Origin of the sequence: Acinetobacter sp. AG1 (genome assembly GCF_001005525.1) — a bacterium.
Taxonomy (GTDB): domain Bacteria; phylum Pseudomonadota; class Gammaproteobacteria; order Pseudomonadales; family Moraxellaceae; genus Acinetobacter; species Acinetobacter modestus.
In genome coordinates, this window is the sequence record NZ_LBMZ01000113.1 from 1 (window position 1) to 57,671 (window position 57,671).

58 protein-coding genes and 2 tRNA genes are annotated in these 57,671 nt (G+C 39.1%); 22 read left to right on the forward strand and 38 right to left on the reverse strand.

Annotation, left to right across the window (positions count from 1 at the left end; translation table 11 throughout):
• Positions 1 to 362: 362 nt before the first annotated feature.
• The 3 genes from AAV96_RS10255 to AAV96_RS10265 all read right to left on the reverse strand — a co-directional run bounded on the left by AAV96_RS10255 (position 363) and on the right by AAV96_RS10265 (position 3,830).
• Positions 363 to 2,339 carry a BCCT family transporter gene (locus AAV96_RS10255; protein ID WP_046739246.1) on the reverse strand — a complete coding sequence of 659 codons (1,977 nt, stop codon included), beginning with the start codon at positions 2,337 to 2,339 and terminating at the stop codon, positions 363 to 365.
• A gap of 153 nt (positions 2,340 to 2,492) precedes the next feature.
• Positions 2,493 to 3,188 carry an ion channel gene (locus AAV96_RS10260; protein ID WP_046739247.1) on the reverse strand — a complete coding sequence of 232 codons (696 nt, stop codon included), beginning with the start codon at positions 3,186 to 3,188 and terminating at the stop codon, positions 2,493 to 2,495.
• A gap of 45 nt (positions 3,189 to 3,233) precedes the next feature.
• Entirely contained in the window at positions 3,234 to 3,830 is a 597-nt protein-coding gene (locus tag AAV96_RS10265) for a TetR/AcrR family transcriptional regulator (protein WP_005218820.1), read from the reverse strand.
• Between the two features lie 85 nt (positions 3,831 to 3,915).
• Between AAV96_RS10265 and AAV96_RS10270 the strand changes: the two genes are divergently transcribed.
• On the forward strand, positions 3,916 to 5,124 hold the full coding sequence (locus AAV96_RS10270; RefSeq protein ID WP_046739248.1) for an oxygenase MpaB family protein: 1,209 nt from the start codon (positions 3,916 to 3,918) through the stop codon (positions 5,122 to 5,124).
• 51 nt (positions 5,125 to 5,175) lie between these two features.
• Here the strand turns inward: AAV96_RS10270 and AAV96_RS10275 are convergent, their stop codons facing one another.
• Positions 5,176 to 6,891, reverse strand: a complete 1,716-nt coding sequence (locus AAV96_RS10275; protein ID WP_034602099.1) for a cation acetate symporter — start codon at positions 6,889 to 6,891, stop codon at positions 5,176 to 5,178.
• A 1-nt stretch (position 6,892) separates the two neighbouring features.
• The gene (locus AAV96_RS10280) at positions 6,893 to 7,225 is read right to left on the reverse strand and encodes a DUF485 domain-containing protein (protein WP_004665168.1); all 333 of its coding nucleotides are present in this window, start codon (positions 7,223 to 7,225) and stop codon (positions 6,893 to 6,895) included.
• Positions 7,226 to 7,409: 184 nt separating this feature from the next.
• On the opposite strand from AAV96_RS10280, the gene AAV96_RS10285 reads away from it, so the two are divergent.
• Entirely contained in the window at positions 7,410 to 10,904 is a 3,495-nt protein-coding gene (locus AAV96_RS10285) for a PAS domain-containing hybrid sensor histidine kinase/response regulator (protein ID WP_171249143.1), read from the forward strand.
• Positions 10,905 to 11,217: 313 nt separating this feature from the next.
• Positions 11,218 to 11,979, forward strand: a complete 762-nt coding sequence (locus AAV96_RS10290) for a hypothetical protein (protein WP_004665171.1) — start codon at positions 11,218 to 11,220, stop codon at positions 11,977 to 11,979.
• Positions 11,980 to 12,038: 59 nt separating this feature from the next.
• Here the strand turns inward: AAV96_RS10290 and AAV96_RS10295 are convergent, their stop codons facing one another.
• From AAV96_RS10295 to def, 4 genes are all read right to left on the reverse strand, one after another.
• Positions 12,039 to 13,211, reverse strand: a complete 1,173-nt coding sequence (locus tag AAV96_RS10295) for a hypothetical protein (RefSeq protein WP_046739250.1) — start codon at positions 13,209 to 13,211, stop codon at positions 12,039 to 12,041.
• A 62-nt stretch (positions 13,212 to 13,273) separates the two neighbouring features.
• Positions 13,274 to 15,361, reverse strand: a complete 2,088-nt coding sequence (locus AAV96_RS10300; RefSeq protein WP_046739251.1) for a TonB-dependent copper receptor — start codon at positions 15,359 to 15,361, stop codon at positions 13,274 to 13,276.
• A gap of 73 nt (positions 15,362 to 15,434) precedes the next feature.
• Entirely contained in the window at positions 15,435 to 15,845 is a 411-nt protein-coding gene (locus AAV96_RS10305) for a DUF2946 family protein (protein ID WP_005155270.1), read from the reverse strand.
• Between the two features lie 50 nt (positions 15,846 to 15,895).
• Positions 15,896 to 16,426 (reverse strand): peptide deformylase, encoded by a 531-nt coding sequence (gene def / locus AAV96_RS10310; protein ID WP_004665178.1) that lies wholly within the window; start codon positions 16,424 to 16,426, stop codon positions 15,896 to 15,898.
• Positions 16,427 to 16,546: 120 nt separating this feature from the next.
• On the opposite strand from def, the gene AAV96_RS10315 reads away from it, so the two are divergent.
• The 3 genes from AAV96_RS10315 to AAV96_RS10325 are packed head-to-tail and all read left to right on the forward strand — an operon-like array spanning position 16,547 to position 19,445.
• On the forward strand, positions 16,547 to 17,698 hold the full coding sequence (locus AAV96_RS10315) for a LysM peptidoglycan-binding domain-containing protein (protein WP_046739252.1): 1,152 nt from the start codon (positions 16,547 to 16,549) through the stop codon (positions 17,696 to 17,698).
• 13 nt (positions 17,699 to 17,711) lie between these two features.
• Positions 17,712 to 18,842, forward strand: coding sequence for a DNA-processing protein DprA (gene dprA / locus AAV96_RS10320; protein WP_046739253.1), 1,131 nt, complete (start codon positions 17,712 to 17,714; stop codon positions 18,840 to 18,842).
• A gap of 33 nt (positions 18,843 to 18,875) precedes the next feature.
• On the forward strand, positions 18,876 to 19,445 hold the full coding sequence (locus AAV96_RS10325) for a Sua5/YciO/YrdC/YwlC family protein (protein ID WP_046739254.1): 570 nt from the start codon (positions 18,876 to 18,878) through the stop codon (positions 19,443 to 19,445).
• 392 nt (positions 19,446 to 19,837) lie between these two features.
• On the opposite strand, the gene AAV96_RS10330 is transcribed toward AAV96_RS10325, so the two are convergent.
• Both AAV96_RS10330 and AAV96_RS10335 read right to left on the reverse strand, forming a co-directional pair.
• Positions 19,838 to 20,758, reverse strand: a complete 921-nt coding sequence (locus AAV96_RS10330; protein WP_046739255.1) for a DMT family transporter — start codon at positions 20,756 to 20,758, stop codon at positions 19,838 to 19,840.
• Positions 20,759 to 20,855: 97 nt separating this feature from the next.
• Positions 20,856 to 21,527, reverse strand: coding sequence for a TetR/AcrR family transcriptional regulator (locus AAV96_RS10335; protein ID WP_046739256.1), 672 nt, complete (start codon positions 21,525 to 21,527; stop codon positions 20,856 to 20,858).
• A gap of 128 nt (positions 21,528 to 21,655) precedes the next feature.
• Here AAV96_RS10335 and AAV96_RS10340 point away from each other — a divergent pair, with 128 nt between their 5' ends.
• The 4 genes from AAV96_RS10340 to AAV96_RS10355 all read left to right on the forward strand — a co-directional run bounded on the left by AAV96_RS10340 (position 21,656) and on the right by AAV96_RS10355 (position 25,112).
• Positions 21,656 to 22,876, forward strand: coding sequence for an MFS transporter (locus tag AAV96_RS10340; RefSeq protein ID WP_046739257.1), 1,221 nt, complete (start codon positions 21,656 to 21,658; stop codon positions 22,874 to 22,876).
• A gap of 13 nt (positions 22,877 to 22,889) precedes the next feature.
• Positions 22,890 to 23,663: a helix-turn-helix domain-containing protein gene (locus AAV96_RS10345; RefSeq protein ID WP_046739258.1), complete on the forward strand. Its 774-nt coding sequence runs from the start codon at positions 22,890 to 22,892 to the stop codon at positions 23,661 to 23,663.
• A 118-nt stretch (positions 23,664 to 23,781) separates the two neighbouring features.
• Positions 23,782 to 24,327 carry a glutathione peroxidase gene (locus tag AAV96_RS10350; protein ID WP_046739259.1) on the forward strand — a complete coding sequence of 182 codons (546 nt, stop codon included), beginning with the start codon at positions 23,782 to 23,784 and terminating at the stop codon, positions 24,325 to 24,327.
• A 173-nt stretch (positions 24,328 to 24,500) separates the two neighbouring features.
• The gene (locus AAV96_RS10355) at positions 24,501 to 25,112 is read left to right on the forward strand and encodes a hypothetical protein (protein WP_046739260.1); all 612 of its coding nucleotides are present in this window, start codon (positions 24,501 to 24,503) and stop codon (positions 25,110 to 25,112) included.
• A 31-nt stretch (positions 25,113 to 25,143) separates the two neighbouring features.
• Here the strand turns inward: AAV96_RS10355 and AAV96_RS10360 are convergent, their stop codons facing one another.
• From AAV96_RS10360 to AAV96_RS10410, 11 genes are all read right to left on the reverse strand, one after another.
• Entirely contained in the window at positions 25,144 to 27,288 is a 2,145-nt protein-coding gene (locus tag AAV96_RS10360) for a hypothetical protein (RefSeq protein ID WP_046739261.1), read from the reverse strand.
• A 149-nt stretch (positions 27,289 to 27,437) separates the two neighbouring features.
• A complete protein-coding gene (locus AAV96_RS10365) occupies positions 27,438 to 27,857 on the reverse strand; it encodes a F0F1 ATP synthase subunit epsilon (RefSeq protein ID WP_004665198.1) in 420 nt (139 codons plus the stop codon).
• A gap of 17 nt (positions 27,858 to 27,874) precedes the next feature.
• Complete coding sequence (atpD, locus tag AAV96_RS10370) at positions 27,875 to 29,269, reverse strand: F0F1 ATP synthase subunit beta (RefSeq protein WP_004665200.1); 1,395 nt, start codon at positions 29,267 to 29,269, stop codon at positions 27,875 to 27,877.
• Between the two features lie 30 nt (positions 29,270 to 29,299).
• On the reverse strand, positions 29,300 to 30,169 hold the full coding sequence (atpG, locus tag AAV96_RS10375; RefSeq protein ID WP_004665202.1) for a F0F1 ATP synthase subunit gamma: 870 nt from the start codon (positions 30,167 to 30,169) through the stop codon (positions 29,300 to 29,302).
• 77 nt (positions 30,170 to 30,246) lie between these two features.
• Complete coding sequence (gene atpA, locus AAV96_RS10380) at positions 30,247 to 31,791, reverse strand: F0F1 ATP synthase subunit alpha (RefSeq protein ID WP_004665204.1); 1,545 nt, start codon at positions 31,789 to 31,791, stop codon at positions 30,247 to 30,249.
• A 42-nt stretch (positions 31,792 to 31,833) separates the two neighbouring features.
• Positions 31,834 to 32,370: a F0F1 ATP synthase subunit delta gene (locus tag AAV96_RS10385; RefSeq protein ID WP_004665206.1), complete on the reverse strand. Its 537-nt coding sequence runs from the start codon at positions 32,368 to 32,370 to the stop codon at positions 31,834 to 31,836.
• A gap of 12 nt (positions 32,371 to 32,382) precedes the next feature.
• Positions 32,383 to 32,853 (reverse strand): F0F1 ATP synthase subunit B, encoded by a 471-nt coding sequence (locus tag AAV96_RS10390; RefSeq protein WP_004665208.1) that lies wholly within the window; start codon positions 32,851 to 32,853, stop codon positions 32,383 to 32,385.
• 39 nt (positions 32,854 to 32,892) lie between these two features.
• Positions 32,893 to 33,138, reverse strand: coding sequence for a F0F1 ATP synthase subunit C (gene atpE / locus AAV96_RS10395; protein WP_000424060.1), 246 nt, complete (start codon positions 33,136 to 33,138; stop codon positions 32,893 to 32,895).
• An 82-nt stretch (positions 33,139 to 33,220) separates the two neighbouring features.
• Positions 33,221 to 34,096: a F0F1 ATP synthase subunit A gene (atpB, locus tag AAV96_RS10400; RefSeq protein WP_004665210.1), complete on the reverse strand. Its 876-nt coding sequence runs from the start codon at positions 34,094 to 34,096 to the stop codon at positions 33,221 to 33,223.
• 99 nt (positions 34,097 to 34,195) lie between these two features.
• On the reverse strand, positions 34,196 to 34,594 hold the full coding sequence (locus AAV96_RS10405; protein WP_004665211.1) for an ATP synthase subunit I: 399 nt from the start codon (positions 34,592 to 34,594) through the stop codon (positions 34,196 to 34,198).
• 170 nt (positions 34,595 to 34,764) lie between these two features.
• A complete protein-coding gene (locus AAV96_RS10410; protein WP_005218847.1) occupies positions 34,765 to 35,604 on the reverse strand; it encodes a metal ABC transporter substrate-binding protein in 840 nt (279 codons plus the stop codon).
• A 216-nt stretch (positions 35,605 to 35,820) separates the two neighbouring features.
• Here AAV96_RS10410 and AAV96_RS10415 point away from each other — a divergent pair, with 216 nt between their 5' ends.
• The 7 genes from AAV96_RS10415 to AAV96_RS10445 all read left to right on the forward strand — a co-directional run bounded on the left by AAV96_RS10415 (position 35,821) and on the right by AAV96_RS10445 (position 43,748).
• Positions 35,821 to 36,318: a transcriptional repressor gene (locus tag AAV96_RS10415; protein ID WP_004665215.1), complete on the forward strand. Its 498-nt coding sequence runs from the start codon at positions 35,821 to 35,823 to the stop codon at positions 36,316 to 36,318.
• On the forward strand, positions 36,291 to 37,079 hold the full coding sequence (gene znuC, locus AAV96_RS10420) for a zinc ABC transporter ATP-binding protein ZnuC (RefSeq protein WP_046739262.1): 789 nt from the start codon (positions 36,291 to 36,293) through the stop codon (positions 37,077 to 37,079). The genes AAV96_RS10415 and znuC overlap by 28 nt, the downstream gene beginning before the upstream one ends.
• Before the next feature lie 3 nt (positions 37,080 to 37,082).
• Positions 37,083 to 37,892 carry a zinc ABC transporter permease subunit ZnuB gene (gene znuB, locus AAV96_RS10425; RefSeq protein ID WP_046739263.1) on the forward strand — a complete coding sequence of 270 codons (810 nt, stop codon included), beginning with the start codon at positions 37,083 to 37,085 and terminating at the stop codon, positions 37,890 to 37,892.
• A gap of 164 nt (positions 37,893 to 38,056) precedes the next feature.
• Positions 38,057 to 38,977, forward strand: coding sequence for a Dyp-type peroxidase (locus tag AAV96_RS10430; RefSeq protein ID WP_046739264.1), 921 nt, complete (start codon positions 38,057 to 38,059; stop codon positions 38,975 to 38,977).
• Positions 38,978 to 39,106: 129 nt separating this feature from the next.
• Positions 39,107 to 40,984: a M48 family metallopeptidase gene (locus AAV96_RS10435; RefSeq protein ID WP_046739265.1), complete on the forward strand. Its 1,878-nt coding sequence runs from the start codon at positions 39,107 to 39,109 to the stop codon at positions 40,982 to 40,984.
• A 159-nt stretch (positions 40,985 to 41,143) separates the two neighbouring features.
• On the forward strand, positions 41,144 to 42,949 hold the full coding sequence (gene argS, locus AAV96_RS10440; protein ID WP_046739266.1) for an arginine--tRNA ligase: 1,806 nt from the start codon (positions 41,144 to 41,146) through the stop codon (positions 42,947 to 42,949).
• A 193-nt stretch (positions 42,950 to 43,142) separates the two neighbouring features.
• A complete protein-coding gene (locus AAV96_RS10445; protein ID WP_046739267.1) occupies positions 43,143 to 43,748 on the forward strand; it encodes an SPOR domain-containing protein in 606 nt (201 codons plus the stop codon).
• Positions 43,749 to 43,805: 57 nt separating this feature from the next.
• On the opposite strand, the gene AAV96_RS10450 is transcribed toward AAV96_RS10445, so the two are convergent.
• The 7 genes from AAV96_RS10450 to AAV96_RS10480 all read right to left on the reverse strand — a co-directional run bounded on the left by AAV96_RS10450 (position 43,806) and on the right by AAV96_RS10480 (position 47,585).
• The gene (locus tag AAV96_RS10450; RefSeq protein WP_004665228.1) at positions 43,806 to 44,459 is read right to left on the reverse strand and encodes a glutathione S-transferase family protein; all 654 of its coding nucleotides are present in this window, start codon (positions 44,457 to 44,459) and stop codon (positions 43,806 to 43,808) included.
• A gap of 97 nt (positions 44,460 to 44,556) precedes the next feature.
• The gene (locus tag AAV96_RS10455; RefSeq protein ID WP_005218857.1) at positions 44,557 to 44,955 is read right to left on the reverse strand and encodes an OsmC family protein; all 399 of its coding nucleotides are present in this window, start codon (positions 44,953 to 44,955) and stop codon (positions 44,557 to 44,559) included.
• A complete protein-coding gene (locus AAV96_RS10460; RefSeq protein ID WP_046739268.1) occupies positions 44,952 to 45,899 on the reverse strand; it encodes a pirin family protein in 948 nt (315 codons plus the stop codon). Before AAV96_RS10460 ends, AAV96_RS10455 begins: the two co-directional genes overlap by 4 nt.
• 144 nt (positions 45,900 to 46,043) lie before the next feature.
• Complete coding sequence (locus AAV96_RS10465) at positions 46,044 to 46,322, reverse strand: DUF2798 domain-containing protein (RefSeq protein WP_046739300.1); 279 nt, start codon at positions 46,320 to 46,322, stop codon at positions 46,044 to 46,046.
• Positions 46,323 to 46,324: 2 nt separating this feature from the next.
• Positions 46,325 to 46,630: a DUF3861 domain-containing protein gene (locus tag AAV96_RS10470; protein ID WP_046739269.1), complete on the reverse strand. Its 306-nt coding sequence runs from the start codon at positions 46,628 to 46,630 to the stop codon at positions 46,325 to 46,327.
• 23 nt (positions 46,631 to 46,653) lie between these two features.
• A complete protein-coding gene (locus tag AAV96_RS10475) occupies positions 46,654 to 47,043 on the reverse strand; it encodes a Fur family transcriptional regulator (RefSeq protein ID WP_046739270.1) in 390 nt (129 codons plus the stop codon).
• A gap of 14 nt (positions 47,044 to 47,057) precedes the next feature.
• Complete coding sequence (locus AAV96_RS10480; RefSeq protein ID WP_005218862.1) at positions 47,058 to 47,585, reverse strand: PadR family transcriptional regulator; 528 nt, start codon at positions 47,583 to 47,585, stop codon at positions 47,058 to 47,060.
• Between the two features lie 453 nt (positions 47,586 to 48,038).
• Here AAV96_RS10480 and AAV96_RS10485 point away from each other — a divergent pair, with 453 nt between their 5' ends.
• Positions 48,039 to 48,506 (forward strand): HAD domain-containing protein, encoded by a 468-nt coding sequence (locus AAV96_RS10485; RefSeq protein WP_046739271.1) that lies wholly within the window; start codon positions 48,039 to 48,041, stop codon positions 48,504 to 48,506.
• Positions 48,507 to 48,624: 118 nt separating this feature from the next.
• On the opposite strand, the gene AAV96_RS10490 is transcribed toward AAV96_RS10485, so the two are convergent.
• Positions 48,625 to 48,969, reverse strand: a complete 345-nt coding sequence (locus tag AAV96_RS10490) for a hypothetical protein (RefSeq protein ID WP_005218865.1) — start codon at positions 48,967 to 48,969, stop codon at positions 48,625 to 48,627.
• Positions 48,970 to 49,300: 331 nt separating this feature from the next.
• A complete protein-coding gene (gene guaA / locus AAV96_RS10495; RefSeq protein WP_004665243.1) occupies positions 49,301 to 50,869 on the reverse strand; it encodes a glutamine-hydrolyzing GMP synthase in 1,569 nt (522 codons plus the stop codon).
• Positions 50,870 to 51,311: 442 nt separating this feature from the next.
• Between guaA and AAV96_RS10500 the strand changes: the two genes are divergently transcribed.
• Positions 51,312 to 52,538, forward strand: coding sequence for a DUF445 family protein (locus AAV96_RS10500; RefSeq protein WP_171062483.1), 1,227 nt, complete (start codon positions 51,312 to 51,314; stop codon positions 52,536 to 52,538).
• Positions 52,539 to 52,584: 46 nt separating this feature from the next.
• Here AAV96_RS10500 and AAV96_RS10505 read toward each other — a convergent pair whose 3' ends face one another.
• Both AAV96_RS10505 and AAV96_RS10510 read right to left on the reverse strand, forming a co-directional pair.
• Positions 52,585 to 52,953 (reverse strand): NirD/YgiW/YdeI family stress tolerance protein, encoded by a 369-nt coding sequence (locus AAV96_RS10505; protein ID WP_046739272.1) that lies wholly within the window; start codon positions 52,951 to 52,953, stop codon positions 52,585 to 52,587.
• Positions 52,954 to 53,099: 146 nt separating this feature from the next.
• Complete coding sequence (locus AAV96_RS10510; protein WP_004665250.1) at positions 53,100 to 53,522, reverse strand: DoxX family protein; 423 nt, start codon at positions 53,520 to 53,522, stop codon at positions 53,100 to 53,102.
• A gap of 236 nt (positions 53,523 to 53,758) precedes the next feature.
• Between AAV96_RS10510 and AAV96_RS10515 the strand changes: the two genes are divergently transcribed.
• Positions 53,759 to 54,397: a DedA family protein gene (locus tag AAV96_RS10515; protein WP_004665252.1), complete on the forward strand. Its 639-nt coding sequence runs from the start codon at positions 53,759 to 53,761 to the stop codon at positions 54,395 to 54,397.
• A gap of 1 nt (position 54,398) precedes the next feature.
• On the opposite strand, the gene AAV96_RS10520 is transcribed toward AAV96_RS10515, so the two are convergent.
• From AAV96_RS10520 to AAV96_RS10540, 5 genes are all read right to left on the reverse strand, one after another.
• Positions 54,399 to 54,989 (reverse strand): threonine transporter RhtB, encoded by a 591-nt coding sequence (locus AAV96_RS10520; RefSeq protein WP_046739273.1) that lies wholly within the window; start codon positions 54,987 to 54,989, stop codon positions 54,399 to 54,401.
• A gap of 209 nt (positions 54,990 to 55,198) precedes the next feature.
• Positions 55,199 to 55,591 (reverse strand): hypothetical protein, encoded by a 393-nt coding sequence (locus tag AAV96_RS10525; protein ID WP_046739274.1) that lies wholly within the window; start codon positions 55,589 to 55,591, stop codon positions 55,199 to 55,201.
• A gap of 9 nt (positions 55,592 to 55,600) precedes the next feature.
• A complete protein-coding gene (locus AAV96_RS10530) occupies positions 55,601 to 56,443 on the reverse strand; it encodes a ParA family protein (protein ID WP_004665257.1) in 843 nt (280 codons plus the stop codon).
• Positions 56,444 to 56,523: 80 nt separating this feature from the next.
• On the reverse strand, positions 56,524 to 56,916 hold the full coding sequence (locus AAV96_RS10535) for a SirB2 family protein (protein ID WP_005155351.1): 393 nt from the start codon (positions 56,914 to 56,916) through the stop codon (positions 56,524 to 56,526).
• Between the two features lie 9 nt (positions 56,917 to 56,925).
• Entirely contained in the window at positions 56,926 to 57,234 is a 309-nt protein-coding gene (locus tag AAV96_RS10540; RefSeq protein ID WP_004665260.1) for a BolA family protein, read from the reverse strand.
• Between the two features lie 189 nt (positions 57,235 to 57,423).
• Here AAV96_RS10540 and AAV96_RS10545 point away from each other — a divergent pair.
• Both AAV96_RS10545 and AAV96_RS10550 read left to right on the forward strand, forming a co-directional pair.
• A tRNA-Gly gene (locus AAV96_RS10545) sits at positions 57,424 to 57,499 on the forward strand.
• 44 nt (positions 57,500 to 57,543) lie between these two features.
• A tRNA-Gly gene (locus AAV96_RS10550) sits at positions 57,544 to 57,619 on the forward strand.
• Positions 57,620 to 57,671 lie beyond the last annotated feature (52 nt).

Genomic DNA, 57,671 nt, shown 5'->3' on the forward strand with positions numbered 1-57,671 from the left:
ATTCTACAGCATTCCAGACCCGTTGCAAGCACTTTCAAAAATTAAATTATTCGGTTGTTTTATTTTTAAACTTTAACGCATCTAATCCACTGATTTATATAATTTAAAATTTATTAATTATCTTAAAAGTGAATTTAAACAAATTAAATATTTGAAATTTAAATAGTTTATTGAAATTCTGTTTTTATTATCAGCAATAAAGCAGCTTTATTTTTATATTTAGCTTTTATTTTAGCCACTTCACTCCATGCAAAAATCTGTCTCGTATTTGATTGGTGTTCAAAATTCCATCACCCAAAATAAAAACAACGGCTTTGATCGCTCAAAACCGTTGTTTTCAGTATTGCAATAAGCACTTTCTCTTAAGAAGTACTGCCTCTCACAATATTCAAGAAGTATAGATGACGTTCATATTGATCAATAATGTCTTGGATTAAATCTTCTTGCGTCCAATCCATCACATCATAGTTTTGCCCTCCCTCACGCAAGAACACTTCTGCCTGAAAGTAATTGGCCTCATCTTCATCTGCTCGTCCCAACATGAAGCTTGGAGGAACAGTAGCATGTGAGATCACTTTATAAGTGAAGTTAATTTCATGATGATGATCAACATGCAGTTGCAAACCATTTTCGATTTCACGAATCTCCACATCCAAGTGACGGCGTTTGAATTCGCGCTGAATACTCTCAAAAGCCTTACGAACTTGTGTGTCGATATAATGCTGAACTTCAGTTTCAGTATGCGGATAATGCATGATCAAACCTAAACGCTGCTGCCAACTCCGTGGATTATTAATGGCACGCGGGGTAATTCGAGCCTCTTGAATGGCATTCATTTTGGTGACATCCAACTTCAAGGCTTTGAGTAAACCCCAACTCATCAGCAACATAATAAAAGTAAAAGGCAATGCACTCATAATAATAGAGGATTGCAATGCAGACAGACCACCGACCAACAATAGAATAATGGCCAATGCGGCCATCAACACGGTCCAAAATAATCTTTGCCATGTTGGAGAGTTTTCGGTTTTAGCGGTGAGATAATCGGTAACCAAAGCACCCGAATCAGCAGAGGTGACGAAAAAGAGCATCACCAATACCGTCGCCAGTAAACTCATCATCCCTGAAAATGGCAAATGATTCAAAAACTCAAATAACGCAACTGATGAATCACTTTGTACGGCGTGAATGAGACTGACATTATGTTCTTGCATAATGTTAAACAGCGCGGCATTACCCAAGAACCCCATCCAGATGATGGTAAAACCTGTCGGGATTAGTAACACACCGACAATAAACTCACGGATGGTTCGGCCGCGCGATACACGGGCAATAAACATACCTACAAATGGCGACCATGAAATCCACCATGCCCAGTACATAATGGTCCAGCCGCCAATCCAGCCATTCGGTTGGTAGGCATAGAGATTAAAAGTCATACCAAATAGGTTCGACATATACGAACCCATGTTTTGAATGGTGGTTTGCAGCAAATAAATACTTGGACCCGCAATAAAGATAAAGGCCAACAACACTAAAGCCAAAATTAGATTGAGTTCGGAAAGGCGCTTGACCCCTTTATCCAGACCTAAAAATACCGACATGGATGCCAAAGCACTGACAAAAATAATCAGGATCACCTGAACATTGCTGCTTTGTTCAATCCCAAAGAGATAATGCAAACCTGAATTGATTTGCGTCACACCAAAACCTAAAGAGGTCGCCACCCCGAAAACCGTACCAATGGTGGCAAAGGTATCAATACTATCGCCCCAAGGACCATAAATCTTCTTACCAATAATGGGGTATAAGGCTGAACGGGTTTTTAACGGCAGATTATGACGATAAGCAAAATAGGCCAAAGCCAATCCGACCACGGCGTAAATTGCCCATGCATGTAAACCCCAGTGGAAAAAGGTAATCCTTAAGGCTTGTTGTGCAGATGCGATACTTTCAGGATCACCACTCGGTGGGCTGACATAGTGCATCACAGGTTCTGCAACACCGAAGAACATCAAACCGATGCCCATACCTGCGGTAAACAGCATAGCAAACCACGAACCATTGCTATATTCAGGTTGGCTATGATCGGGTCCTAACTTGATTTTCCCACTAGCAGAACAGGCAATATAAATGAGTAAAATAAGAAAAATGGCGACAGATAAAACATAAAACCAGCTAAAGGAATCTGTAATCCATTGCTTTAACTGTTGGGTGAGAAATTCAAATGAACTGGGTGCGATTACAACGATTGCGATAAAAATTGCAATGATAATCACCGTGCTTAAAAACACGTTTGGATTCACATTCGCAAATTGTGAAGACGGCTTGGAAGGCATAATTCCCCCATATTTTTTTAATGATAATGACAGACCCTAAGGGTCAAACAAGACATTCACAATGTGAACAAAAGTAAGTTTAAATTTTGCAAAAACTCGATATAAATTATAAAAAATGTGAAAAATAAAGCAGTTGTAATGCTGTAACTGTATTTATTCTTTATCGCTCGATTGCTTAGGTAAATGGGCAATATATTGCAATGCAATTAATCGAGAAACCACTACAGCGAGATACATCACTCCACCAAACATTTGTAGCATGGTTAAGACTCTAGCGGCTGGGCTAATTGGCATCAGATCAGATAAACCCGTTGCTGATTGCAGACTAAAACTCAGAAATAATAAATCGAGCCAAACTTGTAAATCTTGTGGCTGATTTGGGTTTTGAAAACTATTGGGTAAAAGCAACTGGCAAATACTATATAAAAAGGCGAATGCCCAAGCGATGAGAGTAAAAACTGCACCTGCAGCAAATAATTCATCTTTGGTGAGATAACGATCTGCAAACATATAACGTAATAACCCATAAGCCGCATAAAAATACGCTAATGCTTCAAAACTATAAGCGATGATTTGGATTGTCGAATTGTCATAGCCAATAAAAATTAAAATTGAAAACAGAAAAGCGCCACTGACAAAGATTAAGCCCCAAAATGTGAATACTGGTGTTTGGCGAATGACCTTGGCAATAATTAAGAGAGCTAAAACACCTAGTGACCAAGTTAAGGCGCGATATTCACTATCTCCATAAGTCAACATCGCCATAACTAATAATGCCAATTGCACCAACAACAACCACGCAGAAGGTAATAAACGAAAACTGCCCCAAAATTGTTTTAAGCTTTGCATGTTGTTTTCCATGTGATTGTTATGATTTTCATTAAGTTAATGGCATCACACCGTATCTAAAAAGGCAACAATCATTTTAGAGAGTTCTTGTTGCAAACGTTGTTCTTCAATTAAAAAGGTATTTTTACTGGCATAACGCATCATGGTAAATAAGGTACTGTTAATAATCACAAAAGACTTATGTTTTAAAGTCTCAAAATCCCAATGGGGGTAGTAACGTCCAAATAAGTACATACCCACTTCTAAGAAATGCTGCTCTAATACTTGTGCCGCTTCTGAATCACTATAGGCATGCCAATTTTTTAAGATTTCGATAAAGAAACCATGATCCGATTTCAATGATTCAAAACCAAAAGCGATACTTAATGTGATGATGTCTTGAATAGCTGTTTGTTGTTGGAGCATCACTAATTGCTTTAGTGCTTGCCCTAAATTTTCGCTTTTACGTAACAATAGTTCAGCAACAATCTGTTCTTTATTTTCAAAATATTGATAAATTGATCCGACACTTACCCCTGATTTTTCAGAAATTTTAGGTGTTGTTAATTGTAATACACCATATTCAGAGATACATTTTTGCGTTCCCTCCAGAATATTTTCGACGATCATTTTTGCACGTTGCTGCTGGGGTCTTTTTCTCATGTTCAGCCTTTATTAAAACGCGAATTGAATACGAATATTTATTCATATTAAGCTTTGATTAAATAACAATCAAAGGCTTTCTACAATGCAAAGCATCATTAAACCTAAACGCTTAGCAGCGTTTGAAGACATGATTCAATCAAATATCAAAACCAAAATTCTTGGTTATATGACGCATCAACAAATTCAACCGAATTATCAAGAATATCTCTCCTTGAACACAGCCTTGCAAAGTGGTGATGCGCCCATGGACCAACTACTGCTTTGGATACTTCAAAATCCAAAACAGCATCGTAAATACTTTGAAATCGCACTCTATGAAGGCCTTGAGAAATTACCACATGAGATTACTGAACTGACTACCTTCTTCCAGTTAGTGGAACAAAAACCTGATTGGTATGAGCAAGCCAAAGTCGATGAAGCACTTAAATTTACCTATCGCCTAGGCATCAATAACGGACTGATCCTACGAGATCTATCGCTAATGACAGGTTATTTGTACCCTGGTTTTAATCAACCCCTAGTCCTGACAGGTGCACTAAAAAAACAGGCGGGAACACGCTTAGCTGAAACAACTAAATGGTGGGTCGATATCACTGAGCAAGATGGTTTTGAACGTTTTAGCAAAGGCTTCACCTCTACTATTTTTGTGCGCTTCATTCATTCACTGGTACGCTATCAATTACAAAAATCTGAGAAATGGGATGCCGAGACTTGGGGGCTACCTATTAACCAATATGATCAAGCAATGACCAATATTGCCTTTAGTGGCGTGGTATTGATTGGTATCAGGGCATTGGGAATTTTCCCTAGCACACAAGAAGTTGATAGTTTTTTGCATTTTTGGAAATATGCAGGCTGGTTGATGGGCGTTGAAGAAAAATGGTTAGTGGATAATGAAGCTGATGGCTGGAAACTCATGTACTGGATGCAGTTTGCACATCCTCAATCTGATGAGAGCAGTATTTCTCTGGGATCTAGTCTTTCCAAAGAACCCTTTGAACGGAAATATCGTTACCTACGCTCCTTTCAGCAAAAACTCGCCTATAAGCAACATCTCGAAATTACCCAATTCTTTATTGGCCGCAAGAAAATGCAGAAATTGGGCTTAGCACCACAACCAGCCTCATGGTTTGCTTATTATTTAATTGGTCGCAATCTAGCGCTCTATACAGGTGCCAAACATATCCCCAAATTAAATCAAATGCTTGAAGAAAAAGGGCGGCATTTGCAACGAATCGGTTTGTCACTCTATCGTAATCAAGCGCAACAACTGGCCAGTATGCATCAATAATAGAAAAAGCCCTCAAATTTTGAGGGCTTTAATTTTTAGGATTCGATCTACTTAGTGATCAGATGCACCAGAGATACCAATACCTGTTTGTGAACGAACAAACTGAGCATCGAACGCTTTACGCTCTTTCTCTGCACGCGCAGTTTTATCAGTTACTGAGAAGAACCAACAGCAAAGGAAAGATAGTGGCATCGCGAAAATTGCAGGACCATTGAATGGATTCACTGCGGTGTCTGAAATTTTCAACGTGTCAACCCAAACTGCTTTAGAAAGAATGATCAGGGTTACAGCAGTCACTAGACCAACAATACCGCCAATTACTGCACCACGAGTCGTTAAACCTTTCCAGAACATAGACAATACGAGTACTGGGAAGTTTGCACAACATGCAACTGAGAATGCCAAACCAACCATGAACGCAACGTTTTGTTTTTCAAACAAAATCCCTAGAATCATGGCAAAGATTGCTAAACCTAAAGTCGCAATTTTTGACATACGTAATTCAGATTGAGGCGTAGTTTGACCTTTTTTGAATACGTTTGCATATAAGTCATGTGAAATCGCAGAAGCACCTGAAAGTGTTAAGCCAGCCACTACAGCAAGAATTGTTGCAAATGCAACTGCTGAAATGAAGCCCATGAACAAGTCGCCACCAACTGCATCACTTAAGTGAACTGCAGCCATGTTGTTACCACCAACCAACTCTAATTTACCTGTTACCGCTGCTTTCGCGACATCAAGGAACTGAGGGTTGTTTGAAACGAATAAGATCGCACCGAAACCAATGATGAAAGTTAATAGATAGAAGTAACCAATGAAACCTGTTGCAACTACAACTGATTTACGAGCTTCTTTAGCATCTTTAACAGTGAAGAAACGCATTAAGATATGTGGTAAGCCTGCTGTACCAAACATTAATGCAAGACCAAGTGATAACGCATCAATCGGGTTTGCAGCCAATTTACCAGGCCCCATGATTTTTGCAGCTTCATCCCAGCTAATGCTGTGAGATTGGCTATACACACCAATCGCTTGATTGAACATGTTTGAGAAACTAAAGCCAACAGCTTTCATCACCATGAATGCCATGAATGTTGCGCCACTGAGTAACATTACGGCTTTAATGATTTGTACCCAAGTGGTTGCTAACATACCACCAAAAATTACGTATGCCATCATCAACAAACCGACGATTACAACCGCAATATTATAGTTCAAACCAAAAAGTAATTTGATTAACTGACCTGCTCCTACCATTTGAGCAATCAGATAAAATGCAACTACAACTAAAGAACTTAATGCAGCTAAGGTACGAACAGGTTTTTCTTCCAAACGGAAAGAAACTACATCAGAAAGATTATATTTACCTAAGTTACGTAAACGTTCAGCAACAAGGAAAAGTACGATTGGCCAACCGACCATGAAACCAAGTGAATAGAGCAAACCATCAAAGCCTGAACTGAACACAAGTGCCGAAATACCGAGGAACGATGCGGCTGACATATAGTCACCTGCAATCGCTAAACCATTTTGGAAGCCACTAATTCCACCACCTGCGGTATAGAAATCAGCTGTATTCGTGGTTTGTTTTGCTGCCCACTTAGTAATAAACAAAGTGAAACCAACAAAAATGGTGAACATGATGATTGCATGCCAGTTTGTTGCCTGTTGCTCTGCTGCACCTAAATCAGGGCTAGCAAATGCAACGTGAGAACAACATAGGCTTGCAAGCGCGAACAGTTTCGCTTTGAATGACGTCCCTTTCATCTCAGTGCATCCCTTTTTCATGTGTGATTGCCTCAACTTCCTTGAGAGCCTCTTCATTCAACTGATCAAGTGTATTATTGGCGATGTATGAATAGACACCACACAATACAAATGACAGTACGATAATGCCTAAACCGAGGGGCATGCCCCATGTTGTTACACCACCACTAAAAGAACTTGCTAGGAACTCTTTGTTATAGCCAACTAAAAGCATAAATCCGACATAGATAAACAACATGATTGCTGTTAATGTCCAACTTAATGTACGTTTTTTGCTGACCATTTCTTGAAACTTTGGATTGTGTAGAATGCGTTCTACCTGTGAGTCATCCATAATTAACTCCTTATTTTTGTGTCCAACCGTGGACCCCTTTTTACTAGGGATTTTTCATTATTTAAATTAACAAGATTATGCTTGACTCGTAACTTAGACTTTGGTCTCTAAATACAAATCTCTGCTCATAACCCTTTTGATGCTTCGGGTATGATAGAAAATGGAGTTTGATCACGTGAGCAATATGAACAATTGGCTTATTATTGGGGTACTTGCCCTATATATCGCGCTGTTATTCGGCTGTGCTTTTTTTGGAGAAAAACATGCCAGTCGCTTAAGCACACGTGGCCGTATGCTGATGTTCAGCTTAACTTTAGGCGTATATTGCTCATCTTGGACATTCTACGGCGCAACAGGTGCAGCTGTCCGTGAAGGTATTATTTTCTTACCAATTTATTTAGGACCATTACTTTTTATTTGGTTTGGTTATGACATTTGGAAACGGTTAGGACGGATTCGTCAGCATCATGCCATTTCTTCAATTGCCGATTTCGTTGCTGCCCGATATGGCAAAAGCGGTAGTCTCGCAGCCTTAGTCACTATTCTTGCAGTTATTGCAATTATTCCTTATCTCGCTTTGCAATTAAGAGCGATTGCATTGAGTGCCTCCGTTGTACTCGAACAGAATGCACATGTTCATACCACCACAAATAGTGTGTTATTACTTACAGCGGTACTTGCGATTTTGGCTATGATTTTTGGCACGCGGCATATTGCACATACCGAACAGCACGGCGGCTTAATGCTTGCAGTCGCTTTTGAGTCTTTTGTAAAACTGTTTGCATTACTTAGCGTTGCAGTTTTTTTCTTATTCCAATCCCCCGAAAATATCAAACAAGTCAGCAATGATGTCACTCAACATTTTCAAGATTTGCAACAATTAGGGGTTCCTGAAACCTTCTGGGTACAAACCTTACTCGCTGCGCTAGCTATGATTTGTTTACCACGACAGTTTCATGTTGCCGTAGTCGAATTACGTGATGAAAAACATATTCGTGGGGCCAGACGCTGGTTTGCAGCTTATTTAATTTTAACAATTATGGCGATTATTCCTATCGCCAGTTGGGCCTTACACTCCCTTCCTGATACATTAGGTACACCTGATATTGCGGTATTGGCTCTCCCTCTAAGTTATCAGCAAGATTGGTTGGCATTACTCGCTTTTTTAGGTGGTTTCTCTGCTTCAACAGGTATGTTACTGGTTGCCTCAGTTGCACTTTCTATCATGCTCAGTAATGATTTAATTATGCCTGCTTTATGGCACTTTAAGATTATCTCTCGACACGATCAACAATTACCAAAAGTACTCAAACTGACTCGAAGAATTAGTATTATCAGTGTGATGTTGCTGGGTTTTTTATTCTTCCACTTTTTTAATGACATTAATCAATTATCAGTATTTGGCCTATTGGCTTTTAGCGCAGTTGCGCAATTTTCGCCAGCCCTCATCGGGGGTTTATATTGGCGTGGTGCAAGCCGTCAAGGTGTCTACGTCGGTCTGATCGTAGGCTTCATAATGTGGAGCTACACACTGCTCTTTCCTACTTTGTTACGCAGTCTCCCAGAACAATATCAAGCGTTCGCACAACATTTATTATTGTTTGGACCTTTCGATATTAACAGCTTACGTCCAGAAGCTTTACTTGGTTTTGAATCTTTTGCACCATTGACCCATGGTGTCATGTGGTCTTTGGGGCTAAATATTATTTGCTATATTTGGGGTTCTCGTTTGTATCGCCCAAGTGTTGCGGAACAGATTCAGGCTGAAAGCTTTTTCTACTATGAAAGTAAACCTTTACCCTCTACCCAGACAAACCTTGATTTAACCGATTTACCGCAAAATGCAGCGCGGCTCAAAGTTGGCGATTTATTGGCTCTGGCTAAACGTATTACAGGTGATCGCCCTACGACACAAGCATTTCAGCAATTTTGTGAACAAAATCATGTCGTACTCAATGAAAATCATGTTGCAAATGGCATGTGGTGGCGCTTCACTGAACAATACTTAGCAGGCATTATTGGTGCTGCATCAGCACGTACTTTGCTCACTACCGCCATGATCAATAATGGATTAGCACTGGGGCAAGTCGCGAATATTCTCGATCAAGCTTCACAATGGCAACGCTTTAACCAAAATCTTTTGATGACCATGATCGACCACATGACTCAAGGGGTAAGTGTTGTTGATAAAAATATGTGCTTGGTTGCATGGAACAATCAATATCTTACCTTATTTGATTATCCTAAAGACCTCGTTTATGTCGGTTGTCCAATTGCAGATTTAATTCGATATAACGCAGAACGTGGAGAATGTGGACCCGGTTCAGTTGAAGAACATGTCCGTAAACGAATTCACTGGATGAAAGTCGGTAGCGCCCATGAATTTGAACGTATTCGTAAAGATGGCTTGGTCATTCAAATGCGCGGTAATCCTATTGAGGGTGGAGGATTCGTCACGACCTTCGCCGATATTACTGCGTTCCGCGAGAATGAAGCGATTCTTGAAGAAAGAGTGAGTGATCGAACCCAACAGCTTGCAAATGCACTAACTGAACAGCAACTTGCCCGTGAACAAGCCGATAAAGCCAATCAATCTAAAAGTCGATTTTTGGCGGCGGCCAGTCACGATTTACTGCAACCGATGCATGCAGCACGTTTGTTCAGTACGGCATTGGAACAGAGTGTCAGCTCAGCTGAAGATCAACAAACCTTACAACAACTTGATCGCGCACTATATGGCGCTGAAAGCATGCTCTCTGCCCTACTCGATATTGCTCGTTTAGAAGGTGGAACCATCCAACCAAAACGCCAAGCGTATTCATTACATGACTTATTGAGTGATCTTGAACTTCAATTCAAATCAATTGCAGCGCAACGTAATATTCAATTGTCTGTACACGATACCCAATTCTGGGTTGATAGCGATCCACAATGGATGCGACGAATTATTCAGAATTTCGTTAGTAATGCATTGCGTTATACAGCTCAAGGTCGTGTTGTTGTTGGTGTATTACGTTCTGCACAAAGACCAAACCATATTCGAATCGGTGTTTGGGATACAGGACCTGGCATCAATGAACAACAACGGGTGAAATTATTCCAAGAATTTGAGCGTTGCGGGCATACCTCCCCTTGGGGTGAACAAGGACTTGGACTTGGTCTCGCGATTGTTCAACGTATGACGAGCCTGCTCGATTTCCCAGTGCATGTCTATTCAGAATTAGGTAAAGGTTCTTGCTTTATGATCGAAGTACCGCTCGCCGAAGCACCAAAAATTCAAGCGACTACACCGCATGTGACCGCACTGCAACATACAGCATATAAAGTGCTTTGTTTAGACAATGATGAAACCATTTTACAAGGTATGCGGACTTTATTAAGCAAATGGGGCTATCAAATTTTTACAGCAACTGAGCCATCGGAAGCACTAAAACTAATTGAACAAGAAGATATTCAAGTGTGGTTAATCGATCAGCATTTAAATCATGATCAACGAGGATTAGATTTTATTGAACAATATCGCCCTGCACATATTCCAGTCGCATTAATTACAGCAGATTCTGATCCTGAGTTGCCTCAATATTTGAAACAGCAAAATATTGTTCTATTGAAAAAACCGCTCAAACCTGCGGGATTACGTGCTTGGCTTTCTGGTTTAAAAATTATGCCAATGAGCTAAATGGCAAAATATTTTGAAACATAGGCAAAAACCATCAAAAAAAGCGCATTAAAATGACAATAAATTGACCAAAATGCTCAAAAATTTATTGGCTATGGCAAAAACGTTCACTTACACTAGTGAACGTTTGTACACTTACTTACAATTAGTTAAAATATTGTTTTTATTAATAAATATTACCATAAAAACCACATATACAACTTTAGTCGTATTCTAGTTGTTTTCTGAATAACGCATAAATTGATCAAAATGATAGGAACCTATGTCTTTGCTGTTTTAGGTTTCTAACACAATCGCCATAAAGGACATGATCATGAATAGCAATCAAGCCACTTCAGAGCATAACGAGTTACAGTTTTACCGCCAATACAGTGCAAATGCATTATTACCAGAGCTCAACTGGCAGAATATTTTTGTACAGAGCAACTTAGATGATACTCATCTAAAAGCATTGAATACACTTTATCAAGCAGCCGTTCCCCTTGCCCTCAATGTATTCCATGAGCTGAATTTTGATGTATTTGCACCAGCAGCTTATCAGCCACAAGGTCTAGGATTATTTGAAAAGCTAGCGTTACAAGAACAAAAATTCTTGGATGTATTAGAAACAGAATCTGCTCATTTGGATCATGAAACACGTCATCAAATGTGGAGTATGCTACTACGTGGTGGTGCCGTGTTGGTCTTTAAAGCATGGTTAGGTCATGTCAAAGATGGTGAAAATCAACTGGATAAAAGTCAATTCGATGAACTATCAGATTTATTATTTATCAAAACTCGCCCAGAACAATTAGCTCAACGATTAAATATAGATTCAACTGCTGATCTAACCCATATCTTTTTGATGCACGAAAATGATGTTTTTCTTGATCATTTTAATAGCCTTGAAACAGCAGCTTTATTTGTAGATTTAGGTGTTTATGATGCTGCATTTTTAAGTTTACGTGATGATCGCGTCGCCGAATATCTCATCGCAAAAAACTATGTAACTCAAGAACAAATTGATGATTTGCAGTGTGCATTAAATCCATTGTACTGCGATAGCTTAATGCCAAAACAAGATTGTTTAGCTTAAATTTTTAAAGCCACAATATTATGATTGTGGCTTTAATTTTCTTCGAGCTTTTAAAGTTATCAATTTTTTTCTAACCGTTGTTTATGAATATTCATCACAACATCACTAAACTCGCCTAAAATATAATTTGCCCAAAGTCGACTATACCAGTTGTATTCTGTAGACAAACGATAATCTATCGTGAGAATTAGTTTTGTGGTTTTCTCATCTATTCTTTCTAATTGATAATCCGTTTTAAGTAGATCAAAATACTTTCCACCCATTTCAATATGATCATCTACAGATCCTTTTGGAAATGAATGTTGATCAAACTTATATGTCCAACTTAAAAAGTAAGGAACGTAATTAGCTTGTACAACCTCTTCAAATTTAACCCCACGTTCCCATTGAATAGTACGAATAGTCTCATCTTTCCGCTGCTCAGTCATACCAAATACAGGTTTTGGAAACCCCATCCAAAATATTGGACTTGACTTAACTTCTTTAGGCTGGATTTTTCCTATATTTTGGATAGCATAAAAAACTTGCTCGGCAGGTGCATGAATCACGACTGAGCGTTGTGTTTTCCCATATTGGGTCTGCCCCATATCTGGTAATAAAAATGAAAATAATAAAGGTAATATTGCAATCGAATATATTTTAGAACTAGGTTTCCACAAATAATAACAGAATGTTCGCATTATGATTGCACCCACAAATAAACACCCCAATATAAATGGACTAATCATTATGAGACAAATAATACCCTCACCTAACACAATCATTGCGAACATAAGAATAAGTACAAGCGTAGCAACTTGAATACCAAAAGCTTTATAAAGTTTGTCTTTAGGTTTTTTTACAATCGAAAAATATTCTATTAATGCACCTAATATTAAAGGCATTCCAATAACCATAGAGCTCATAATAAGTTTATGGTTGTATTGCCCCCAAATACTTGTTAAAGCGATAAAAATAAGCGCAATTAGAGGAAAGAGTGTAAAAGCAAAACTTCGTCCCGTATAGATTTTTTCCAACGGATAAGGAGGAGTATTTTTTATATTTTTAAGTACTATGGCATAACCATATTCTTCATCTTCAATTTTATTAAACTCATATTGTGCAAAACCCGCATGGTTTAATAAATTGACCAAATTTGTTCGAGTTTCCTCATCCCATTTTTCAACAATAAAACGTGTATATCCTTGTTGTTCCAGTTCATCTAATATTTTTTTCTGATCTATTTCTGACATTTTAATACTATAATTATCAAGATAATAAAGGGATTATAATTAACCCCTTTATTACTTTCTAGTTAAAACTTCATGTTCATCCGCATCCAATAATTACGTCCAATATTATTAAACTGCTCACTTGCAGCATAACCAAACATAGACGCACCTGCTTTATTTAAATGCTCTGTATAAGCCTTATCTAAAACGTTATCAATCCCAACTGAAACATCGACTGCTTCAGTTAGCTTATAAGTTCCATTTACAGCTAGGGTATCAAATGCTTTACTTTCATTCATGTCATAACCAACCACACTACCCTCATTCAAACTGATACGATTTTGTTTTGCAACAGCACGCCACAATAGACCTAAGCTATATTTTTCATCAACATAGCGTAAATTTAATCGACCCTCTAAAGGTGCAATTTGTGGTAATGCGCGATGATCCGAAGTATTTTCTCCCCAAGCGTACATAGTTGAAAGATCAGCTTGGAAATGATCAGTGAATTGATAACCTAAACCTGCTTCAGCACCCGCAATCGTGGCATCAACATTACGTGCCAATGGCTGTCTCATGGTTGGCGTATTGTATTCCAACAAAATAAAATCTTTGATTAAACCTGCATAAGCTGATGCCCACGCACTCCAAGCACCATGTTCAGCTTGGAAGCCAAGGTCAAGTTGTGCCGTACGCTCAGTTTTGAGATTATCTAAATTATCAAGCATACGATAGGTCGTTACACCATTGGTTGTTGAACTGATGCCTCGATCTGTCGACGTACTATACAACTCCCAAAAATCAGGAGTTCGTTCTACATAACCTATACCTGCATAAGCTTTTAATCCATGCTCAGGTAGATTTTTCTCTAGACGTATAAAACCACTTGGTAAAGTATCTTTACGATTCTTGCCATCTTCAAGATTATTAATCTTTATTTGATCGATGCGTGCGCCCGCAACTAATTTCTGATCTGGGTTAAAGGCGTAAGTCCATTCACTAAATACACCATAAGATTGAAATTTCAAATCTTCAGCATAAGGTGAATTCCTTGATGGCATGGCATACATGACCATATCACCACCATGCTTATTCTGCTGCGTATCTACACCTGAAATGACGCTAAATTTATCCCAATCTGTCGTTACAGCTAAACGGGTATTTAAAGTACGACGATCAACCCGCATCGACATTTTATTTGGCACAGTCATATTCATTCCGTGCATATTCATGGTCGTCATTGGCGGCGTACGTAAGCTAAAATTATCCATTACATGATTGTTATAGCTGTAGTCCACTTGGGCTTCAACTTTCTTGATCACCTCTGTAATATTTTTTTGTTCAGCGTGTAGACCAAGGCTTTCTCGTTTAAATTGCGAACCGTCCATACTACGGCCAGCGTAGGCAGCCTCACCATCACCTTTACCTGCACGCAATTCTAACCAAGAATCATCTGTTGGCTTCCAACCCAATGCCAAGTCAGTATTCCAGCGCTCCCAATTTGAATGAATGCTATTATCGTCGCCATCTTTGTAATCATCTGCAACAGAACGATTAGCATTTAAACGAGCATATTTGGTTTCATCGCCAATTGCCGCTTCAATATTATGATCTAGACGACCATATGAACCCATCAAAACACTGGCTTGTCCACGATAAGGCTGTTCTTTGCTGAGATTTTCAGGTTGACGCTGAAAAATGACAGTTGCAGCCGAACCAGGTGTTGCGTACTGAACAGTTTGCGGCCCTTTAATCACCGTAATTTTATCGAAGCTTTCTGGCTGAATATAAGAAGTTGGTGCATCCATACGATTCGGGCACGCACCTAAATTTTCACTACCATCAACCAACATTTTAATCCGTGAACCAAACATGCCACGGAACGTCACATCACCATTTGTTCCACCATTTTTAATGGCACTAAATCCCATAATATTTTGTAAATAGTCTGCACCGTCCGTTGCAGGAATAGGTTGAATTGCTTGCTTAGGATCAGCATGAATAATCAATCCATTTGCATCATTTGGCTGCTGCGCTGTAACGACAATAGGTGCTAATACAACAGGGGTTTTATCGGACTGAACATCCATATTTGCCCATAATAATGTGTTATTTGAGGCAGCAAGAATCGCAACCGTGAGGGGCTGTAATAAAAATTTAGTTTGAGCCATGATTGGTCTCTCTTAAAACATAAGTAAAACTAGGCTAGAGTTTTGAAAACCCTAATAAAATTGACGTTTTAATTTATGCAAAGAGTGGCGGTGCTCGCCCTTGAGGTAATAAGAATAGCCGTTGCAGTGCAAAATAAACATGCTTAAATGCCTGTTGATACGCGACTAAACGGATTTGGATTCGGACTAAAACCTCTTTCACGCCGAATTCAGGTGGTAATACCAAATTGGCATACACCGTACAGTATTGACACTGATGATTTGGATCGTGATGGTCATGTTTCGACATCAGGCTTTGATGTTGTTCAAGCTGATGTGAATGATGATGCATATTGTGCGATACAGACTGCTGTTCAGCTTTTAATTTAGGCAACAGTAACGCTTGGGTAATCGTTTCACAGACGGGTGCAATCTGATATTGCTTCGGGAGCAGTGGCTGCAAAAACACCGCAATCTGTAAACAGACTGCGGTGAATGCAAGCATTAAACCACTACGAAACAATAAGGGCACTTTTAATAACCGAAAAACATTTGTTAACGTTTAACCGCAACTTTTTCTTTATCGCGTTGACGTACAACTTTTTCAACTTTCTCACGTGCACGTTGGCGTTTTAATGGCGATAAATAGTCTACAAAAAGCTTGCCATTTAAGTGATCCATTTCATGTTGGATACAAACAGCGAGAAGTTCGTCAGCTTCTATTTCAAATGCTTGACCTTCAAGGTTAATTGCCTCGATTTTTACACGTGACGGACGCTCAACTTTATCGTATATTTGAGGCACAGAGAGACAGCCTTCTTCGTACGGCTGTGTCTCTACGGTCAGTGGAGTGACTTTGGGGTTAATGAACACCATCGGTTGGTTTTTCTCTTCAGAGATGTCCATAACAATAAGCTGAATATGATGATCAACCTGAGTTGCCGCTAAACCTATACCCGGTGCCTCGTACATGGTTTCAAACATATCTGCTGCAAGCTGACGAATATCATCAGTGACTTCTTCGACTGGCTTAGCAATGGTACGAAGACGGGGATCAGGAAAACTTAAAATAGGTAATAAGGCCATACCGTTCCTCATTTATGCCATTGATCAGAAAACCAACTGAAGGGAATGCTTGATCAAAAAATTGTGTGTAAAGTCGTTATTATAACGCAACTACACACATAATTTTTAGGAATTATGATAATGAAAAAGGTTTTAAACGGCATACCATCATTTCATGCCTTGGGGTTAAAAAAACAACTGATTGCTGCTGCAATTTGTGCAGGATTAGGCATGAGCATAAACCTTACTCATGCAGCAAGCCCTAACGCAAACCCACCATCCGTAAAAGCGGGTGCACCACATGTCTATGTGGTGAAAAAAGGGGATACGCTTTGGGATATTTCAGGCAAATTTTTAAGCAAGCCTTGGCGCTGGCCTGAAATTTGGGCAAGCAATAAACATGTCAAGAATCCACATTGGATTTACCCTGGTGATCGCTTGCTACTTTGTAGTTTGAACGGTAAACCACTGATTGGTAAAGATGAAGGTGATGGTTGTGACGGTATCATTCGTCGTTACTCTGGCAATACTTCTACTTTACGTCCAAAAGTTCGTATTGAAGCTTTGAACAATAGCGTCCCTGTTATTCCATTAGCTGATATTCAACAATGGTTAGAACGAACTTCTGTACTTCCAGCGAGTGCGATTAGCAATACACCTTATGTCTTGGGTACAGCGGATAATCGTGTACTTGCAGGCAAAGGCCAGAGCATTTATGTACGTGGTCAAGGTATCGAAAATGGTCAACGTTATGGCGTATACCGTGAAGGTGAACCATATATCGTGCTTGATGAAAAAGGGAAGAAACAAAATCTAGGTGTTGAGCTCACGCAAGTCGCTTCTGGTGTTGCGATTACCAATGAAAATGACATTACAACCTTTGAATTAACAGATAGTTATAATGGTGAAGTACGTCGTGGTGATCGTATTATGCTTGAACAAGATGCCATGTTACCTACTTTATTCTACCCAACTGAACCAAATCAGGTGAAAGATGGCGGTAAAGTCATCCGTGTCATGGGGTCTATAGGTACAGCTGCGAAAAATGGTGTAGTCACTGTTGACCGTGGTACAGCAGATGGCATTGAAATCGGACAAGTTTTTAGTACGTACCAAGATGGTGAAACTGTTCGTGATCCAAAGACCAAAGAAAGTATAAAATTACCAGGTCAATACGTTGGTAGTATTATGATTTTCAAAAGTTTTGATCGCATCAGCTACGGCTATGTTTTAGAGAGTGAGTTACCAATTAAAATTGGTTCAAATATCAAGCCGCCTCGTCTTGATAACTAAACGCTAATTAGAAATGTTGAATCAGTTACTACCCCATCATTATCATACTGTGTTGGTGTGGTATCTGGTTCAACACTCGCTTTCTAGTTTTCAAAAAATTCAAAACTATTTCGGTAGTTGTACGGAAGCCGTCCAAACACATCGACTTTCTGAATGGCAACAGCTCGGTTTACACAAAAATCATTTAAAACGTCTAGAAGAATTCCAAACCTCACATGGTAAAAAGCAATTTGACCACATGGTTCAATTGATTTGTAAGCATACTGATTTTATTTTAACCCCTGAAGATATCGACTACCCTACTCAACTTTTACCTTATTCTGATCATCCTCCTATTTTATTTGGTCAAGGTCAGCCACAAGCACTATTGCAGCCCCAGATTGCTATGGTTGGAAGTCGAAAACCGAGCCCTCATGGGCGACAAGTTGCTTATGATTTTGCGTATTATTTAAGTGAAAAAGGTTTTTATATTAGCAGCGGTTTAGCCCACGGAATTGATGAAGCGGCTCATCGTGGTGGTTTAGCCCATCATCGGACAATCGCGGTGACTGGAACAGGTTTAGACACAGTTTATCCAGCGCAAAATAGCAAACTAGCCCAAGAAATTATTCAAACAGGTGCTCTTGTAACTGAGTTCCTTCCGACTACACCACCTTTACAGCAGCATTTTCCACGTCGTAATCGCATCGTTAGTGGTTTAAGTCTTGGTGTTTTGGTTGTAGAAGCCGCTCTGAAAAGTGGTTCACTGATCACAGCAAATGAAGCAGCTAATCAAGGGAAAATGGTATTTGCCATTCCTGGACATATTTACAGTGAGTATCATCAAGGCTGTCATCAATTAATTCGTGAAGGTGCAACTTTAGTTGATCATCCAGAACAAATTATTGAAGATCTAGCCTTACCTACTCAATGGCAAGTACAACAACAAATTCCAGAAGAATCTATAACCATCACACCAAGCTTACCAACGCATTTGATTGCTCTTTATCAAAGTCTCGACTGGGTTGGACAAGACTTGGATGAACTTGCTCAACGTCATCCAATTCCGATCGCAGAACTCACAGCTCAATTGATGGAATTAGAATTACTCGGTTTCTGTATACAACAGGGTGGTCGCTATTTACGTTGTCGCCCAATTCATTAAAATAACCCTATCTTTGTCGCTAAACATAATCCCATGATTACCTCATCAATTTCGGAAGCAGCACAGCTTTTGAAGCAAGGACAAGTTCTTGCTTATCCAACAGAAGCTGTTTGGGGCTTAGGCTGCGATCCATTCAATCAACAAGCTTTTCAAAACATTCTTGAGCTAAAACATCGCCCAATTGAAAAAGGAGTCATTTTATTAGCAGGTCACTTAGGGCAAGTTGAGCATTTGTTACAAAGCTTAGCTCCAAAGATACGTAAGCAAGTGATTGATAGTTGGACGGATCGTGTAGCAACTGAAAGAGCTACTACGTGGTTACTCCCCGCTGATGAGCACATTCCTATTTGGATTAAAGGTCAACATCCATTGGTTGCTGTACGTGTAACCACGCATCCTTTGTGCATCGAACTCTGTAATGCTTTTGACGGCTTTATTGTATCGACCAGTGCTAATCCCGCTGGACTAAACCCAGCACAGAATTTAGAACAAGCTCAAGGTTATTTTGGTCCATCCCTGAATTATTTAGAGGGTGATTTAGGGCTTAGCCAAGAACCTAGTCGAATTCTCAACGCTTTAACAGGTGAAGTAATTCGCGCTTAATTATGTAAATAGTGAATAAAAAAAAGCTCAGTTATATAGGGATAACTGAGCATAAAAAGGATGTGTATAATCACATCCAGAGGGTCTGCAAATTGGTTGAGTATATTCATCGTTAAAAATGAATCTAGCTACTCTGAAAGCTATTATGGATCAATCATTTGATTTATACAAATATATTATTTATCTAACAAAAAATGTGAAAAGCGTACCATTTTTGTCAGTTTTAAAATTTCAATAAAATTATATTTCTATTTTTATTGAATTTTTTTTTGATCACAAACTTGATAAATATCTAAAATATATTTGAAAATCATATAGAAAGAATTTTCATTAAATAAAAATTTTGATATGTTTGTCGCTATTTCAAACAATTTTATACCATCATTTCATATTTAAGTGGAGCTTTCAATCAATTCTACAGGTGCTTTTGCCGTTTTCTTTTGCGCTAAAATGATACCGACCAAAATCGTCACACCGCCTAAGGTATGGTAGATCGTCCAATGCTCAGATAGCCATACACTTGCAATAATTGCAGTAAATACAGGCATCAAATTCATAAAAATACTAGTACGGTTTGGACCAATGGTTTGTACAGCAATCATCCATAATAAAGGTGCGATCAACGATGGAAAAATGCCGGCATACAATACACTTGCTGCATTATCTACATTAATTGCATCTAAGCCCAACCAAAGTAGAAATGGAAGATGATATAGCAACGCAAAAGCGATTTGGATATAGAGACTGGTCATCAATGGAAGTTGTACTTGCCATTTTTTTAGAAAGACGCCATAAAATGCATAAAAGCCTACAGCCAAGACCATGACAGCATCTCCCCAATGTCCTCCTTGGTCAAATAAGCGAGAGAAATGCCCTTGGCTCATCACATAAACTAGGCCGAAAAATGATAAGAAACTACCAAAAATCGCAAATCGATTTGGCTTATCTTTTAAAATAATATAGGAAATAAAAATGGTAAAAACTGGAACAAAGGCATTTACAATACCCATATTTGTTGCAGTGGTATAATGTGCTGCTGTATAAGAAAGCCCTTGATATAACACCATTCCAAAAGCACTAAGAACTGCTAATTTAGGAATATATGGGCGAATCAAAGCTCGCTGTTTCCATACTTTAGGCAACATAAATGGTGTCAAAATGAGAAAGGCAACAAACCAACGATAAAAACTAATACTGACGGGTGAAATATAGTCCGCAACATAACGAGTCACTGCAATATTTAACGACCAAATTAAGACTGCTATCAATGGCAGTACAAATGCCCATTTTTGGTATCTACTTAACTGAGTCATCAGCCATCTCACAATATTTCTGGATTAGGAATATTCTGAAAGATGTCTAAAATAATTGAAATATCGTATTTCAGACATTTATATCGCGGTTAGGACATTAGAACTCAAACAACTCCCAGCTACGCATCGCATGTTCTACTACTTTATGAAGTTGTTTAACAGTAGCACCATCACGTGCTTGAATGGTCAGCCCTTGTAATAACGTTGTATAGAAATCTGCTATTTCTTGAAGTGGCGCAGTTCTGTTAATATCTCCATTTTCAACACCTTGTTGTAAACGTTCCAACATTTTTTGCTTAGTTTTTAACCTTTTTTCAAGAATATTATGCTGTACCACCTGAGCATTATCCGAACAGTTCATCGTTGCAACCACTAACATACAACCTGCTGGTTTATTGGGTTGTGCTAAACGCTGTACATTTTCATAAAGAAAGAGCTCAAATGCGACTTTAGCTGTTTTTGCTTCTAAAAATATTGCCTCAATCGGACATGCCTCATGCGCCAGATAATAGTCAATACACTGATAAAAAAGCCCCGTTTTATCGCCAAAACTACTGTACAAACTCGGTGCGGTCAGTTGTAAAGCATGTGTTAAATCACTGATTGAAGTTGCTTCATAACCATGTTCCCAAAACAGTAACATCGCCTTTTCTAAAGCTTGTTGCTCATTAAAACATTTAGGGCGACCACGCTTTTTTTTTGCATTGTCATCGCATGGAATGGCGATGGACTCATGGGTATTTTTCATAAATGCCGCAGATATTTTCATAACGATCACTATTAAATTAATTGACGCATCGTTTTTTATCAACTATTTTATTTAATAACGATCGTTATAAAAAACTAAATACTATTTAAAGTTTATTGTTATCCTTATAACAATAAAGGGAATTTCTTATGCAAAACCCTAACTCTCCCAAAATATATCCCAGTACATCAACAGAAACTCAAGGCAGTTGGTATGCCATTTTAGCTGTTGCAATTGGTGCATTTGCTCTCGTCACCAGTGAGTTCTTACCTGTGGGGGTACTCAATAGTGTTGCAACTGACTTGCATATTTCTGTTGGTACGGCTGGCTTAATCATTACTTTACCCGGAATCATGGCCGCATTTGCTGCACCTCTGCTGCCTATTTTTGTTAAACAACTTGATCGACGCTATGTTTTAATCTTTCTCACCGCAATCATGGTGGTTGCCAATACGATTACTGCATTTGCAGATAGCTTTAATCTACTCTTAGTGAGCCGTTTGGTGCTCGGAATTGCGATTGGTGGCTTTTGGGCAACAGCAATTGCCCTAAGTGGCAAGCTTGCGCCTGCAAAACTTCCTATTGCCAAAGCAACGGCGGTGGTCATGGCAGGTGTAACATTTGCAACGGTATTAGGTGTACCTATCGGCACTTGGCTCAGTGAGTTTTATGGTTGGCGTAGCGCATTTGGCATTACTGCAGCAATTGGCTTGATTGTGTTGTTATTACAAATCATCTTCTTGCCAAAGTTAACTCCCGACGCTGCCATTCATTTACGTGATCTACCGGCTTTACTCAGAATTCCGAAAGCACGTAGTGGCATGTTGATCGTACTTTTAATTGGTCTTGCCCATTTTTGTGCTTATAGTTATCTAGCACCTTTTTTCAAAAATATCGCCGGATTTGATGGCACAACCATCAGCTCATTACTACTGCTATATGGCATTGCAGGTATTTTCGGGAACGCTTTTGCAGGCTACAGTGGTAACTTAAATGTTCGCTACACACTCGCCTTTGTCGGCATCTGTTTCGCAATCGTATTCTTTGGTTTCCCCCTCTTTGCAATTCACGAATTTGGTGCGATTGTATTAACTGCACTATGGGGCTTTGCTTTTGGCGCATTTCCAACTTCAGCAAATATTTGGATGTTTGTTCACGCACCGAATGCTGTCGAGAAAGGTATGCCGCTATTTGTGTGCATGTTCCAAGTTATGATTGCTATTGGGTCATTATTAGGGGGATATGTAGTTGATCACTTCAATGAAAATATCTTAATTTATGGTGTGATCAGCTTTGTTGTCTTAGCATTAATCAGTATTTTCACCTTAGCAAAAGGTTTGAACAATCCTAAAGTCACTTGTGAAAATTAAATGAGAACCCCGAATGAAGTATGATGAGACTGAAAAATTCTCTTTTTTAAATGGTATCGAAGTACATGAATTTCTTTATCAGAAAGATGATGTTGTCAGTCCACACTCTTCTCTTTGGGGTGATTTTAATTTTAGTTTAAATGGTACTTTAGAGTTCGATATTGAGGGCAAATATTATTTATCTCCGCCTAGCTATGGATTATGGTTACCGCCACACACTGAGCATCAATCGCTCCCTGTTGAACATGAAATTCATTATATCTGCATTCGATTACATCCCAAATTTGGAAGATTTCTAGGAGACGTTTGTCGTTGTTTTAGTATTGAACCTTTTTTCCGTGCGTTGGTTATTCAAATTTTAGAACAACAAAAGAGTAAGACTTCTCCTGAATATCTCGAGCATCTACTGCAAGTTTTATTTGACCAATTGAAGCAAGCGCCAGCACATTCTCACTATTTGCCTCAAAGCAATCACCCAGTTTTAGCACCGATCTTAGAAAAACTTGCGGATCCTGAACAATTCAATATTAGCCTACAACAAGTGTTGTATAACTTTACGGTCAGTGAGCGCCATGTGTTACGGCTGAGCCAACAAGAATTGCAACTCTCTCTGTCAGAATGGCGCAATCGAGCCAAAATTATTTTTGCAATCAATCAAATTCGTCAAGGCATGACCATTAAACAATTGGCATATACTTTAGGTTATCACCATAGCTCTAGCTTTATTGAATTCTTCAAACGCTATACAGGACAGACCCCTATTCAACTCAAAAATGCCTCGATATAAATGCAAGATGTGCTTTTGCTCATAATTTGTATAGATTCATATCAAGAGGATTGCACTCTACTAAATTAGCAGTTAAAACAAACAAGTCTTGTCACAACAACAAATTAGGACGTATTCCATGAGCCAGTCGGTTTATCACATTCCAGTTAAAGATATTAAAGGTCAAGACGTTGATCTTGATCAATATCAAGGTAAAGTTCTACTGATTGTTAACGTAGCCTCAAAATGTGGCTTAACACCACAGTACGAAGGCCTAGAAAAACTTTATCAAGCGAAAAAAGATCAGGGCTTAGAAATTTTAGGCTTCCCAGCAAATAATTTCTTAGAGCAAGAACCAGGGACAAATGATGAAATCGAACAATTCTGTTCACTCAACTATGACGTCCACTTCCCTTTATTTGCAAAAATCTCTGTTGCAGGTGAAGATAAACATCCTTTATATCAAACACTCACACAAGCAATTCCTGAACGCCTTGGTGAAGGACCTTGGTGGAAAGACCTCGTTGATTATGGCTTAACACCAAATAATCCACCTGAAATACTTTGGAATTTTGAAAAATTCTTAGTCAATAAAAATGGGGAAATCGTAGCGCGTTTTGCACCTGACATTACCGCAGATGATGAGCGTATCGTGACTGCAATTGAAGCTGAATTAGCAAAATAGATTTTATAAGTCTATAGAAAAGAATAGCTTATCTATTCTTTTCTATTTTAAATATTAAATCCAATTTCTATAGATTTCATCTCGCAAAAATGTTGGTGAATTGCAACAATCACTTTTTTCTTCATTTTTTATCATTATAGTGCTCGCTTCTCATAAGCTAGTATCTTTTTGCCATGATGGAAAATTTATCTATCAAAGCCACTCTCTCAACCATAACACTTTTGATAGCATCATTTTTACTTACAGCTTGCGATCAGACTCCACCAGAAAATAGCTATTTAGAAAAAAATAGTGAATTCGAGCAACCATCAGCGCGAGATGGAGAAAAAGAGATGATGGGTAAGGCCACAATTTCAGAAGAAGAAAATTTAAGTAATGGCAATATGCTGAATATTGCTCGAGATATCGCAAAATTACAGTTCGAAACAGATGATTATGTGACTTTATTAAAGCAATCACAGAATAGCCTTGAGCAAGCAATTCAAGATAAAAACACCCGTCAATTACAACATGCTGCGGGCGATTTAAAACAAGAACTGCATGGCCTGCATGATACTTTACTGTCTCTTAATTTAAAAAGTCATGAAGTTAATCAAATCCGTCAGAGCCTACTTTCCGCAAATCAACAGTTATTGACGATGCCACTGTTACATGGTCAAACAGATCTTAGTAAAATTGACTTTGCTAAAATTGAAAAACAATTCAATACTATTCAAATGGATATGGTAAAAATTTCTAGCCTAGTACTTAATAACAATACTGTATCAAACAATACAACGGCCTAACCCCAAATCTGTTTTTTAAATGAAGGTTGAGTTATATCAGCATATTTTGGATAGCGCGGTTCTGAATTACATCATTCTGATCCTGTTGCGGCAACTGCTCGCGGTGCATGCCATACTGAGTCATCTGTTTATACTTTTCGAGCTCAGCATTTATCAAACTGACCCGTTGTTTTAATTCGACTGACATAAACTGATTGGATTGCGCTAATGCAACCCAACCTGCTTGTACTCTGCGCTTGGGATTTTCATCTGCTAATTGTTTTTGCATCCAAATATGTAATTGGTATGCACGTTGATGCGCTTCAAATTTATAAGCAAACAACGTCGTAGAAATCACTGCTTCAGAAATCCGCCCCATCAATTTCATTTCAATCTGTCGCAGTTGATAAGCATATATATCAACGCGATATTTTAATAAATACTGATTAAACCACTCAGCAAAATCAATCAATAAATCCATAAGTTGATTTCGTTGCATCAATAATTGTTGTTTTTGTTGTAAAGGTTTACGTCTTTCAATTTTTTGTACTCGCCAAGTCCGATATACCGCCAGACTTCCCACTACAAAAGCGCCAATTGAGCCCGTTACAACACCACCAATTGCAGCACCAATTGCTAAACTATTTTTCATCATTGACTGAGGCTGTGAATAAGGACGGATTTGTTTTCCTTGTATGGAATTAAAATTACGATATACCGCAAACCCAGTGTTCATGAGTGGAATAGGTAAATAACCATCCACGCCAACTGGATAGTTCAAGCTTACTTGTGCCGTTCGTTGTACCGCTTCAAAACTGAGTGCTAAGTCTGCAAAAATTGAAGAATACTTTTCCTGCAAATGTGCTAATTCAATATTCACGATAATGGCGATATGTGGATATTGCTGCGCAAATTGTTCAATCGCACCAACATCTAAACTACACTTCACCTGCATTGGTGTTCCATCAACAATCAAATCGAAACCAGATAAATGTGAATGTTCAGCAAATTCAATCGTATGGCCTTGTTGACTTAAATTATAAGCCACTTGTTGTTTTGCTAAATAGGAAGACAAATGCTTTAAAGCTGCATCGTGATCATAATCAGGAGCTGGAATTTGTTTTAAATTATAAAATGTATCTACATCGTTCTCTGATGCAGCAACTAAAGCATCTAGAATCAATGGATTAATCTGTAGATAATTCCAAATAAAACCAAGCGTATAATTTGCAGTATTGATACCACTAACAATTTTTAAATCCCGATTTGTTAAAATTGTCTTTAAAGCGGTATTGGCAGATTTATGACGATCAAGATTAACGATAATTTCTTGATTACTTAGAAGCTTAGGTGCATCTTCAATGATATTTTTAGAATAAGGAAGAATAAACTCATCGGTAATTAACCAATCATTGAAAGAATTCCCAGCTTGTTTTAAACGCTTCTGCAAACCAAAAAATGGCGTTGCGTGCATCGAATCAGATTGCATAGACTCAGGCAATATCAATGAAACAGCCCATTGGGTAAAGTGCTCGTGTTTACTTTGTTGCTGTATCTGATCTACGTCCCCTAAGTATTGTAATGCTTCAATGGCATCACTATTTTTCAGTTGGCTAGATGAATGATTTCGATTTAATAAACAATAAATAAAATCATAGCGGACTTCTTCCAATTGCACCGCTTGTTGTTTGAATACTTTCTGATAGATCTCAATTGCAGAAGACCAATCTTCTAAAGCTTGATAAGACTTTGCCAGCACAAGTTGAATGTCAATTTGATGATATTGCTCGTGTAATTGTTTTAAAATATTAAGTTTCTGAGGGCTTTCTTTGCATTTTTCTAAATGAATCGCTATATCATGCAAATCTTCTTGATTAAACGATTGATCTGCATACTGCAAACGAAATGCTAGGCACTGTTCAAACCATGCAAAACGATGAGCATGTTGCTTATATTTAGGAATAAAAGTACGAATAATTAGCTCGATCAAGCGTAATGAACATACTATCTCATCAGTTGTATGATGCTGAAAATGCCATATTTTAGGCAGAGTCAGCTGAAGCAAGTGGGAATAAAAGCCTGCTGTTAATTCTGGCTGAGCTAATGTAACAAGCTTCAGTTGATCTCTAACTGATAAATGATGCCCTTGTTGCTCAATGCGATCTAAACGCAACTTTAAGACATTGCTTGCTAACATACTTTTCCTAATCAAATTTTTATAAGTGCTATTGATTGAATAAAAATTTAGATCAAAGATTTATCTACTGCTCTAAAGTCTCATCTTATTATGTTTTTAGCAAATAAAAAAGCCACCTTTCGGTGGCTTTCTCAATCTTAAATCTGCAATTACATTGCGCGATTCTTGATTTTACGGATGGTTTCAAGCTGAGCCGCAGTTTCTGCAAGCGCAGCAAGAGCAGCAGCCGAGTCCAAATCACTCTTTTGATTTGCTAACAATTGTTCAGCTTGTTTACGAGCTTCCATAATTGCAGCTTCATCTAAGTTGTCAGCACGGATTGCAGTATCTGCAAGCACCGTAACAACATGAGGTTGAACTTCTAACACACCGCCTGATACATACACGATTTCTTCTGTACCATTTTCCAACTGAACACGGATCGGTCCCGGTTGGAGTAAAGTTACAAGTGGCGCATGCCCTGGTAAAATACCTAGCTCACCACCCGCACCTTTTGCGATTAACATCGTAACTTGTCCAGAGTAAATAGACTCTTTAACACTTACGACATCACATTGCATAGTCGCCATGAGATGATCTCCTTAAATTAGAGTTTCTCAGCTTTAGCAATCACTTCGTCAATACCACCAACCATATAGAACGCTTGTTCTGGGATGTGATCGTATTCACCAGCTAATAGACCTTTAAAGCCACGAATCGTTTCTTTAAGTGGTACTAATTTACCAGGAGCACCAGTAAACACTTCAGCTACGTGGAATGGTTGAGAGAAGAAACGTTGGATTTTACGCGCACGGTAAACAACCAATTTATCTTCTTCTGCTAACTCATCCATACCCAAGATTGCGATGATGTCTTTAAGCTCTTTATAACGTTGCAATACGTTCTGTACAGAACGTGCAATTTCATAATGCTCAGTACCAACAACCAATGGGTCTAACTGACGTGAAGTTGAGTCCAGTGGATCGATCGCTGGGTAAATACCAGAAGATGCGATGTCACGACTCAATACTACTGTTGCATCTAAGTGAGCAAACGTTGTTGCAGGTGATGGGTCAGTCAAGTCATCCGCAGGTACGTATACAGCTTGGATCGATGTGATCGAACCAGATTTAGTAGACGTAATACGCTCTTGAAGAACACCCATTTCTTCTGCAAGTGTCGGTTGGTAACCTACCGCAGATGGCATACGACCTAACAATGCTGATACTTCAGTACCCGCAAGTGTATAACGGTAGATGTTGTCGACGAATAATAATACGTCACGACCTTTACCATTTTCGTCTTTTTCATCACGGAAGTATTCAGCCATAGTCAAACCAGTTAACGCTACGCGTAAACGGTTACCTGGTGGCTCGTTCATTTGACCGTAGACCATTGCTACTTTGTCAAGAACGTTAGAATCTTTCATTTCGTGATAGAAGTCGTTACCTTCACGAGTACGCTCACCAACACCAGCAAACACAGATAAACCTGAGTGTGCTTTCGCGATGTTGTTGATCAACTCCATCATGTTAACGGTTTTACCAACACCCGCACCACCGAATAAACCAACTTTACCACCTTTTGCAAACGGGCAAAGTAAGTCGATGACTTTAATACCAGTTTCTAAAAGATCAGTAGAAGCTGCTTGTTCAGCATAAGAAGGCGCTTGACGGTGAATTGGCAAACGCGCTTCAGTCGCTACAGGACCTGCTTCATCAATAGGGCGACCTAAAACGTCCATAATACGACCAAGCGTAGCTGGGCCAACTGGAACAGAAATCGGTGCATTTGTACTGGTTACATTAAGACCACGTTTAAGACCTTCTGTAGAACCCATTGCGATGGTACGAACAACACCATCGCCAAGCTGTTGCTGAACTTCTAATGTAGTTTCAGTACCGTCAACTTGGAGAGCGTCATAGATCTTAGGAACGCTATTGCGCTCAAACTCGACGTCGATAACCGCGCCGATGATCTGAATGATACGACCGCTACTCATTGCTGTCTCCTCAATTCAAACTTAATAATGTTAAACGGCAGCGGCACCGCCAACGATCTCGGAAATTTCCTGAGTAATCGCGGCTTGACGCAGCTTGTTGTAAATGAGTTGTAGGTCTTTAATCAATTGTCCTGCGTTGTCCGTCGCTGCTTTCATCGCGACCATACGAGCAGATTGCTCACATGCAACGTTTTCAATCACACCTTGATAAACCATAGACTCGATATAGCGAACCAACAAACCATTTAACAATTCTTCTGCTTCTGGTTCGTAGATATAGTCCCAACCATAAGTACGGTTGAGATCATCGCCTGCTTGCGCTGGTGCTAAAGGAACAAGTTGTTCTACTTTAGGCTGTTGAGTCATTGCATTGACGAAACCATTTGAAACGAGGTAGATACGATCTAATTCGCCTTTATCAAATGCATCAAGCATAACTTGTACAGAGCCAGTTAACTGTTCCAAACTCGGCGCATCGCCAAGTTGGGTCGTTGCACCAAGCACTTTACCGCCGTAATTCTTAAAAAACGAAACCGCTTTTTGACCAATCAAAGCAAATTCAACTTCAATTGACTGCTGTTGTTGTGCTTTGACATGCTGCACAACTTTCTTGAACAAGTTAATGTTCAAGCCACCCGCCAAGCCACGATCTGAAGACACTACGATATAGCCAACACGCTTAACTGGGCGGTCAACCATATAACGGTGTTTGTATTCAGGGTTTGCTTGAACTAAGTGAGCAATTACACGGCGCATATTATCGGCATACGGACGGCCCTGAGCCATGCGCTCTTGCGCACGACGCATTTTAGAAGCAGCTACCATTTGCATCGCGCGAGTAATCTTTTGCGTGCTCTTGATACTAGCTACTTTGGCGCGAATTTCTTTTAAATTTGCCATACGCTTAACCTAGTATTCGAAAGCCCTTTCGAGCTTTCGAAGGTTGATCCGTGAACCAAACTTAACTAAAGGTAAACTTAGTAAGTTTGAGTCGCTTTGAAGCTCTCAATACCTGATTTGATTGCTGCTTCGATGTCTTTGTTATAATCACCAGTTTCATCGATCTGTTGCATTAACGCAGCATATTCAGAACGGAAGTAAGAAATTAACGCAGTATCAAAGTCTACGATTTTCTTCACTTCTACGTCAGCCATATAGCCTTCGTTAGATGCATAAACAGAAACAGCTTGGTCAGCAATTGAGTAAGGAGCATATTGTTTCTGCTTCATTAACTCAGTTACACGTTGACCATGCTCAAGTTGCTTACGAGTTGCTTCATCAAGATCAGAAGCGAACTGAGCAAACGCAGCCAATTCACGGTATTGTGCTAAAGCAGTACGGATACCACCAGACAATTTTTTGATGATCTTAGTTTGAGCAGAACCACCAACACGCGATACAGAGATACCCGCGTTCACAGCAGGACGAATACCTGCGTTGAATAATGATGTTTCTAAGAAGATCTGACCATCAGTAATCGAAATTACGTTCGTTGGTACGAATGCAGATACGTCACCCGCTTGAGTTTCAATGATCGGTAACGCAGTTAAAGAACCAGTTTGACCAGTTACTGCACCGTTCGTGAACTTCTCAACATAGTCAGCTGAAACGCGCGAAGCACGCTCAAGAAGACGTGAGTGAAGATAGAATACGTCACCTGGATACGCTTCACGACCTGGTGGACGACGTAATAACAATGAAATTTGACGGTAAGCAACAGCTTGCTTAGACAAATCATCATAAATAATTAACGCATCTTCACCGCGGTCACGGAAGTATTCACCCATTGTACAACCAGAGTACGGAGCTAAATACTGCATTGCTGCAGGATCAGCTGCCGCAGCTGCGACAACAGTTGTATACGCCATAGCGCCAGTTTCTTCTAGCTTACGTACAACGTTTGCAATTGTTGATTGTTTTTGACCAATCGCAACGTATACACATTTAATACCAGAATTTTTCTGAGCGATGATCGCATCGATCGCCATTGCTGTTTTACCAGTTTGACGGTCACCAATAATCAACTCACGCTGACCACGACCTACAGGGATCATGGTATCAACTGATTTATAACCAGTTTGAACAGGTTCGTCGACAGACTGACGCCAAATTACACCTGGTGCTACTTTTTCAACAGCATCAGTTAATTTTGCATCAATTGGGCCTTTACCATCAATTGGGTTACCTAAAGCATCTACGACACGGCCTAGAAGTTCTGGACCAACCGGAACTTCTAATACACGACCTGTACAACGAGCTTTTTGACCTTCTTGCAGGCTTAGGTAGTTACCTAAAACAACGGCACCCACTGAATCCTGTTCTAGGTTCAGTGCCATACCAAATAAGCCGCCGTCGAATTCGATCATTTCACCGTACATTGCATCCGCAAGACCGTGAATACGCACGATACCGTCAGATACCATGACGATGGTACCTTCATTCTTCGCGGTCGCGCTGGTGTCCAGATCGCCGATACGCTGTTTAATGAGCGCACTGATCTCGGATGGATTCAGTTGTTGCATTGCGCTATTCCTCAATCTTTTTTAAGTTCAGTCTTTTTGCTATTACGCAAGAAGACGAGTCCGCATTTTTTCAAGCTTGTTAAGCGCAGAGTCATCTATCACTTGGTCGCCTGCATGAATCACAACACCTGCGATTAACGCTGGATTAACGCTAACAGTCACATGAACAGTTCTGTTAAAACGTTTTTCAAGCGCATGAGCTAAAATATGCTCTTGTGTCGCATCTAATGGAAAAGCAGATTCAATCTCTACTTCCAAAGTGTTGTTGTTCTGCGATTTAAGTAATTCGTATTCTGCTGCAATTTCAGGCAATAAAACTAAACGATCATTATCTGCAAGTAATGTCAAAAAGTTCGACACAGCTTGTGATTGATCTTCACCTAAAACTTTCGCAAAAAGACTTACCTGCTCCGCAGGAGTCAACTCAGGGCGATTTAAATAAGCGGAAAATGCTTCATCTTGCACCGCAGCACTGAGCAGTTGTAATGCATTTGACCAAGAGTCAGTTGCATTTTGCTCAGATGCATAAGCAAATGCTGCCTTAGCGTATGGGCGTGCCAACGTCAAGAGTTCAGCCATATTTCGCCTCGCTTAAAGTTTAGCAGCCAGCTGAGTCAGCATGGCATTATGAGCTTCTGCGTCAACTTGTTGGTTCAGAATTTTTTCTGCGCCAGCAACTGCCAAAGCAGCAACTTGTTGACGTAATTCTTCGCGAGCAGCATTGATGTCTTGATCAACAGTTTCTTTCGCCTGTTGACGAATACGCTCACCTTCAGCAGATGCTTGGGTACGCGCTTCTTCTACCAATTGTGCTGCACGACGGTTCGCTTGTTCGATCAATTGAGCCGCTTGTGCTTTTGCTGCGTCTAATTCTGCCTTAACTTGTGCTTGCGCATCAGCAAGGTCAGCTTTTGCTTTTTCAGCAGCATTTAAGCCATCAGCGATTTTACGCTGACGCTCACTAATCGCATTGATTAGTGGTGGCCAAACGAACTTCATGCAGAATGCGACAAAGAACGCAAATGCAATCGCTTGACCAATCAATGTGAGGTTGATATTCATTTCGCTATTCCTCAATATGTGGATTTAGGAATTAAGCTATTAACCTACAAATGGATTAGCGAAGATGAAGAACAAGCCAATACCAACACCGATCATAGGCACAGCATCAAGAAGACCCGCAATTAAGAACATACGAGTTTGAAGTTGTGGAGCCAATTCTGGTTGACGAGCAACAGCTTCTAAGAAGCGGCCACCTAAAAGACCGAAGCCAATCGCAGTACCTAAAGCACCAAAAGCGATCAAGATAGCAGATGCAATTGCAACTAGACCTAAAGTGAGTTCCATGAAAAATTCCTCAGAGGTTAGGTTATTACCAAATTAAACTAAAATTTAAGCCTAACCATCGATTGATAATTAGGCAATACCATTAATGCTTTTCGCTTGCCATGCTCAAGTAAACGATGGTCAGCATCATAAAGATGAATGCTTGCAACGTGATTACAAGAATGTGGAAAATAGCCCAAGGCACAGATAACGCCCATTGAATCCAGAACGGTAATAACGCGATTAAGATGAAGATTAACTCACCCGCATACATGTTACCGAACAGTCGTAGAGCCAACGAAACTGGTCGAGCAAGAAAAGTTACTAATTCCAAAATCAAGTTCACTGGAATCAATAACGCTTTTGCAACTGGGTTACTTGGGTTAAATGGGTTAAGTGCCAATTCACCGACGAAACCGCCGATCCCTTTTTCACGAATACTATAGAACAAGATCAGTGCAAATACAGACAATGACATACCAAGGGTAATGTTAGGATCTGTAGATGGAACAACCTTGAAATAAACGTGGTGAGGGTCCATACCAAACACGCTTGCGCCAATCTTTTGAGCTAGGAAAGGAATCCAGTCAACAGGAATCAAGTCCATTGCGTTCATGAGGAAAATCCACACGAAGATGGTCAATGATAAAGGAGCAATTAAACGCGATTTGCCGTGGAAAGTATCACGAACACTTGAGTCCACAAACTCGATAATCATTTCGATTGCAGATTGGAATTTAGTTGGAACGCCAGCATTTGCAGCTTTCGCAACTGTCCAAAATAACAAACAGAAAATAACACCAAGTCCGATAGACCAACCCATTGAATCCAAGTGAATTGCAGTGAACCCCATCGAATGAGCTTCTTCAGCAGTCTCAGCCAACTTCCATGTACCATCAGGCATTTTGCCATAGGTCATATTGGTCAAGTGATGCTTGATATACTCGGTCGAAGTAAGGGCATGTTCTTCAGCAGCCATAAATCACACCTGGTCAATGTCAATCATTAAAAAGAAGCGAAGCGAATTCTGCGAACTGCAATAATCTCACTCACACTTCCAAAAAATCTTAAATGTGTTTTAAACTCGTTTTTGTAGACGTGACACCCAAAATGGCGCGACCCACGACATCGTTTGAACGAGGATAAATCCACAAAACAACGCAACCGGTGACAGCGGTTTAACATTGCTCAAAATTAAAATAAAACCCACGATCACGATTGCAAACTTACCGAGCATCCCTCGATACATGTTCAGCATGACTTGTTTTGATGCTCTTGCGCCTGCCGTTCTAAACGACTGCCAAGCAAAATAACAATGTGCCAACCAACATACCAAAGCCCCAAGCGCAGCACTTAGAGCAGCAGTGGTGTCTTTCATCATCCATGCAAGCAAAGCTGCAACAGGAATCATACACGCTTGTAAGAAGACCAAAGCTTTTGCTAATCGTCGGTCAATCAAGCGACTAGTTTGGCTCATTTTTTATCCACTCACAACATAACTGCTTGACAAGTTTTATTGATGATCGTTTCGAATCGCAGGCATTATAGAGTTACACCCCTGAACATGCAATCTTTTCTCGACTTAAGTCTGTTTTTTTCGTTAGCATATTTTCTGACGATAGAGTCAACTCATTTTTATTTTTTTCATCATTTTTGAGTACTTAATACGCATTTATCGGTTTTTGAAGCCAATTTTTTCCATGCAGCAACAAAATTATCTTCACCACGCATACTTTCATCAACTGGTTGGAACACGACTGGATTTAGCTTTTGATATTGACCACTACTTGCTGATGTTTCAGCCAACAGGCACATTTGTGTTTTAGGGCGACTATCTTTTAAGAATTTAATTTGAGCTACTGTGGGTGCAATATGAGGATCATCAGTCAATGCTCCAGCAAATTTCAAATTGAGTGCTCTTTCTAAATATTGATAGGCATCATGATAAGACCAATAAGGTTTTGCTTTATTGGAACTTTCATATTGCTGTGAAACCTGCAGCATTTGTTGCGAAAACCCTTTTGCATTGGCCATGTATTTAGCTTTATTTTCTGGATATTGTTGTGAACGTAAAGTTGCAATAAAAAAAGCGATTCGCACTGCATTGTTTGGCTCTAACCAGACATGGCTATCTACAGTGTTTGCCAATGCAGCACCACGCAAACTACGCTGCGGCAAAATCGTTAAAATACCCGAATCTAAAAGTGCAATTGCTTTGGGGTTTTGATTAAGCAACTTATCTAAAGGTGCTTCATGTACTTTACCTAGCCACAATACCAGCGAAGCATCTTGAATCGCCTTACGATGAGCAGGTGTGAGTTGTACATCATGTCCTGTTTGATCGCCAAGTAACAGAACAGGCTCTTCTACACCTGCTGTAACCTCTTTAGCAATTAAATAAATTGGATGTGTTGAAACAACTAAACTTTGAGTCCATCCCCATGTACTTAACATTGAAAAGAAAACAAATACAATTAGGCGGGACATCACAACATTACTCAACTCAGCGAAGCGTGTTATAATATAACAAAAGTTAAAAAACACCTATGCCTTTTTTAGATTTGTCGCGCTCGCCTACTGAGGTTCAACTTATATAGATGGTTATATTGAATTGCATGTTATGATAATGAGTCTATTGCAATATCATAAAGGCGATGAGCGAATGAAAAGCAATAGATTCTACAAAAACAATGAGGTCTACCTATGAGTTCTTGTTCACATGAACATGACAATGCTTTACATGGTGTTCACGGTCATCACGATATTAAGGCTCGCATTGCTGAAGCAGAAATTTTGTGTACTGCAGTTGGCGCTCGCTTAACACCTTTACGTAAAGAAGTGCTTGAACTCATTCTAAATGCTTCTGCTCCAATGGGCGCTTACGACTTATTGGCTAAAATAAAAGGTCAAGCAGACCGCCCTGCTGCCCCACCTACAGTTTATCGAACTTTAGACTTCTTATTAGAAAAAGGTTTAATTCATCGACTGACCTCGATTAATGCCTATATTCCTTGTTGCCACCCACGTGAAGGACACCAAGCTGCTTTTCTGATTTGCACTGAATGTCATTCAGTGAAAGAGGCTTCAGCACAAGGATTAATTCAACAGCTCGATCAACTTGCTGCTTCTGACCAATTTGCTGCTCAACACAGCATTATTGAAATTTCTGGAAAATGTCATCAGTGCAACACACGCCAATGAGCACTCCACTGATTCAGTTGGAGAATATTTCTGTTCGACGTGACGAACGAGATATTTTAAGAAATATTGATTTTGCATTACAGGCAAAAGAAATTGTGACGCTAATTGGTCCAAATGGTGCAGGTAAATCAACTTTAATTAAAGTGCTGCTCGGCATCATGTCACCCAATAAAGGCAAGGTGCACTTTTCCAAGAAGTTAAAACTCGCTTACGTTCCACAGAAATTTAATCCGTCTGCCAGTCTTCCATTACGGGTTCAAGATTTACTGGATTTAGAAATTTGTGCCGCTGATTTACGCGAAGAAATTATCCGAGATACGGGCATTCAAAAATTACAAGCCTCTAAAGTACAACAACTCTCAGGTGGCGAACGACAACGGGTTTTATTGGCACGTGCACTACTGCGCCAACCCGACATCTTAGTGCTTGATGAACCCATGCAAGGTTTGGATATTCAATCCGAAGCTGAGCTTTACGACTATGTTAGAAGCCTACCTGAACGCTACGGTTGTGCGGTATTGATGGTTTCACATGATTTACAATGGGTAATGCAAGGCACTCATCGCGTCGTTTGTCTGAATAAACACATTTGTTGTAGTGGTTTACCTGAAAGTATTCAGCAGCATCCCGAATACCAAGCGATTTTTGGTACGCAACGAATGTTCTATCAGCATCATCACAATCATTGTGGACATAGCGATCATGTGGAACCCTGTTCTCATGATCCACGCCCACACATTCACCCTGAACCAAAGGTCTAAGCAATGATGGAATGGTTACAACTACTATTACCTGCTTGGATTATGGGGTCGCTGTTGGTATTTCTGACAGCACCTCTCGGCTGTCTAATGCTTTGGCGTAGAATGTCTTTTTTTGCTGACACCATGGCACATGGTACACTATTAGGCGTCGCTATTGCAGCCTTACTACATCTACCCTTTTGGTTAGGAGTCGCCTTTCTAGCTGCTATACTGGTTGGTATTTTATGGGTGCTGCATGACTCTCGCCTCCCTAATGATGCCCTACTCGCATTAAGTTCAGCGACATTACTGTGTTCTGGTTTATTATTAATTCAGCATATTCCGAGTTTACGTCCCGAATTATTAAGCTACTTATTTGGCGATCTTCTTAGTATTGAATGGTCTGATTTACCCATGTTTGCGGTCGTGATTGTGGGTTCACTTATCGTTTTGTATCGCTCATGGTCTGCACAAATTCAAATTGCAATTGATCCCGATATTGCAATGAGTGAAGGGGTGAGAGCCAATTGGCAACGCTTGATTTTCATGCTGTTATTGGCGCTATTTACGGTACTTGCGCTCCGTGCTGTCGGCTCACTCCTTATGGGTGCATTACTGGTGATTCCTGCACTAAGCGCACGCTTGCTTGCACACTCACCGAAACAAATGGTGATTTGGGCATTTTTACTGGCTCAATTGGGTGTAACCGTTGGCTTATGGTCTAGTGCGGCGTTAAATATTGCCACAGGTCTCAGTATCGTTTTATGTATGGCGCTTTGCTTCGCAGTTATTTTTGCAGTACAAAAATTCTTACCGAATTTTAAAACCAATTAAATGTTTCCAATCTTAGCATCCAATACTTGGATGCTATGTCGACTATTATTTTAACGATTACCAATATCGCAAAAATCGTCAAAAAATAAGCTATTAAGCACTGCTCATATCGGGCAAAATCATATTTTTGTATCATTTAAAAATAACGAACTAAGGAGAGCTTCATGACTGCTCAATCCGTCATTCTTCCATTACCTTCTGATCATGCCCGTTTTATTGTTTTGCGTTTAAAAGATTTAAGCATCTCTGAACTCAAACAGCAGATTGAAGCTCTGCTCTCAACCCGTGATCGTCTTATTACCCAACACCCTAACGATCAAATTAAAACAGCGATTGCCTTTGGTCCTGAGCTTTGGTCAAAGCTTTATTCTCAGACACCTAAAGACTTTAGACAGCTTGACCCTCAACAGGGAGCATTTGACATGCCTGTGGTACCCGCAGATGTGTTTATACACATTGCGAGTGCTCGTGCTGATATCTGCTTTGCGATCAGTCAAGCTTTCTTCAATGGTATTCAAAGCAAAGTTGATGTTTTAGATGAGCGTGCTTGCTTCCGTTTCTTTGATGGGCGCGATATGACAGGCTTTATTGATGGTACAGAAAATCCTCAATTTCCAGATGACCGTGCTGAAGCTGCCCTCCTTGCAGAAACAGCAGGCGCTTTTGCAGATGGCAGCTTTATTTTTGCACAGCGCTATATTCATGATTTAGCAAAATGGCAACAGCTCAAAGTCGATGCTCAAGAACATGTTTTTGGACGTACCAAACTTGAATCTATTGAACTTGATGATGACATCAAACCCCAAAATTCGCATGTCGCACGTACTGTAGTAGAAGATGAGGATGGCGAAGAAATGGAAATCTTGCGTCACAGTTTGCCTTATGGTGATGGTAAAGGTGAACAAGGTCTATTTTTTGTTGCCTATACCAACAATTTGAGCATTATTGATGCCATGTTAAAACGAATGTTTGGTACCACAGGTGATGGTATTCATGACCGTTTATTGCATTTCACTACTGCGATTGATGGGGCATATTATTTCGCACCAAGTGATGAATTACTCGAAGAAGTTATTGAATTATAAAATTTAGAATTGAAATGAATAAAATTTCTTCAATATAATAAAAAAACTTTGCAGCATAAATAGCATCCAACTCGATCTAATATGCTGCAAAGAGAATTATTTAAATCATAATCAGTTTAAAGAAAAAATATGAACAATACGCAATATTCAGAAAATGAAAGATTTGAAAAGCTCATTCTCCAGCTACAAGAGAAAATCAAAAAAAATCCTAAAGCCTATCAATTAAAAGTATTTATGCTGGCTATTTTAGGAAATTTATATATAGGAATCATGATTTTATTCTTATTAGCCCTCATTCCCTTATTACTGATGTCGATTCTATTTTTAAAAGCTTTTGCAATTAAACTCATTCTAATCGTTGGTTTTTTTATTTGGGTCATTTTACGATCTTTGTGGGTTAAGCAAATGCCACCTCAGGGTTATGCAATTACTGCTACAGATGCTCCTGAATTATTTGAGATTATTCATGAATTACAACAACAGCTCAATGCACCTGATTTTCATAAAGTACTTATCGTAGAAGACTTAAATGCTGGCGTTGTTCAAATCCCTCGTTTTCTGGGTTTAGGCTCTTCTCAAAATTATTTATTGTTAGGGTTGCCATTACTTAAGTCCTTAACCGTAGCGCAATTTACTGCGGTTCTAGCTCATGAATTTGGTCATCTCGCTAAAAATCATGCAAAATTTTCAAACTGGATTTATCGTCAACGTATTCGTTGGACGCAGTTAGTTGAGGTATTAGAACAGAACCAAAGTCGCGGAGACTTCTTATTTAGACCTTTTCTCAATCGCTTTGTCCCGTACTTTACGGCTTATTCTTTCCCTCTTGCACAGGCAAATGAATATGAAGCAGATGCCATCGCGGTTCAACTAACCTCTTCGCAATCTACAGCCGAGGCATTAACCACTGTGAGTATTATTAGCCAATATCTTGATGAAAAATATTGGACTGAAATTTATAAACATGCGGATGATATGCCACAACCAGTGATGACACCTTTCTTTAATCTCACCCATGCCCTGACACATGAATTAGAGAAAGAAAATACCGCAGCTTGGTTATCAGTGTCGATGCAACAAATGACAACGCATCTTGATACGCATCCATCATTACAAGATCGTTTAAAAGCAATCGGGGTAGTTCCTGAGTTTAGATATCCTTCTGCTGAACAACGTGCAGATCGCCTACTTGGCAAGCAACTCGAAAAAGTAACCGCCACTTTTGACCAAATATGGCAAAATAATATTTCGTCTTCATGGCAAGAAAGATACCAGTTCATTCAAGGTGGCAAACAGCGCCTTATCGAACTTGATCAAAAACAACAGACCGATGATTTGAATATTGATGAAGCATTTGAACGTGCTCAACTCACGCTATTTATTGCCAAACAAACAGAGCAAGCATGTCAACAATTGGCAGCACTTCATGAAAAAGCACCAGAACATGCTGAAATTTGTTTGGAATATGGCAGAGCATTATTAGAAAAAAATGATGATCAAGGTTGTGTCTACATGATTCGTGCCACAGAACTCAATGAATTCATGATGACAACTTGCTATGAAAGACTACGTGATTTTTATTGGCAACAAGGACAACCAGATCAAGCACAACATTATCACCACTTACTTGTAGAACGTCTTGAATTAGAGAGTCTTGCACAACAAGAGCGAAATCAACTTCACTTAAACAATAAGTTCACCCCACATGATTTAAGTTCAATCGAGTTACAACAGCTCACAGATGTTTTGAGTAAAATTAAGGATTTAAAGAAAGCATATTTCGTCAAAAAGAAAGTTGATTATTTGACATATTTACCTTGTTATGTCTTGGCATTTTCAACGACTCGTTGGTACCAATTCACCAATAAAAAGCGAATTGAGGATGTTTTACAACAAATTCAAAATAATATGCCATTAAATCAAGCCGTCTTAATTTTAAGTATTGAAGGTGATAATTATAAATTTGGTCGCAAAATGCGATGGATTAAAGGTTCTCGTATTCTTTAATTGATGACACAAGAGAAGAGGTGTTGTAAGCACAGCATCTCTAATCAATAAACTCGAAAGATTTATAGGAATATGTTAATTCAGCTGCAATGACTCTCCCCTTAAGCCGCTAAAATTTGCTATATTTGACGTTTTTCCGCGACATTTATTTCGGTAACTATGAATACGGCAATACAAGCAGCTCTTGATCATGCGGTGCAATCCCTTCAACAACAAGGGGTACTTCCTTCAGATTGGACAAACACGAGCCATTTAACCCGTACCAAAGACCGAAGTCACGGTGACTTCGCATCCAATATTGCCATGATCGGCTCTAAAGCTGCTGGTATGAAACCACGTGATCTAGCTGAAAAAATCTTAGCAGCACTGCCTGAAGTCGCTGATATTACAAAAGCAGAAATCGCAGGCCCTGGTTTTATTAACTTCTTTTTAAATGCAGACCAACGCTTCGCTGTACTTGATCAAATTCAAGCACAAAAAGACCAATATGGACGCAGCCAAGCCAATGCAGCTAAAAAAATCCAAGTCGAATTTGTTTCTGCAAACCCAACATCTAGTCTGCATGTGGGACATGGTCGTGGTGCAGCTTACGGCATGACTGTTGCGAATCTTTTAGAAGCAACAGGTGCACAAGTTGACCGTGAATACTATGTCAATGATGCAGGTCGCCAAATGGATATTTTGGCAACATCAACTTATTTACGTTATTTAGAATTGACTGGGCAAACGCTTGTTTTCCCTAAAAATGCCTATCAAGGCGACTATGTTAAAGAAATCGCACAAAGCATTATTGATAAAGATGGCGATGCATACGTTCGTCCAGTTGCTGACATTTACAATAATGTGCCTGAAGATGTTCAATATGCTGAAGAACTTGATGCCGAAGGCAATAAAGTTATTTTGTCTGGTGATAAAGAAAAACACATTGATGGCTTAATCGCCAATTCACAACAACAGTTAGGTGCGGGTTATCGCGTATTTCACCAAGCGGCTTTACATGCCATTTTGGATGATATCAAAGATGACCTTGCTGACTTTGGGGTGACTTTTGATGAATGGTTTAGCGAAGCTTCGCTAACCGAAAAAATTGATGAAGCACTTGCGACGCTTGATCAACGTGGCTTTCTCTATGAAAAAGACGGCAATATTTGGTTTAAATCAACTGAATTTGGCGATGAGAAAGACCGTGTGGTCAAACGTCGTAATGGTCAAACCACTTATTTTGCGTCTGACATTGCTTACCATTTGAATAAACTACAACGTGGTTATACTGACCTGATTGATATTTGGGGTTCAGATCACCACGGTTATATTTCACGTGTAAAAGCTGCAATTGATGCAATGGGTTACGACTCTAAAAAACTGACTGTTCTTTTAGTTCAGTTCGTGAGTTTATGGCGTGGTGGTGAGATGGTACAAATGTCATCTCGTTCAGGTCAATTCGTGACTTTACGTGATCTACGTAAAGAAGTCGGCAACGATGCGGCGCGTTTCTACTACGTGATGCGTAAATCTGAACAACACATTGATTTTGACTTAGACCTCGCCGTTTCACAAAGCAAAGACAATGCTGTGTATTACATCCAATATGCGCATGCGCGTGTAAACCGTATGGTAGATATTCGTGCACCTGAAAAGAATATTCCATTTGATCGCACTACTCTACAAAATTACGATGCAAAATTGCTGACTTTAGAGGCAGAGTTTGAAATATTAGCTAAGCTCGCAGCTTATCCAGATATTTTAGTACGTGCAGCCAATGCGTATGAACCGCATCAAATCGGTAACTATCTAAAAGAATTAGCTGCGTTGTTCCATGGTTGGTATAACTTGGATAATGTAAAAATTCTAGATGAAACAAATATCTTATTGTCACAGTCACGTTTATTACTTTCAATTAACGTACAGCAAGTTTTACGTAATGGCTTAGAGTTACTTGGTGTATCTGCTCCTGAAGCGATGTAATCAATACACACAGTTGCAATAAAAAGTTTGAATCTGAAATATTGTTGTTAACAACGTTATACAGATCTACTTTTAAACTTAGCCTATCATTGGTCGGCAATATCTTAAACAAAGCATTATTTTCAAACATAATGCTTTGTTTTTAACCAGATTCAAGTTACAAATAATCTAATAGGATCAAGAGGAATTTCAGGTGTTTGGAAAAACGCAACGTGGTGTATCTGAACGACCAAACAAGCCGAAAAAACCACTTATTCCAAAGTGGTTGGGAATGCTTGTCGCGATTCTTGCGATTCTATGTGTTGGTGTCATGCTCATGCTATGGCAACCATGGCAACCTGTTCCAGCAAAAAATCAGGTAACATCCGATCATTATCAAGAAGAAGATACCAACAAAGATTATCGTTTCTACGATTTGTTGCCACAACAACAAGTTACTCCTATTCCTGAACAAGCTGTACCTGAAACCAAACAACAAGGTAATGTCGTGATTATTGAATCACCAAAACCTGAAACCACGACAGAAGATCCAACAGCGATTACTTCGACTGAGCCAGCAGCGCCAGCTCAAGCAAGCTATATTTTACAAGTGCGTAGCTATCCTGACCCTGACAGTGCTGATGCACGTCGTGCAGAAATTATTTTGAATGGCTTATCTGCTGATGTCGTGAAAACTGCTGAAAATGGTCAAACATGGTATCGTGTGTTTTCTGGTCCTTATGATAGTCAAGATGCTGCTCTTGCTGCTCAGCAAACACTACAACATAGTGGTATTGATTCAATCGTCATTAAGCGCTAAACCATATCTAATAAAAAAAGGGGAACGATTGGTTCCCCTTTTTTATTTCCTTGAATGCTACGCACACTGAGAATGTAAACTTTTTTGCTCAGCGCGTTGAAATGCTGAACGTTGTTGCACACGTTGTACAAAAGCCTGAATATTGGGATATTTTCCATGTAAACGCTTCTGAATTGCAATCAATGGAAAAGCCATCTGAATATCTGCAAAAGAAAAATCTCCAGCAAAATAATCATGCTCACCTAAATATTGTTCAAGATATAGCATGTGTTCTTTGATGCGAGGACGAACAAATCCAGCTTTTACACCATCCGTTACTTTTTCAGCGATAGGTCGAATTACCCAAGGAACATGCTTGCTTACATTATTCATCACCAAAGTCATGACTAATAAAGGCATTAAAGAACCCTCAGCATAGTGCATCCAATACGAATATTGCCGCTGGTCTTTTGCTTGTTGTGGTTTAAATTTTTGCTGCCCATCATACTGCTGTTGCAAATAATCCAAAATAACAGCAGATTCTACAATAACCTCTTCATCATCAACCAAAATTGGTGCTTTTCCTAAAGGATGAATTTGTTTAAGACTCTCAGGGGCTGCATAACTGGACAATCTTTGATAATACTCAACTTGATAATCCATACCAAGTTCTTCTAATGCCCACAATATACGGAACGAACGTGAACATTGTAGGTAATGTAAGGTAATCATTTTTGTGCCTGCTTTTTTGCTGTGCAACTGCGATATGAATCCCTCTGACAGTTGCACTTAGAATTATGTTTTGCCCAAGCACAATAGCACTTTAGTCTTAAAGAATCACGGTCTCTATGTCTAAACTGCGTAACAAAGTTTTAGTAACTGGTGTTTTGCTACATACATTGAGAAGTTTTTCTTGTAAGTCTTGTGAAATAGGTTGTTTAAATATTACTCGACGTTCGATTCGTTCCTGTTGTTCACGATTGGTGTGAAAGTCCACCTCAACCGTAAATTCACCCAAATCAATTTCTTTATGCTGTGCATACATACGCAAGGTGATCATCGTACATGATGCCAAACTTGCAGTAAGAAAATCATAAGGTGCAGGTCCCGTATCATGTCCACCAAAAGATTCGGGTTTATCTGTTAGAAATTGGTGTGTTCCACTCGTTACTTCCCCTTTCCATGGTTCAGGTAAAGTTAGAACTTTTGCACTTGCGATAATACTCATTTCGATGCCCTCATTTGCTCAGGCAGTACGGGTGCTTCGAGACGCTTACCTTGATAATCAGGAATTTCACCAAAACGGGCATCATGATTGATCCAGTCTTCTCGTGCTTGTTGCAAATCTTGCATCGTACGCCCAACAAAATTCCACCACAGCAAAATTGGTGATTCAAACGGTTCGCCACCGATGAGTAACACACGATGACCTTCTGTCAGCTCAACTTCGATTTCAGTCAAGCCTGTTTCCAAGATCACCATATTATCAGCATTTAACTCATGTCCATTAACACGAGCAACACCCTCTAATGCCATAAAAGCATATTCAAATTTTGGATTCAGCGGAATACGGGTTTTCGTATTGGCTTGCGCAGTGAGGTCTACACCGACCAAAGGCGTATGTACTTGAACTGGTGAGGTTGTTTCCAAGAAATCACCGACCAACACGGTAAACTCAACCTGATCCTTACTCACCACAGGCAATTCTGGATAGTGCTCAAATTTAGGATCTATGTTGAGCTTATCATCTGGCAAAGCAATCCAGAGCTGCGCCGCATGCATTTTCGTTTCACTATCTGGCGCAACTTCGGTATGTGAAATTCCTCGCCCTGCAGTCATCAAGTTCACTTGCTTTGGACGAATCAGTTGTTTTGAACCAAGGCTATCGGTGTGCATCATGGTGCCTTCAATCATCCATGTAAAAGTCTGCAAACCAATATGTGGATGTGGCCCTACATCCAAACCATCTCCAGCAGGAAAACTCACTGGCCCTGCATGATCCAGAAAACACCATGCCCCCACCAAACGTTTTTGGCGGCTAGGTAAGGCACGTTTAATGATTGTCCCCTTGCCAATCTCAGCTGAGCGAATGGTGAATTCTTGGATAAATTGATTGATATAAGTTTCACAATCTTTTGAATCAGAAATATCGTAATCGTTATTATTACTCATGATATTACTCTCTTTTACCTATGCTGTTGCAATGAGTTGTTTTATTGATCTTAACAATATCAACAGTATTCAATATAGTCTTTTGGTAATACGCAGAGTGCTATGCATGAGACAATCTGTATTGTTATTCAACAGCCTGATATATCACTGTGGTGGCATTTCCACAATAAAGCTTGTTAAGCGTCGAACAACAGGCAAAAACATGAGCACGACAGGATAGGCAATCAACCATGAAAACAGCCATGTTGACAGCAACTTCGTTGCGAATCCATCTATTAACCCAACATTCATTAGTAAGTTCACCAATGATAATGTTGCGCTCATCAGCCCTGATAATAATAATGGCATAATCCAAGCAGCGTATCTTGCAGGTAATTTAGTAAAGGACATCTTCTTTGTTTGTTGCATGCCATTTGCCCCCATACTCATTCAGCCTGTTTCTTTACATGTTGCTTTAGATTCTTCATAAATTGACCGAACTGCGGCAAGAATTCTCCGAATAGTGGATGATCTTTATTTTCTAGCATCACTTCGCTGAAAAGTTTTAAACCCACCGCAAAAGCTTTCGTAGTTTGATCATCAAAAAATTTAGCACTATTTAAACGTTCAACGATCTGAAAAATATCATCATGATTTCCAGTATAAAACTCTAAACGTTCGGTATAAGTTGACGCTTGCCCTTTCGCATCTTTTAAATGTTGTACGGTGACATGGTATTGATGTTGTTTCATCATTTGCTCCAATCAATTTTTAATTAAGGATTTTCTTTGATTTCGATCTGCATCAAATCAATTTGAAATTGGGTAAATACGGCTTCTAAGGACTGTAAAAATCGTGCTTGTTTTGCTGTGGTTAAATCGGCACAGCGAATTTGTAGTAATTGATTTTTAGAAACTCGCGGAAGACTAAATTTCGTTTCAGCACGATGGAATTGATAACTCACCAACACCCCTGCCAAAACGAGATCACTCACCACACGATAGACGGTTGCCAAATTTAGCTGCTGTTTTTGCAGATTCAAATTTTGGTAAATTTGCTTCACAGTAAGATCTTCCGACTGCTGCGCCAATAATGACAAAACAGCCATACGTGGATGCGTTACTCTCAATCCAGCCTGTTTAATTTTCTGTTGTAGCACTAACATCTTTTGCTCCCAACTTATAAACGTCCAATCGCAATGGCGGCTTGATCAATCTTTTCAGCAATTTGATAAATTTGTTCTTGCTGTAGATCCGCAATATTGAGTTTTAATCGTAATGCTGTTTTTAGATTTTCCATTGCTCGATGGATCTCTATCAGTTGATCGTTGTTATGGATTTCACGTCTAATGCGTAGTTTTTCCAATAAAGCTGTCAACATTTCCTGCTGATCTTTCAGATACGTTTCGCCATATTCAGTGACTTGGTATTGTTTACGCTCGGCATCGAGCAAAGAAATACAGTTCATTTCTTCTAAACTGGTGAGAGTTGGGTAAATTGTCCCTGCACTTGGTGTATAGCCATCACCAACAAGATCACTAATTTCTTTAATAATTTCATAACCATGTTTGGGATTTTGCTGAATCAAATGCAGCACTAACAATTTCATTCGCCCTGATTCAAATAAGCGACCGCGGCGACCTGAACGGTGATGCTCTCGATGATGTTTATCATGTTCATTTTCACGATGATCTGATTGATGTCTCATCTTTATTTTTCTCATACTGATTAACTTACGATTATTAAGATATATCTTAATTAATCTTATAGCAAGTTAAGATATATCTTTAAATTTTATAATTTTGATATTTAATGATTTATTAATTTTTTATAGAGAAATTTTATAAAGTTAAGTAATAAAAAAGAGCGATTGAGTGCTATTTTTTACTGGTAATAGCTGTCAGATATGTTTACAAAACAATCAAGTTGTTTCAAATGCATCCTTCCTATGCCTTATAGAATGTTGATGTAATTGCTAACAATTTAAAAAATTAAACTTTTTAAGATTAATTTCGCATAACGCCCATGATGTTAAATAAGAAATTAGATAATATTTTTAATATGGACATGTAGGCAAAAATTTATTCGACTTTTAAAGTAATGAATTGGGTCATGTTATAGTTAATGGTAATTGTAAACTAACAAAGCGGTAATTTTCATAATGATTTTACTTCTTGATATTGATGGAGTTTTGGAAACTTCTTCTTGGAAAAAACCAGAGTTCCTAGAAGACAAATTCTATAAATTCAATGAAAGATCTCTCAAAAACCTCATTGAAATTATTGACAAAATAAATCCTGAAATCATTTTGACCACTACTCACAGAGTTAATTACAACTTAATGGAATGGAATCAAATTTTTGAATTAAGAGGTATACATGTTGGTAAAATATCTAAAATAAATGACGTAAAAAAAGCCATCGACATTAAGAAGAGAAATGTTGAAATTGAAGAATGGTTTTCAAATAATAGAACTGCTGAATTTTTAATTCTTGATGATGATAAAAGTTTAAATGAACTCACTGATAATTTAAAAAACCATTGGATACAAATAGACGCTATGCTTGGAATCACCGAATCAATAAAAAATCAAATATTGGAAAAAATAAATAATTTCAACTACCGCTAACATGGTATTGCCAAAGCGGGACTAAAGTGCAATTTTTTTATTGGCTAATGCTGTTTTGTATCTTTCTTAAAGTACTGACTAATAATTTGAAATTTAATTTCATATTACGGCTATGATGTTAAATGAAAGGATTCTCACTTTCCCATGGTTGGTTTTTAAAAATTACTTGACCATTTTCAATACAAAGAATCCATGTATAGAAATATTCTTCACCAAGCCCACGACATTCAAAATTTGATTCAGGGAATAGTGCTGATATTTTTTCTATTAGCTCTAAACAATAAATAGGATCAACATTTAGACCTTCTTCCTTACCATTATTAAAAGCATTAACTAGACTGCTATAAACATCTTCATGAATTCCATCATTAGCTAATATCTCTAAAATTTTATTCTTTTGGGATGAAAGATCAATTTTATCAAAATCAGTATATCTAACTTGTAATTCTGTGAAAAAACTCATGTTTCAAAACCTGTCCATTAATATTAGCAACAAATATACATGATAAAGATTAATTCAATTTTACATCATATTCCTTATACGAATTAAATCTAATATTTAAAAGTATTTTATAATAAAACAACAAAAAGGCCGACTTTTCTAAGTCGGCCTTTTTAATCTATTTTAGAACGTTCACTACCGCAAGCATCTTGCACTTCGTTTTAAAGCTTCACTTTAAAACTCGTTCATGGCGTAATTCATGCAAGAAGCTTCACTTCTTGAAATCCCTCTGCCGCGAGCATAGCTCTTAGAATAAAACTGGTATGAAGTGTTGCTTCATGAAGCCCCAGTTTTACTCCCACTCAATCGTTGCTGGTGGCTTAGATGACACGTCATAAACAACACGTGAAACATCTTTGATTTCATTCATGATACGCGTTGAGATTTTATCTACAAGATCATAAGGAAGATGTGCAAAACGCGCTGTCATAAAGTCAACCGTTTCAACCGCACGAAGCGCAATCACCCATGCATAACGACGACCATCACCGACAACACCCACTGATTTTACAGGCTGGAATACTGCAAATGCTTGCGCAGTTTTGTCGTACCAACCACTTGCACGAAGCTCTTGCATAAAGATGTCATCCGCAAGACGAAGAATATCCGCATATTCTTTTTTCACTTCACCCAAGATACGCACGCCTAAACCTGGGCCTGGGAATGGGTGGCGATAAAGCATTTCATGTGGTAAACCTAAAGTTGTACCTAAACGACGTACTTCATCTTTAAACAAATCGCGAATCGGCTCAACCAATTCAAAAGCTAAGTCATCAGGTAAACCACCTACGTTATGGTGTGATTTAATCACATGTGCTTTACCATTTTTGGTTGCAGCAGATTCGATCACGTCTGGGTAAATCGTACCTTGAGCCAGGAAGTTCACGCCATCAAGTTTACGAGCTTCTTCAGCAAATACTTCGATGAATTCACGACCAATAATTTTACGTTTCTTCTCAGGATCAACTTCACCCGCTAACGCCGTTAAGAAACGCTGTTCAGCATCGGCACGAATCACACGGATACCCATGTTTTTCGCGAACATGTCCATTACTTGCTCACCTTCGTTTAAACGAAGTAAGCCATTGTCTACAAATACACATGTTAATTGATCGCCAATTGCTTTATGAAGCAATGCAGCAACAACCGAAGAATCCACACCACCAGAAAGACCTAACAGAACTTTTTGATCGCCAATTTGCTCACGCAATTGTTCAACACGCAAGTCGATGATGTTTTCAGAATTCCAGAGATTACGGCATCCACAAATCCCATGCACAAAGTTCGATAATAACTCTGCGCCTTTCGCTGTATGGGTCACTTCAGGGTGGAATTGAACACCATAGAAACGACGTGCTTCATCACTTACCGCGGCAAATGGACAGCTTGGTGTGCTTGCAGTAACAGAGAAACCTTCAGGAATCACACTGACTTTATCGCCATGACTCATCCAAACATTAAGCTTGTCGTCACCATCATTGAGATCACCCAACAATTGATCGCGAACCAATACATCAACAGCGGCATAACCAAATTCGTGAACTGTACCTGGCTCTACTTTACCACCAAGCTGTTCAGACATGGTTTGCAAGCCATAGCAAATACCCAATACCGGTACACCAAGTTCAAATACAACTTGTGGCGCACGTGGACTACCTTCTTCATGTACGCTCTCAGGGCCACCTGACAAAATAATCCCGTTCGGATTAAACGCACGAATGTCTTCTTCAGACATATCGAAAGCATACATTTCAGAATAAACACCCGCTTCACGTACGCGACGTGCAATCAGCTGGCTATATTGAGAGCCGAAATCCAAAATAAGGATACGATCTTCAGTAATTTGAGTATTGGTCGTCATGGCTAAACATTAAAGGCAAATGAATTAAGCGCCATATTCTAACATTTTTCACGCTTTGGCGCATCGCAATTCATCATCTATCTTATTTTTTAGCATGTATGATCAATTGCGACTGATATTTAAACTAAAATTCCCCAAGCACGTGTTGGAAAAGAGAATTAAATCAACAATTCTTGCTGATTCCGATCAACAAAAAGCAAAAATTGGTGCTAAGATGATGAGTCGAAAATAGGCATTACCACGGAAAGGTATGCTGTCGGCATCATCGTTTCCTTTTTGTGCGACTGCACTATCCTTGGAAAGAGGAAAATAAAAAGGTAACTAAAAGCCTAAAAGATATTGGCTCAGTCAATATTGTAAAATATTTCACTATCATCTATGGCTTGCCCTATCACGAGCAACAATTAGGACTTGAAGGACCAATAAAATAATGTTTCAAGAAATGATTGCGGATTTTCAACAGAATTTCTGGTTATATATTTCGATCCCATTTATTAGTGGCTTTATTGGCTATGTAACGAAAGTTATTGCCATTCAAATGATGTTTGCACCACTTGAATTTAAGGGACTAAGGTTATTTGGTCTTCCAATCGGATGGCAAGGCATCGTCCCGCGAAAAGCTGAAAAAATGGCGACCATAGCCGTTGAGTTGATGACCTCAAAGTTAATTCAGCCCCAAGAAATTTTTGCCAGACTTGATCCGAAAAGGATTGCTCAAGAAATTGAAAAACCATTAATGGCTGCTGCCGAAGACATTACCCGTGAAGTTGCACAACAATATCAACCGGGTTTATGGGAAGGTATGCCTGAGTTCGCACGAAAGAAATTAATTAAGCGAGTTCAAGCCAAAGCCCCTGAGATTGTTGAACATATCATGGGCGAAGTGCAAAAAGATGTGATCAAATACTTTGACATCAAACACATGGTGATTAGCAATCTCCTCAAAGATAAGCGTCTTCTCAACGAAATTTTCAAAAAAGTCGGCAAACAAGAATTTAAATTCTTTAGTAATGTCGGCTTTATTTTTGGTTTCGCCATTGGTGTAGTGCAAATGTTGTGTTGGGTGGTCACTCAAGGAAAATATCCTTGGATGCTGCCAATGTTTGGTGGCTTTGTCGGCTTTTTCAGTGACTGGATGGCTTTACAAATGATGTTTAGGCCATTGTACCCAAAGAAGATTTTGGGCTACACATGGCAAGGTTTGTTCATCAAGCGTCAAAATGAAGTTGCGGCAGACTATGCAGCGCTCATTTCTAAACAATTACTCACATCCCGTAATATGATGGAAGAGCTTTTCTCTGGAACCAATTCAGATAAAGTGATCGAACTCGTCAGTCGCCATGTGAAACAAGAAATTGATCTACAAGCAGGTATTGTTCGTCCATTGGTTGTTTATGCGATTGGTGGTGAAAAATATCAGAATTTAAAAGCTGAAGTTGCGGAACGCATTTTACAACAGCTCCCTGAAACAATGCGTTATGTAGAGTCTTATGCTGAAGATGCGATGAATGTCCGCAATACTTTGGTCGAAAGAATGCAGCAGTTAAGCCCTGAAGAATTTGAAGGTATGCTCCGCCCTGCATTTAAAGAAGATGAATGGTCATTAATTATTGTTGGTGCTGTATTAGGTTTCCTTGTAGGGGAAATGCAGATCCACTTTATGCTTTAAAAATATCATTAAAAAAGGAAGCTAAGGCTTCCTTTTTTTATGCTTCTTAATGTGAGTGCTTTTCTATTTTAATCACTTCAATGTCAGTGGGTTTATAGCGGTGGGTATCCACCTCTCCCATTAGCCGAACATGATCACCCACTTTCAAGCCTGCTTTACGCCAAATATCATCATCAACTTCAATGCCAATCGTGCCACTCTGATCTTTAAATTCGTAATGATCACTTCGCAAATGTTTCGTAATTTGGCCTGTTAAAGTAACACCCGTTTCATCAGCCAGTTGAGCAATCTGATTCACCGTTACCACATTTTTTGCTGCTTCTTGCACAAGCACATGATCATCTTTACCTGCCCAAGTTGATGTTGATAAGCCAATTAAAATCGCTATTCCACAAGGCATCAAGATTTGTTTCATTGAATACTTCCTCCAGCTCTTCTCTTTATTATTATCTAAACAGAGATAAGCCCTTGTTTCAGATTCTGTTTGTAATTAAGCATTAACTTTATGTGTATAAAAACCGATCCCCACTCATTGACATGGGGATTGTTTTAAATGGCTCATTATTTCTCAATCACATGATCTAAGCTCAAACGACCAGCACCATGCAACATTAAATAAAATAAACCACCAGACATAGCTAAGTTTTTCATAAAGTTGATTTGTTGCATTTGATCATCTGCGCCATGGAAAATGAATGCGGTAATGATGCTAAAGATACCTAAACCAAATGCAGCTAAACGGGCTTGAAAACCAAATAACAGCGCAAGTCCACCACCAAACTCAACCAAGATAGTTACTGGTAACAATGCGGCAGGCACACCCATCGATTCCATATAACCCGCTGTAGCGCCATAAGCACTGAGCTTGCCCCATCCTGCAATGATAAAAATATAGGCCATTAGGATCCGAGCAACAAGGGTAACGATATTTTCCACACCTGACTGCGTTACGATATTTTTTACGATAACATTTGGATTAAACATAATTGATTCCACACTGATTGTTTTTTAATATAGAAACAGTTTATGTGTGTTTTATTTTGCAATAAATATTATATTAGTTAATGCATCGTTCTATATTTGCAACAAACATCATTATTCCAGATCAAAATTAATCATGTCGCTACTCAATGAATGTTACCAATTAAATTGGTTTTTATACTGACATTCTATAGTTGCACTGCTAGGATCTAGCTCAAATTCATACTGTTAACAGCTTCATGGAACTTATTGATTTTATTCTGCACGTTGATGAACACCTTTTAGAATTTATTACCAATTATGGCGTATGGATTTATGCCATTTTATTTTTAATTATCTTCGTTGAAACAGGCCTCGTAGTGATGCCTTTTTTACCCGGAGATAGCTTATTATTTGCTGCGGGTGCACTAGCAGCATCAACTGGTGCGATGGATCCGTGGGTGCTCGGTATTTTATTATTTATTGCCGCAGTATTAGGTGATACCGTAAATTACCATATTGGGCGTTATATCGGCCCGCGTGTATTCGAAATGAATTCACGATTTATCAATCAACAACATTTACTTAAAACACAGCAGTTCTTCCAACGTCATGGCGGTAAAACTATTATTTTTGCCCGCTTTGTTCCGTTTGCACGTACCTTTGCACCATTTGTCGCAGGTGCAGGCAGTATGAATTATAAATTTTTCCTCACCTATAACGTAATTGGTGCTTTTTGTTGGATCGCATCATTTATTACGTTAGGTTATATCTTTGGTAATATGCCAATCGTTAAAGATAACTTCACCTATTTAATTTTTGGCATTATTATCATCAGTATCTTGCCGGGCGTTATTGGTTTTGTTCGGCAAAAACTAAATGAGCGTAAAGCTCAATAAATTAAAATAATCGAAAAATCATTGGCAACATACAAATCAGTAATAACATTGCCGACCCTTTATATAAATGGTCGGCTGTAATTCCATTAAAACTCCCAACCAGAAGTGCTCGTCCAAAGTACATCCAAAAAACACTTACAGGGATTAAAATCACACTAAAAATCGCAAAAACTAGCACTGCATTTTCAATCGAATTCCACGTTTCAACAGGAAAAATACCTGCCGCTAAAAGCACTGTTTTTGGGTTTTTTAAGGTGGCGCTAAATAATTTTGTCTTACGTATCTTCTGATGGCGTTGATCATATTTTTGCAAATGCGCACTTTTCCAAAGATGAAATGCCATCCAAAGTACTAATGCTAAACTCACCGTATGTAAAATCACATCTAAAGCTGGCCAAATCGGCTCAAAGAGATGAATAAATAATGCCCACAAACTTATGCCATATACATATCCCAACCATTCAATTGGAATGAAGATTATCGTCTTAAAAGCCCCTTGTTGATGAGTTGCACTGGCGAGCAATGCATTGGTTGGACCGGGTATTAATAACACCGCCAACATCGCCAAAACAAAAAACCAACTCTCAATCATAAACAGACCAGATGACAAAATATGCTCGCCACCTTAAACGAATTTGAAGCAAAAAAACAAATTTAGGGGAGAAAATTAGGCTATAAAAATTAGAGAAATGAATATAAATATTACTAAGATATTGTTTTATATATTTTTATCTTGAAACATCTTGCTAAAATTTAGTTATTTATCACTGTAATAAATTACAGTGATAAATGAATTTCAACTTATGATTTTGAACGTGGCTTGACCACAATTGCACAACCTTTGAACTGTGCAGCTTGCACAATTGCATCCTGCTGACCTAATAAGTTAGCAAGCTCGGTGTTCTTGGTATTCATCGACTGCCCCATATTTAATGAGATTGTTGGCGAAACTCCCCAACCACCGCCTCTTGCCCAACCACCACCAAGTCCAACACCGACACCAACCCCAGTACGCTTAGGTGTCTGCACACCATTATCGATGTACTGTTGAATACGATTATATTCAGCTTGCAACTGTTGGCAGTTTAAAGCTTGATACTGAGTTGGTGAAACATAAGACGGCTTAACCGTTGATGCGCAAGCACCTAATAACATACTGAGTGCTAACACAGGCATCCAATATAAGCGTTTCATAAGATTCTCTTATTTTTTTGATTCAATCTCACCAAATAAAGTGACGTAAGCTAAGGTCAACTTATGTTCTGATGCCAAGTGAATCAAGGGTAAATTCTTTTGATGTGATTCTTTCATCAACACGGATGGCGGTAACATGCTTTCTAAAACAGGCAAACCTTCATCTTTTAATTGCTGAACCACTTCACGCGGTAACTTTGCTTGAGACTGGAATTGATTTACGACGATTCCTTCAATCTCCAAGCGATCATTATGATCATCTTGGGTTTCGAGTACATTTTCAATCAAAGTTTGTAACGCGCGTTTCGAGAAGACATCACAATCGAAAGGAATTAATACTCGGTCTGCTGAAATTAATGCTGATAACGTAAAAAAGTTAAAAGCTGGAGGAGTATCAATAAAAATACGGTCATAACGCGCACTCAGGGACTGAATCGAGTCGCGTAACTTATAAATTTTATGCTTACTTTCTAATGCATGCTCCAAAGCACCAAGACTTGGACTTGCAGGAATCACATCTAAGTTTTCAAAAGATGAACGATGAACGTAACTTTCTAAACCCTTACCACGTGGTGCTTTCAAAATTGAACCAATTGCGTTACCAATCAGGCCCTTTTGCTGCGTGCTTCCCAAAATATCTTCAAAGAAATTTTCAATGTTTGGCTCTAATGCTGCTTTGTCAGCAGAATATGTTGCATCTTCACCTAAAAGGTACTGGCTTGAATTTGCTTGTGGATCAAGATCAATCACCAAAGTTCTTAAACCTTGCTTAGCACTAATTGCAGCTAAGTTGACTGTAATACTTGATTTCCCTACACCACCTTTTTGGTTAAATACCACACGAGTTAACATGATTTCCCTCTACAAGATTTTTGTAAACTGCACGCAGTTTAACCTAGTGCAAAAACAATTACTAAAACAATGTCAAACAATTACGCAAAAACAGGTTTAATGATGACTAAGCCAATAATACCAACCAATGCCACTGTACCGACCAACAAACCTGCACGGCGCTGTTGTAACAACACGCTGTTATCTTTTTTATAAATTTTGATTAAAGATGACCAAAGTACAAAAAAGAGAATCACTTTGGCATAAAACCAAGGCGCAACCTCAAAGTTTTTCATCACCACTAAAATAGCACCTGTCACAATAATCAGCGTCAGTGATAAATGTTGTAAGCCAACGAGTGCTTTAAATCCCTTTGGATTTGGCTGCTGATCCTGAACACCAACAAATAAAGTTGCTGCACGAAAAACAAAAGCAATAATCAGCAAACTCACAGCGGACATATGAATAATTTTGGTGAGTAAATGTGCGTCCATGATCAATCCTTAACTTTTAGGTGCGTGTGCACATTCAGGACTGGCTGGCGCTTGACCTTGCCATTCACTAGGAACGTAAGCATGAATTGCTAAAGCATGAATTTTACCAGGACTCATCAGTTCAGCAGCCACAGCATAGATTTTTTGATGACGCTGTACTAAGCGTAAACCCTGAAACTCCTCACTCACCACAATCACTTTAAAATGCGATTCTTTTCCTGGGAAATAGCCTCCATGTCCAGCCGATTCATTCAGTACCTCCAAATGGGTCGGTGTTAAGGTTTGCAAACGCTCAATCAACTGTTGCTCTAATTTCATCAGCCACTCTATAAAGTCAGATTGTGATAGTGCCTTAGTATACATGACCCTAGATGAAGAGAAAATTTTGTACAAAATTTTGCCTTTTAACTTTTTTAATCGCAGAAATGCTTTAATTTTATGCAATTAATTAATTTATTTGCATAAAGTTGTTGACCCTTGTTTTGCTTAATGTATTATAAGCGGCACGCGGGAATAGCTCAGTTGGTAGAGCATAACCTTGCCAAGGTTGGGGTCGCGAGTTCGAGTCTCGTTTCCCGCTCCAGTTTGGTTTTTTAAGTGTAAGTTTTAGTAAAAACTGCTCAATATGCGGGAATAGCTCAGTTGGTAGAGCATAACCTTGCCAAGGTTGGGGTCGCGAGTTCGAGTCTCGTTTCCCGCTCCAAATTTAAAAGGCCCTAGTCGAAAGATTAGGGCTTTTTTCTTGCTAAGATTTC

Coding starts and splice junctions, on each gene's coding strand:
- AAV96_RS10255 (WP_046739246.1), bottom strand. CDS start 2,339: ATGCCTTCCAAGCCGTCTTCACAATTTGCGAATGTGAATCCAAACGTG.
- AAV96_RS10260 (WP_046739247.1), bottom strand. CDS start 3,188: ATGCAAAGCTTAAAACAATTTTGGGGCAGTTTTCGTTTATTACCTTCT.
- AAV96_RS10265 (WP_005218820.1), bottom strand. CDS start 3,830: ATGAGAAAAAGACCCCAGCAGCAACGTGCAAAAATGATCGTCGAAAAT.
- AAV96_RS10270 (WP_046739248.1), top strand. CDS start 3,916: ATGCAAAGCATCATTAAACCTAAACGCTTAGCAGCGTTTGAAGACATG.
- AAV96_RS10275 (WP_034602099.1), bottom strand. CDS start 6,891: ATGAAAGGGACGTCATTCAAAGCGAAACTGTTCGCGCTTGCAAGCCTA.
- AAV96_RS10280 (WP_004665168.1), bottom strand. CDS start 7,225: ATGGATGACTCACAGGTAGAACGCATTCTACACAATCCAAAGTTTCAA.
- AAV96_RS10285 (WP_171249143.1), top strand. CDS start 7,410: ATGAACAATTGGCTTATTATTGGGGTACTTGCCCTATATATCGCGCTG.
- AAV96_RS10290 (WP_004665171.1), top strand. CDS start 11,218: ATGAATAGCAATCAAGCCACTTCAGAGCATAACGAGTTACAGTTTTAC.
- AAV96_RS10295 (WP_046739250.1), bottom strand. CDS start 13,211: ATGTCAGAAATAGATCAGAAAAAAATATTAGATGAACTGGAACAACAA.
- AAV96_RS10300 (WP_046739251.1), bottom strand. CDS start 15,361: ATGGCTCAAACTAAATTTTTATTACAGCCCCTCACGGTTGCGATTCTT.
- AAV96_RS10305 (WP_005155270.1), bottom strand. CDS start 15,845: ATGCTTGCATTCACCGCAGTCTGTTTACAGATTGCGGTGTTTTTGCAG.
- def (WP_004665178.1), bottom strand. CDS start 16,426: ATGGCCTTATTACCTATTTTAAGTTTTCCTGATCCCCGTCTTCGTACC.
- AAV96_RS10315 (WP_046739252.1), top strand. CDS start 16,547: ATGAAAAAGGTTTTAAACGGCATACCATCATTTCATGCCTTGGGGTTA.
- dprA (WP_046739253.1), top strand. CDS start 17,712: ATGTTGAATCAGTTACTACCCCATCATTATCATACTGTGTTGGTGTGG.
- AAV96_RS10325 (WP_046739254.1), top strand. CDS start 18,876: ATGATTACCTCATCAATTTCGGAAGCAGCACAGCTTTTGAAGCAAGGA.
- AAV96_RS10330 (WP_046739255.1), bottom strand. CDS start 20,758: ATGACTCAGTTAAGTAGATACCAAAAATGGGCATTTGTACTGCCATTG.
- AAV96_RS10335 (WP_046739256.1), bottom strand. CDS start 21,527: ATGAAAATATCTGCGGCATTTATGAAAAATACCCATGAGTCCATCGCC.
- AAV96_RS10340 (WP_046739257.1), top strand. CDS start 21,656: ATGCAAAACCCTAACTCTCCCAAAATATATCCCAGTACATCAACAGAA.
- AAV96_RS10345 (WP_046739258.1), top strand. CDS start 22,890: ATGAAGTATGATGAGACTGAAAAATTCTCTTTTTTAAATGGTATCGAA.
- AAV96_RS10350 (WP_046739259.1), top strand. CDS start 23,782: ATGAGCCAGTCGGTTTATCACATTCCAGTTAAAGATATTAAAGGTCAA.
- AAV96_RS10355 (WP_046739260.1), top strand. CDS start 24,501: ATGATGGAAAATTTATCTATCAAAGCCACTCTCTCAACCATAACACTT.
- AAV96_RS10360 (WP_046739261.1), bottom strand. CDS start 27,288: ATGTTAGCAAGCAATGTCTTAAAGTTGCGTTTAGATCGCATTGAGCAA.
- AAV96_RS10365 (WP_004665198.1), bottom strand. CDS start 27,857: ATGGCGACTATGCAATGTGATGTCGTAAGTGTTAAAGAGTCTATTTAC.
- atpD (WP_004665200.1), bottom strand. CDS start 29,269: ATGAGTAGCGGTCGTATCATTCAGATCATCGGCGCGGTTATCGACGTC.
- atpG (WP_004665202.1), bottom strand. CDS start 30,169: ATGGCAAATTTAAAAGAAATTCGCGCCAAAGTAGCTAGTATCAAGAGC.
- atpA (WP_004665204.1), bottom strand. CDS start 31,791: ATGCAACAACTGAATCCATCCGAGATCAGTGCGCTCATTAAACAGCGT.
- AAV96_RS10385 (WP_004665206.1), bottom strand. CDS start 32,370: ATGGCTGAACTCTTGACGTTGGCACGCCCATACGCTAAGGCAGCATTT.
- AAV96_RS10390 (WP_004665208.1), bottom strand. CDS start 32,853: ATGAATATCAACCTCACATTGATTGGTCAAGCGATTGCATTTGCGTTC.
- atpE (WP_000424060.1), bottom strand. CDS start 33,138: ATGGAACTCACTTTAGGTCTAGTTGCAATTGCATCTGCTATCTTGATC.
- atpB (WP_004665210.1), bottom strand. CDS start 34,096: ATGGCTGCTGAAGAACATGCCCTTACTTCGACCGAGTATATCAAGCAT.
- AAV96_RS10405 (WP_004665211.1), bottom strand. CDS start 34,594: ATGAGCCAAACTAGTCGCTTGATTGACCGACGATTAGCAAAAGCTTTG.
- AAV96_RS10410 (WP_005218847.1), bottom strand. CDS start 35,604: ATGTCCCGCCTAATTGTATTTGTTTTCTTTTCAATGTTAAGTACATGG.
- AAV96_RS10415 (WP_004665215.1), top strand. CDS start 35,821: ATGAGTTCTTGTTCACATGAACATGACAATGCTTTACATGGTGTTCAC.
- znuC (WP_046739262.1), top strand. CDS start 36,291: ATGTCATCAGTGCAACACACGCCAATGAGCACTCCACTGATTCAGTTG.
- znuB (WP_046739263.1), top strand. CDS start 37,083: ATGATGGAATGGTTACAACTACTATTACCTGCTTGGATTATGGGGTCG.
- AAV96_RS10430 (WP_046739264.1), top strand. CDS start 38,057: ATGACTGCTCAATCCGTCATTCTTCCATTACCTTCTGATCATGCCCGT.
- AAV96_RS10435 (WP_046739265.1), top strand. CDS start 39,107: ATGAACAATACGCAATATTCAGAAAATGAAAGATTTGAAAAGCTCATT.
- argS (WP_046739266.1), top strand. CDS start 41,144: ATGAATACGGCAATACAAGCAGCTCTTGATCATGCGGTGCAATCCCTT.
- AAV96_RS10450 (WP_004665228.1), bottom strand. CDS start 44,459: ATGATTACCTTACATTACCTACAATGTTCACGTTCGTTCCGTATATTG.
- AAV96_RS10455 (WP_005218857.1), bottom strand. CDS start 44,955: ATGAGTATTATCGCAAGTGCAAAAGTTCTAACTTTACCTGAACCATGG.
- AAV96_RS10460 (WP_046739268.1), bottom strand. CDS start 45,899: ATGAGTAATAATAACGATTACGATATTTCTGATTCAAAAGATTGTGAA.
- AAV96_RS10465 (WP_046739300.1), bottom strand. CDS start 46,322: ATGGGGGCAAATGGCATGCAACAAACAAAGAAGATGTCCTTTACTAAA.
- AAV96_RS10470 (WP_046739269.1), bottom strand. CDS start 46,630: ATGAAACAACATCAATACCATGTCACCGTACAACATTTAAAAGATGCG.
- AAV96_RS10475 (WP_046739270.1), bottom strand. CDS start 47,043: ATGTTAGTGCTACAACAGAAAATTAAACAGGCTGGATTGAGAGTAACG.
- AAV96_RS10480 (WP_005218862.1), bottom strand. CDS start 47,585: ATGAGACATCAATCAGATCATCGTGAAAATGAACATGATAAACATCAT.
- AAV96_RS10485 (WP_046739271.1), top strand. CDS start 48,039: ATGATTTTACTTCTTGATATTGATGGAGTTTTGGAAACTTCTTCTTGG.
- AAV96_RS10490 (WP_005218865.1), bottom strand. CDS start 48,969: ATGAGTTTTTTCACAGAATTACAAGTTAGATATACTGATTTTGATAAA.
- guaA (WP_004665243.1), bottom strand. CDS start 50,869: ATGACGACCAATACTCAAATTACTGAAGATCGTATCCTTATTTTGGAT.
- AAV96_RS10500 (WP_171062483.1), top strand. CDS start 51,312: ATGATTGCGGATTTTCAACAGAATTTCTGGTTATATATTTCGATCCCA.
- AAV96_RS10505 (WP_046739272.1), bottom strand. CDS start 52,953: ATGAAACAAATCTTGATGCCTTGTGGAATAGCGATTTTAATTGGCTTA.
- AAV96_RS10510 (WP_004665250.1), bottom strand. CDS start 53,522: ATGTTTAATCCAAATGTTATCGTAAAAAATATCGTAACGCAGTCAGGT.
- AAV96_RS10515 (WP_004665252.1), top strand. CDS start 53,759: ATGGAACTTATTGATTTTATTCTGCACGTTGATGAACACCTTTTAGAA.
- AAV96_RS10520 (WP_046739273.1), bottom strand. CDS start 54,989: ATGATTGAGAGTTGGTTTTTTGTTTTGGCGATGTTGGCGGTGTTATTA.
- AAV96_RS10525 (WP_046739274.1), bottom strand. CDS start 55,591: ATGAAACGCTTATATTGGATGCCTGTGTTAGCACTCAGTATGTTATTA.
- AAV96_RS10530 (WP_004665257.1), bottom strand. CDS start 56,443: ATGTTAACTCGTGTGGTATTTAACCAAAAAGGTGGTGTAGGGAAATCA.
- AAV96_RS10535 (WP_005155351.1), bottom strand. CDS start 56,916: ATGGACGCACATTTACTCACCAAAATTATTCATATGTCCGCTGTGAGT.
- AAV96_RS10540 (WP_004665260.1), bottom strand. CDS start 57,234: ATGAAATTAGAGCAACAGTTGATTGAGCGTTTGCAAACCTTAACACCG.